The following is a 57,671-nucleotide window of genomic DNA, read 5'->3' as shown; positions in this document are numbered from 1 at the left end:
CAGATTTTCTTTGGTCATTATTTCAGAAATAGGGCGATCCATATCCAACTCGAAACGAAGATCACGATTGGTTACAATACCTTTTAATGATTTGTCTGATTCGACAACAGGAATGCCGCCAATTTTAAATTCTTTCATTAATACCAATGCATCTTTAACTGTTTTGTAGGAAGCAATAGTGATAGGATCATAAATCATCCCATTTTCTGCTCTCTTCACAGTCATAACCTGTTTGGCCTGAGATTTAATACTCATATTTTTGTGGATAACGCCAATCCCACCTTCACGGGCAATAGAGATGGCTAAAGCCGATTCGGTTACAGTATCCATTGCAGCTGATACAATTGGAGTGTTCAGAGTAATATTACGGGTGAAACGGGTTTTTAGATTTACATCTCTAGGTAATACTTCCGAGTATGCAGGAACTAAAAGTACATCATCAAAAGTCAGGCCGTCAGAAATAATTTTATCAGAAACAAATGACATTATGCAATAATTTTAGATTTAAATTGCATGCGAAATTACAAAAAAATAGTGGAACAGAGATTGTTCTGAATTCTAAAAAGTGTTAATTAGTTGATTCATTTCAAAAGTTACTATTTTTAATTTGTTATTTATCTTTCAAAATCATGTTTTTTTAATCAAATCACTTGTAATTCAGTTCGATGGATCGTTTTAACGGGATTCTAAAAAAATATTGGGGCTATGTAGGTTTCCGGCCTTTGCAGGATGAGATTATTAAATCTGTTGCAGAGGGGAAGGATACGCTTGGTTTAATGCCAACAGGAGGAGGGAAGTCATTAACTTTTCAGATTCCGGCATTGGCAATGGAAGGGATATGCCTTGTTGTTTCTCCTCTGGTAGCTCTAATGAAAGATCAGGTGCAAAACCTAAAAGACAAAGGCATTAAGGCTGAACTTCTGTATTCAGGATTGACACATAAAGAAATTGAAATTATTCTGGATAAATGTTTATTCGGCAATATTAAGTTTCTGTATATCTCGCCCGAGCGGATAGGTTCAGATTTATTTCAGATAAAATTAAGGCAGATGAATGTTTGCCTGATTGCTGTTGATGAATCGCATTGTATATCGCAATGGGGTTATGATTTTCGGCCTGCTTACTTAAAAATCACACACTTGCGGGAGTTGCTTCCCGAAGTGCCGGTTTTGGCTTTAACAGCCACGGCAACCCCTGATGTGGTTAATGATATTCAGGATAAACTGGGATTTAAGGAGAAGAACGTTTTTCGAAAGAGTTTTGAACGCAAGAATTTAATTTATCTGGTTAGGGAGGTTGAAGATAAAAAGAGATATCTGCTTAAAATATTCAGCAAGCAGAGGGGGAGTTCGGTTGTATATGTTCGAAGCAGAAAAAGGAGTAAAGAATTAGCCGATTTTTTAAAAACAAACAATATTAGGGCGGAATATTATCATGCCGGCTTATCAAATGAGGTGAAGGATTTCCGTCAGGACAGATGGAAAAGGGGCATTTTTCAGGTTATGGTTGCGACCAATGCTTTCGGAATGGGAATTGATAAAGCCGATGTGAGAACTGTAGTTCATATGGATTTGCCTGATTCGCTGGAGGCTTATTTTCAGGAGGCGGGTCGTGCCGGTCGCGATGGGAAAAAAGCCTTTGCTGTATTGCTGTATTCGAAGCCTGACAGAGTACAATTGTTGAAACGGATTTCTACTTCTTTTCCTGAAAAAGATACGATTAAAAGAGTATATCAATCGGTGGGGAACTTTTTGCAGGTTGCCGAGGGGGCTGGAAAGGATGCAGTTTTCGATTTCGATTTAGCTTTGTTTTGCCATAATTTTAAATTTAATGTGCTTCAGGCTTTTAATAGTTTAAAGGTTTTGCAAAGAGCTGGATATTTAGAGCTTACAGATGATTTGGAACACGAATCGAGAATACATTTTCGAATTGAAAGAGATGATTTGTATAAATTTCAGGTGGCCAATAAAGATTTTGATGCGTTTATAAAAGTTCTTCTTCGGTCTTTTACCGGTTTATTTACCGATTTTGTTCCAGTTAATATAGATTTGCTGGCAAAACGTATAAAAACTTCCAAGGAGTTAATTATTTCTTATTTGAAAGAATTATCGAAATACAAGGTGATTCAATACATTCCAAGAAAAAAGACACCGTTTATTATTTATACACAGGAACGATTACCACTCAATTTTATAAAGTTTACGAAAGAAGTTTATCAGGATCGGAAGGAAAATTTATCTCAGAAAATTAATGCAGTAATTAATTACGCTGAAACAACAACCATTTGTCGGTCGAAATATTTGTTGGAGTATTTCGGACAAAAATATGCTCCTGAATGTGGGCAGTGTGATATTTGCAAAGAGGCGGAAGGAAATGACTTAAGCAAGGACGAGTTTGCTAAGATTTATAATGAAATTTGCGCCACATTGGGCAAGGAAACTTTATGTGTTGATGAGATTATTAAAGTGTCGAAATACTCGGAAGAATCTGTTTTGGAGGTGATTCGTTTTTTGAAAGACAATGAAGAGCTTGAGTCCTTAGATGGCAATCGTGTTCGTTATATCTCCTTTTAACTCTTGTTTTTATTCTTTTATAAGCAGTAGTATATTACTATTCTGCCAAATATTCGTAAAATCTTGTTATTTTTGCATGCTTATAGTATTAGATAGAAGATGAAAGATCAGTTTGACCATATTGTTTATTCAAAAAATGTTATCGAGTTTGTAGCAGTTGCCAATGAATTTTGTTTGCTGTTGGAAAACTGTGCTAAGATATCAAAGATTGAATTTATTGAAACAGCTCAGAAGTTATTGCCTTTGCTTTACCTAAAGGCATGTTTGCTGCCTAAAAACGAAACAGACTTAGAGGAAGAGATTGAAAAATTTGTTTCTGAGTCGGATTGGGAATTTATTCATTCTTCGGTTCAGTCAAAAATGGGTGCTCACGATCAGTATCTTGAAGTGTTCGAAGAAGATATGGAATATAGTGAAACACCAGTTATTGCTTCTATATCAGAAAATTTTGCCGATATTTATCAGGATGTAAAAGATTTTCTTACCTCCTACAGAATTGGCACAATGGATGTGATGAACGAGGCATTGTGGGATCTAAATAATAGTTTCTATCAACATTGGGGACAGAATTTAGTAAATTCATTGCGGTCAATTCATAATTTGATGGCAAAAAACGAAAATCTTGATGAGGAGATTGAAGATTCTGATCGCTCCAAATTAGATAATATCGACTTAAGTAACTCAATCTTTTCGCAGAGGAAAAGAGAATGGGGAGAAGAGGATCAATAGATGGGAAAATAAATTCATGTTTTCCTTAGAAAAAGAGTAATAGATGTTACCATTTCAAAAATCAATTACAAAGGAAGAAGTAAACGAATTGCCATTGCAGGGCTTTGATGGTGAAATTGTTCTGGTCGATCAAGACATGGAATTGGATAATGCTGTTCAGTATTTGAAAAAATTTCCAATTTTGGGATTCGATACAGAAACGCGACCGTCATTTAAAAAGGGAAGAGTCAACGATGTAGCTTTGCTGCAGTTGGCGGCTAATTCCAAGACTTTCCTTTTCAGGATAAATAAAATAGGATTGCCTGAGCAATTGCTTGATCTTCTTGCTGATCCCAAAATTATGAAAGTTGGGGCAGCTATAAAAGATGATATTCGGGGGTTGCAAAAATTGAATGATTTTGATGCCAACGGTTTTCTTGAGTTGCAGGAATATGTCTCAAAATTTGGGATTGAAAGTTATTCTCTGAAAAAGCTGTCAGCTATTGTTCTTAATTTCAGAATCTCGAAGCGCCAGCAGGTTTCCAACTGGGAAGCTGAAGAGCTAAGTTCCGGACAATTAAAATATGCAGCTACCGATGCTTGGGTATCCCTTAAAATATTCGAAAAATTAAAGGCTTCAATAGCATAGTAAACAAAACTTTAATTAAGAGAATTCTTCATTTAGTATCTGTCCTGAATTATAAAAGTTTGAATTGTTATTTTTAAAGAGAGAATCGGCGGGGAAAATTATTTTTCCGATTAGATTTCTCTCTGTTCAAAAAGAAAAGAAATTTCCAAAATGATAAATTATCCAAAAGTTATCCTTAAGCAAGGGAAAGAACATTCTATTAAACGATTTCATCCCTGGATTTTTTCGGGAGCGGTAAGTAGAGTGGACGAAGGGCTGGAAGAAGGAGATTTGGTTGCTGTTTATTCGGCAAGAGAAGAGTTTTTAGGGATCGGGCATATTGCCATTGGATCAATTGTGGTGAGAATTATTTCCTTCGAAAAAGTAGAGATCAATCTTGATTTTTGGGTGGGAAAATTCGAATCGGCCTGCAAAATGAGAAAAGCAATTGGTTTGTATGGAACTGCAGATAATAATGTTTGTCGTTTGGTGCATGGCGAGGGAGATGGGTTATCTGGATTAATCATCGATTTTTATGCAGGAACTGCTGTAATTCAATGTCATTCGGTTGGGATGTATTTGCATCGCGAAGAAATTGCGAAAGCGTTATTAGCCGTTTTGGGTGACGATTTAAAAGCTGTTTACGATAAATCGGAAGGAACAATTCCTTTTAAATCAGGAATAGAACCAAAGAATGAATATTTGTATGGAAATACAGATTCGTTTGTTGCTTTAGAGAATGGATTAAAATTCAATGTTGATTGGTTAAAAGGACAAAAAACAGGATTTTTCATTGATCAGCGGGAGAATAGAAGTCTTTTGGAGCAATACTCGAAAGGACGATCGGTGCTGAATATGTTTTGCTATACCGGAGGGTTCTCCTTTTATGCAATGCGTGGAGGTGCAGACTTGGTGCATTCTGTAGACAGTTCGGCACGGGCTATTGAGATTACAAAAGAAAATGTTGAATTAAATTTCCCCGGAGATTCCCGTCATGAGGCATTTTCGGAGGATGCATTCAAATATTTGGATCGATCAGCAGGAAAATACGATTTAATTGTACTGGATCCGCCTGCTTTTGCCAAACACAAAAATGTGCTCGCGAATGCTTTAAAAGGATACAAACGATTAAATACAATAGGTTTCGAACAGATAAGGAGTGGTGGAATCCTATTTACTTTTTCTTGTTCGCAGGCGGTAAGTAAGGAGGATTTTAGAAAAGCCATTTTTGCTGCGGCTGCGAGTGCCGGAAGAACGGTACGGATTCTTCATCAGTTAACACAACCGGCAGATCATCCTGTAAACATATACCATCCAGAGGGAGAGTACCTGAAAGGACTGGTTTTATATGTAGAGTAGTATAAATATTTTCACAGAGGAATTAGTAACAGAATTATCAGTTTTTTGTATCTTCCCTGTCGCTTGATATTTAGTTGGTTTTCAAATTTGAAAATCCAGTAATCAATAAGTAAATCAAAAAAAATTGAAGTTTTCAGAATTTAACTTTACACCTGAATTAATGGACGGGCTTGCAGCCATGGGGTTCGAAACTCCTTCTCCTGTTCAGGAACTTGCTATACCGCAAATCATCGACAATAAGGATTTAATTTGTTGTGCACAGACAGGTACCGGAAAAACCGCAGCCTATTTGCTGCCAATAATGGATAAAATACAAAAGAATAAAATTGATGGTTTTAGCACTTTAATTTTAGTGCCAACCCGTGAACTGGCGATGCAAATTGATCAGCAAATGGAAGGTTTTGGCTATTTCGTATCGATTACATCGCTTTCGGTTTATGGAGGTGGAGACTCTTCAGTTTGGGATCAGCAGAAAAAGGGATTAATGGAAGGCGCTGATATTGTAATCGCCACTCCCGGCCGAATGATTTCTCATTTGAGTCTGGGCTATGTAAACACATCTAAATTAAAGCATTTAATTTTAGATGAGGCGGATAGAATGCTCGATATGGGGTTCTTTGACGATTTAATGCAAATTATTGGTCATTTGCCGAAAGAGCGTCAGAATTTAATGTTTTCGGCTACTATGCCATCTAAAATTCGCGAATTGGCAGGAACTATGATGAATAATCCTGAGAGCATCAATATTGCCATTTCTAAACCAGCCGAAGGAGTTTTGCAAGCGGCATATATGCTTTATCCTGAGCAAAAAATACCTTTGATAAATCATTTGTTAAGAGACAAGGATATTAAGAGTATTATTATTTTTTCTGCTACAAAGTTGAATGTAAAAGCAATTACCAAAGATCTAATAAGGCATAAATTTAAAGCCGCAGGGATTCAATCTGATTTGGAGCAAAAGGAACGGGAAGATGTTCTTCGTGATTTCAAAAACAGAAAGTATCAGATTTTGGTGGCCACAGATATAATTGCCCGGGGAATTGATATCGATTCAATCGACTTGGTGATTAATTTTGATGTGCCTCATGATGCGGAAGATTATGTGCATAGAGTTGGCCGAACTGCGAGAGCCGAAACCGAAGGTGTTGCAATTACATTAATTACGCCCAAAGATCAAAACGATTTTAAAAAGATTGAAGATTTGATTGAATCCTCAGTTTATAAAATTCCTGTGCCCGTAGAATTAGGAGAAGCTCCTGAGTACAATCCAAAGTCATATAGTGGAGGCGGGAAGAAGAAATTTTTCAAGAAAAAGAATTTCAAAAAGAAATAAACGTAAACGAACCCAAATCATGAACCATTCTAAAGTATACGACATGATTGTTGTGGGCGCCGGTATCAGCGGATTAAGTCTCGCCTGTCAAGTTGCCCAAAAAGGAAAACAAGTTCTTGTATTAGAAGGTGATAATAGAATTGGCGGTTGTTTAAATACTCACTACCACGATAAAAATGATTTTTGGGTGGAAATGGGAGCGCATACTTTCTATGCTTCCTATACAAACTTGATTGCGTTGATTCAGTCTGCAGGATTGGAACCAAGTATTGAGCCAAGAGCCAAGGTGGGAATGAAAGTGTTTACCGACCGGCACGAGAAAATCATGTCGGGGGTAAGTAAATGGGAATTGTTAACATCCGGGCCAAAATTGTTTTTCTCGAAACGAGATGGCAAAACGGTGAAGGAATATTTTGGGAATATTGTTGGTAAAAAGAACTACGACAAGGTTTTTAATCGCATGTTTAGTGCAGTAATTGTTCAGAATGCTGATGACTTTTCTGCAGAATTTTTCCTAAAACGAAGGAAAACAAAAAGTAAAGGGCATCCTAAAAGCTTTATCCTGAAAAAGGGAATGCAAAGTTTTATGAATGCTTTGGCCGAAACAGAAAATATTACTTTGCTTACAGGGCAGAAAGTGGTTTCGGTTCAAAAAGAGAATGAAGTAAGTGTTACAACAGAATCAGGAGAAGAATTCAACGCGAAAGACATTGCTTTTGCTGTAACTCCATCGGTTGCCGGAGGTTTACTTGCTGAGATTAATTCCGATTTGGCTGCTAAGCTGAAAGAATATACAACCAAAAATATTTTATCGAGAACTGTTGTCCTGCCAAAGGAAAAATTGTCCTTCGATCCGGTTTCTTTTATTATTCCCTTGCAAGGGTCTTGTCTTTCGATGGTGACAAGAGATGTAATGGAGCACAAAGAATCAAGAGGATTTGCTTTTCATTTCGAAGAAAATAGTATCCGAAAAGAAGAACAAGTGGCTTTAATGGCTAAAATGCTTGGTGTTGATGAATCTGATTTGGATGAGACAATTGTGGCAAATCACAGGTTGCCGGTTTTGGATTTGGGACATAAAGAGCGAATTCAGGAAATTCAAAAATTGGCGGAACAAGCAGGAGTTTATCTAACCGGCAATTATTTTAACGGACTCTCGTTAGAAGATTGTGTAGAGCGTTCGGGGAACGAATGCAAAAGATACCTAAGAAATAATAGTTAACAGGCAGGAGTGGTCTCAAATCTCAGGTCTAATATCTCATATCTAAAATAGATGAAAAAATACATAGATCATATAAAGAAAAGCTTGCAGTTGCAGGCTTTTCAGGTTGAAAATACCTTGCAGCTATTGAGCGAAGGTGCCACTTTGCCATTTATTTCCCGTTATAGAAAAGAGATGACGGGTAGTTTGGATGAGGTGCAGATTGGCAATATAAAAGACGAAATTGCCCGTTTAACGGAGCTGGATAAACGTCGCGAAAGCATTCTTGATTCCATTGAGAAGCAGGATAAGCTCACCGATGAGTTGAGGCAACGCATTATGGCTTGTGGAGAGCTAAATCAGTTGGAAGATTTGTACCTGCCCTACAAGCAAAAGAGAAAAACCAAGGCGGTAAAGGCCAGGGAAAAGGGACTGGAACCCTTGGCAAAAATCTTAATGAAGCAGGAAGAACGTGATGTGGAAAGCAGAGCATCGCAGTTTTTGACGGATGAAGTGCCAAACACCGATGAAGCTTTGCAGGGGGCACGGGATATAATTGCCGAGTGGGTAAACGAAAATGAGGTGGCCAGAAATTCGGTTCGCAGCATATTTCAGCGTCAGGCGGTAATTCGTTCTAAAGTAGTAAAAGGAAAAGAGGAAGAAGGAGAGAAATTCAAAGATTATTTTGAGTCGGAAGAGCCTTTAAAAAAAGTAGCCTCGCATAGAATACTGGCTTTGCGAAGAGGCGAGGCCGAAGGAGTTTTGCGTGTAAGCATTGCTCCCGATGAGGAAGAAGTATTGGATCGGTTGAACCGGCTTTTTGTGAAAGGAAATACTGCAGCTTCCCAGCAGGTAGAACTTGCAGTAAAAGATGCCTACAAAAGATTGTTGGGATCATCATTGGAAACAGAATTTGCAAATGCTTCGAAAGAAGCTGCCGATAAAGAAGCCATTCGGGTGTTTTCAGAGAATCTAAGACAGTTGCTTCTATCATCTCCACTGGGACAAAAACGTGTTTTGGCTTTAGATCCGGGTTACCGAAGTGGATGTAAAGTGGTTTGTTTGGATGCGCAGGGAAATTTGCTGCACAACGAAACTATTTATCCGCATCCTCCGCAAAATCAGGGAAGTATGGCGGCTAAAAAGCTGACCAACATGGTCGAGACTTATAACATTCAGGCCATTGCTATTGGTAACGGAACAGCCAGCAGAGAAACAGAACGTTTTGTAACCAATCTTCATTACGATCGAAAAGTGCAGGTTTTTGTAGTGAGCGAGGCCGGAGCGTCTATTTACTCCGCATCGAAAGTAGCCCGCGAAGAGTTTCCCGAATATGATGTTACCGTGCGTGGTGCAGTTTCCATTGGCCGCCGGTTAATGGATCCATTGGCCGAGTTGGTGAAAATTGAAGCCAAATCGATAGGTGTTGGACAATATCAGCACGATGTAGACCAGAGTTTATTGCAGCAAAGTCTCGATCAGGTGGTAGAGTCTTGTGTAAATAAGGTGGGTGTTAATTTGAACACGGCCAGTAAGCATTTGCTCAACTACGTGTCGGGTTTGGGCCCGCAATTGGCTCAAAATATTGTTGATTACCGTGCCGAAAACGGAGCTTTCAATACCCGCAAAGAGATATCCAAAGTGAAACGAATGGGAGCAAAGGCGTTCGAGCAATGCGCAGGTTTTCTTCGCATTCCCAATTCTGAAAATCCATTGGATAACTCAGCCGTGCATCCCGAATCGTATGGCATTGTAAAACAAATGGCGAAGGATCTAAAGTGTTCGGTGGCCGATTTAATTGCCGATCAGGAATTGCGAAAGCAAATCGACTTGAATAAATATGTTAGCGATGAGGTTGGATTGCCTACCCTGAAAGATATCATGGAGGAATTGGAAAAGCCGGGCCGCGATCCGCGAACCATTATTAAGGTATTCCAGTTTAAAGAAGGAATTTATAAAGTAGAGCAGTTGAAAGTGGGCATGGAGTTGCCGGGAATTGTAACCAATATCACCAATTTTGGCGCCTTTGTTGATGTTGGCGTGAAACAGGATGGTTTGGTTCATATCTCGCAGCTGGCAAACCGGTTTGTATCCAACCCGGCCGATGTGGTTCAATTGCATCAGCACGTAAACGTGAAAGTAACCGAGGTTGATGTTGCCCGAAAAAGAATTCAATTATCAATGAAAGATTGCGAGCAGTAAATTTTCTACCATTTTTATAAAATCAGAAAAACGAGAAATTATGGAGTTTAACGATCAGGAAGTAATTGTTGATTGCCCGCATTGCAAGGGTGAAATCATTGTGAATATTTTAGAAATCACAAATCATCATACAGTAAGTTGTCCAAAGTGTGGGAAGAAAGTAGATTTATCGGCAAATGATCCTTCTGCAAAATTAGGCATTCCGAAAACCTACATGCCGTTCGAAGGTCTGGGTGATTATCTGAAACAGGTAGAGGAGAAGAAAAAGAAGAAATAATTCATAAACCTCTGTGTCCCTCAGTGCTCTCTGTGGTGGAAAAAATAAAAATAAATTTTGACTACAGAGTACACAAAGTATTACAGAGAAAAAAAGGTGAGAATTGAAAGAGGCATTTCCGAAAAGAAATGCCTCTTTGTTGCTCTAACGACGATTAACATCTCCACCGCTCGAGTCACTTACGTTTACTTTTGAAGGATTACCGTAGTAGTTGACATCACCACCGGAACTTGCGCTGGCTTCAATTTCTTCTTCTGCATAAACAGTAACATCACCACCACTGGACGCTTTTGCCTTGCAAACTTTTGCGATTAATTCTTTCGCTTTTAGATCGCTGCCACTGCTTGCTTTACCAGCAAAAAAATCAGCTTTTCCTCTTAGTGTGGCATCAGCACCAGAGCTAACACTGCAGCTTAATTCTTTAGCATTTAATTCCATTTTGGCATCGGCACCACTGCTTACCGAAATATCTAATTTCTCTGCGTTTATCATGTTTCTGGTTTTGAAATCTGCTCCGCTTGAAACGTGTATTTCGGTAACATTTACCAGAGTAAGGTAAATATCCATTTTAGTTGCCCTGCGGATATTACCATCTACTTTAAGAATCAGTTCGTTTCCTTTTACACGGGTAATAATGTATTCCATAAGATTTTCGTCAGCTTCAACACGTAAAGATTCTTTGTCGCCCTGAGTCACATATACGTTCAATCCACTACTTGCCGAAATTGCAGAGAATGATCCAATTTCACGATCTTGTGTTTGAACATTACCGTTCCCTTTTTCGCCCCAAAATTGGGCACTTGTATTTCCTGTAAGCAGAAAAGTAAGACCTACAATTAGAAGGGAGGCCTTTTGGATAATTTTTTTCATAGGTATTTGTGTTTTAAGTGAAAATGTTAATCAGTATATAAGACGCCGTGAACGTGAATTAAGTTACAGCTTAAATAAAAAAAGCAGAAATTCATAAGAAAGTCTGCTTTTGATATTTTGAAGAAAAGACGAGTAAATTGAGTGGAGTGTTGCACAGAATCTATTTGTTCTGCATTGCATATTCATCTGAATTTTTAAAACAGGTTTAAAAATGGTTGTCTGATAAAGTTTTTAATTTTACTCGAAACGGCTGCTTTGCCTCTTAAACTAACTTCTCTGCTTCCAGGAATTTGAGTGTGATTTCCCAACACTATTACTGCTGGAGAAGCCGGCAATCCGCTGTTTTTTATTTGGCTGAAAAACTTTGTGTTTCCGCTTATTACATCACTGTCTGTATAGCTAACCTTCGATACTACATTGATATTGGTTTCCTTCGATAATTTTTTGTGAAGCTCATCAGCCATGTCTTTTAAATGTTCAAGCCCCATATAGATTACAACGGTATCGTCGTTCTCAATTTCCCTGATAATTTCGTTTAAAGCACTTTTTTCACCACCAACTTTTACGGCAGAATGAAAATGAATGCCCGATGATTTCCCTCTTTCAGTAAGAGGAATCCAAAACTCACTGGAGGCGGCCATAGCAGCGCTGATTCCTGGAATCAGTTCAAACTCTAAACCCGCTTCCAGCAGGAAACGAATTTCCTCAACCCCTCTGCCGTAAACCATTGGGTCGCCCGACTTCAATCTCACTACCTCACTGCCCAGCAAGTAATACATCAGCATTTGATCGTGAATATATTCTTGTCTGCTGACCGGGTTTTTACCGTCGCCTGATCGCTTTCCTACATCAATAAGAATTGCTTTGTTGGGAAACAGAGCTCGAACTTCATCGGTAATTAAGGCATCGTATAAAATTACATCTGCATTCTGAATGCTTCGTAAAGCTTTTATTGTGAGCAGATCGGCAGCACCGGGTCCGGCACCAACAATCCATATTTTTCCTTTTTTCATATAATGATATTTTTAACCACAAAGGGAACACAAAGGACTTCTCAAAGTCCCCTTCAGGGGATTTAGGGGTTTCTAGACTTTCGACCTTTCAAGACCTTTTGACTTTCCTATGTTTAATGCTTAAAATCCTTGGGATTTACAATTTCGGCAACATATTGTTTGCGGATCACAAAATCACCAAATTCTTCACCTTTTGTTCTGTTTTCGGAATAATCTTTAAGAATCGGACGAAGCTCATTCAGTATTTCTATCTCGTTCACATTTTCGCGATACAGGTTGTTCAGGCGTGTTCCCTTAAAATTTCCACCCAAATAGAAATTGTACCTTCCTGGAGCTTTTCCGATAAAGCCTATTTCGGCTACGTAAGGTCTTCCACAACCATTGGCACAACCCGTCATTCGAATCACAATTTCATCCTTGGTTAAGCCAAATTCCTGAAGGCTGTCATCAATTTTATCGATCAAGAAAGGAAGATATCTTTCTGCTTCAGCAAAAGCCAGACTACATGTGTTTAGAGCAACACAGGCAATAGAGTTGGCTCTTGTCCCGGAAATTGTCTGAGGCAAAAGCTGGTGTTTTTTCAGAATCTGACTGATTTTACCTTTGTTTTCTTCCTCAATCTTGCCTAGAATCAGGTTTTGATTCCCCGTTAACCTGAAATCTGAAATATTAAAATTTGCAATTTCCTGCAATGCCGATTTTATTTTGATCTGATCAACATCTTTCACTCTTCCGCCTTCAATAAAAAGACCCAAATACCAAAGGCCATCTTTGGCTTTTTGCCATCCGAATTTATCGCCGTTGCGTACTAAGGCATAGCTTTTTTCAGGCTCTAATGAATAACCAAGCTTCTCATTCAGTAGTTCTTTAAATGCATCAACCCCAATTCTGTCGATGGTGTATTTTAAACGGGCATTCTTTCTCACTTTTCTATTTCCCAACTCCTTTTGCAAGAGCACTATTTTTTCAGCAACATCTACAGTGTTCTCTGCCGAGGCAAAACCCAGAACATTTCCCAATCGGGGATAGGTTTCCGCATCGCCAAAAGTTGTTCCCATTCCGCCGCCAACAACAATGTTGAATCCTTCCAGAACACCATTGTTTTCAATGGCAATAAATCCCAAATCCTGAGTGAAAATATCTGTATCGTTAAAAGGAGGAGTGGTAAATCCAATTTTGAACTTTCGTGGCAGATAAACGGGTCCGTACAAAGGCTCTACTTCGCCGGCACTCCCTTCGGCCACTTTCTTTTGGTCTAGCCAGATTTCGTAGTAGGCCGGAGTTCTTGGGCTTAAATGATCGCTCACTTTGCCAGCCAATTTCTGTACCTGATCGAAAACTTCGGATGCATACGGATGAGGACTAGCCATAACATTTCGGTTTACATCACCACAGGCTGCAATGGTATCGAGCAATGCCTTGTTTATGGATTGGATACTTGGCTTTAGGTTTCCTTTTAAAACACCATGAAACTGAAATGCTTGTCTGGTGGTTAATTTGATGGTTCCGTTGGCATATTCATCTGATATTTGATCGATTTGCAGCCATTGCTTTGCATTTACAACACCGCCAGGCACTCTCACCCGAATTAAAAAGGAGTAATCTGGCTCCAGTTTGGTTTTCTTTCTTTCCCGTTCGTTATCCCGATCGAATTGTTGGTAAATGCCATGAAATTTAGAGACTTGTCTGTCATCAAGAGCAATGGCTCCTGTAATTGGATCGGCAAGACTTGCCTCCAGTGTTCCGCGCAAATAGTTGCTTTCGGTTTTTATTTTTTCGACTTCGGACAATTCTGCCCAGTTGATATTATCTGACATAGGTTTTTTAATTATGAGTTGAGTAAGATTGAAATTGGATGCTTTGTGTTGTAAAAATTCATAATTTTTAACTCAGAATGATTAATATACATCGAGCAGTAATCGCTTTTCTTTTTTCAGATTTTTTAGATATTCTTCTGCTTTTTTAGGAGTTATTCCACCTTCGTTCTGAATGATTTCCAGTAAGCTTGTCTGAACATCTTTGGCCATGTATTTTTTGTCTCCGCAGATGTAAAAATGAGCACCGTTTTCGAGCCATTGAAATATTTCTTTCCCATTTTCCTTCAGTCGGTGCTGCACGTAAGCTTTTTCTTCCTGATCTCTTGAAAATGCAACATCTAATTTTTGAAGTATTCCTTTTTTAAGGAATTTCTGCCACTCAAGTTGATATAAAAAGTCTTTTTTGAACCGTTGATTTCCAAAGAATAACCAGCTTTTTCCTTTTGTCTTATTTTGTTCACGTTCTTGCAAAAAGCTTCGGTAAGGAGCCACGCCGGTTCCTGCGCCAACCATAATCAGAGGTTTGTTTTCATCATCCGGCAAACGGAACGACTCATTTTTATCAATGTAAATGGGCAAATGATCGCCTACATTAATTTCATCGGTGATGTAAGAGGAACATGCACCGTTTCTGTCGCGTTTTTTACGATTGTATCTTACCGAAGCAATGGTGATGTGAACTTCCTCAGGATTTGCTTTCGGACCTGAAGAGATAGAGTAGAGGCGTGCATATAAAACCCGAAGAGTAGATAAAAATTGATCGCTGGTAATTTCTCCAGGGTAATCTTCCAATAAGTCATATGCATCAGCTCCGTGAAGATAGTTTTCCAACTCATCCTCATTATTCAATAACAGTTCAAGATCCTTATTCTGAGTTATGGCCTTGTACTTTTCAAGAACCTCGCGGTTCAAAACGGTTATCTCCAGCTTGTTTTGCAAAGCCCGAAATAAACTGATTTCTTTCTCATCAATTGTAACTATTCGTTCCGGATCATCTTCCAACTTGTCAATTATCAAGTCCACCAAATCAATAGGATTATTGGGCAAAATACCAATGCTGTCTCCCGCTGTATATTCAATACCTGAATTTTCTAATGAGATTTCAACATGGTAAATTTCTTTTTCAGAATCAGTCGTTGTGATTCTCACTTTTTCCAAAACTTCGGCATAGTATGGATTGGCGCGGTTAAATTTCTTCTTTGGCACAGAAGCGCTTGCAGATTGGGTTGAAGCAATAACTTCCGGCACCAAGGTCTTCAATTCACCAGTCACTTTTTCGATCCATTGTTCGGCGACTTCTTCGTAAGCAACATCACTGGTTTGAACCGGCAAAATTGCCTGCGCACCTAATTTTGTAAAAGCTAGATCGAAATCAATTCCTGTCTGGCAGTACTTCTTGTAGGTTTTGTCACCCAAAGCAAGTACTGCATATTTGGTATCGGGTAGTTTTGGTGCTCTTTTGCCGTGCACATATTCGTACAAATCTTCAGCCTGAATAGGAGCTTCACCTTCACCATGTGTACTTACGATCAGGAAAAGGTATTTTTCCTTTTTTAAATCATTTTTCGTGTAAAAGTCAAGGCCTTGTATCTTCGCATCGAAGCCCAGTGCTAAAACTCTATCGTGAAGATCCATAGCTATTTCCTTGCTGTGTCCGGTATGCGTGCCAAATAAAATAGTGATACTTTCGGAAGATTTTTGATCGGAAATTATCGGAACATCAATTGCATTCTTTTTTCCATTAATAATCCCCGATAGGTATCCATTTACCCAAACCAATTGCTCGGCAGATAAATCTTGAATCAGCTTATTTAGCTGAGATAATTGTTCTTGATTGATTTGAAATTCTTTTCCCATGTTCTTTCAGTTATAGAAAATGTTAGGCCACTATTAGTTAGCAATTAGTTGTTTTTGAAGCTGGTAATTTTCAAAGTAATCTTTCAGTTGATTTCGCATGCGAATCGATTCGTAAACATCTTCACCATTAGAACTTACAGCAACACTAATGTTTGAATGTTTGTAAATGGCGGGGGAAACGAATTCACAAAAATCTGGTTGATCGTGCACATTTAGTAATACCCCGGCTTCTTTTGTGTCTCGCATTAATTGTCTTACAAAAGCAGGATCTTCAACACAGCTGTAGATTAAAAAATAATCTTTTAGCACTTCCTTGCTGTATTGTTTCTCGTGATAAACAACACCTGAATTTTTAATCCAGCTAATGATTTGAGGAGCAATCACCTCAATTAGATTTGTGCTCCGTTGTAATATTTTAAGTTTTTTATAGGCATCTTCATCGCCTCCAATAATTAAGATTTTTTTATCTGTTATATCTAAGGCTATTGGTAAAAATTGTTTTATCTGTTTCGACATGATTTCTCTTTTTAAATGTGATAATCAATGGGATGTTCTTTTTCTTTTCCTAATTGGATGTTATTCCATGTTCTTTCATGGATAAAATAGAGTCCCATTTTTGTAAACAACTCAACTCCGCCAATCGACATGGCCCATTTTAAATCTCCAATCACTAAATAGGAGATTAAGATGGTATCAATGGTTCCAATCGTTCTCCACGAAATGGTTTTTAGTACACTTCGGTATGTTTTTTCCTTCATTTTAATCGACTTACAAGAATAAAAAAAGTCCTTCTGCGCAGCAGAAAGACTCGATATGTAATGTTCATTTAGGCACATAACGAATTCTGCTAGGGTGGATTCCATAACATACACATACAACAACATGTTGCTGCATTGGTTCTGTTTGTTGTATGATTTGAATTTATATTCATCCTTGTGCGAAAAATATATTCTTGAATTGATTAAGTCTGTTGTTGAGATCATTTTGTCGAATAAAAAAAGCCTTTTTGCTGTTGCAAAAAGGCTCTTGAGAATATTCTGATATCTAATTCGTCAATTTAAGCTGTTCCTTTTTGCATAACAATACTTTCCATACACATACAACATGTTGTACACATACACAAAGACATTTTGTTATTTTGAAGAAATTGACTCATTGCTAAATAGGATATTTTGATCTGTTTATCGGATACAAGTTTAGGAAGATATATTGAGGATTCCAACAAAGAGATAATAAAAAAGACTGTGTTGTCTTTTTATTATTTAAAAGAAACGTTTGCATGAAGAATGGCATCTATTGCTCAATTAGGCTTTTTATCAGTGTGTTACGCTTGTTTTTGTTGGGGAAGTAATTTAAACTGTATTTTTTAAGAAGACAACATCTTTAAGATCGGAAGAAAAAAATAAGATTTATTTTACATTAAATTATTCATTTAGTAGTTCTGTCACAGTAAACTTGTTATATGAATATTCAATTATGACGAGAAAAAACAGAATTATAAGCTTTCATAAGATGAAGCGGGAAGTTGTACATCTGATTCATGAAAAATATCCTTTTGGTTACGATGATGAGATTAAATTTTACAATTTAGGAGCTGGAAAAAGTTTTTATGCTTTTAATTTTATAACAGAAGAGTATAATTATTTGGTTAAAGTCGATATGAATGTTGATTTTTTGGTGGCTGAGATTGGGTTTGAAGAAGCTAAAGATGAGAAGGCTTATTCATATTAAGTTTACTTGAGAAATAAAAAATCAGATTTTATAAATAGTTAAGTCTATTTTGTTGCTTGGAGTTCAATCTCTTCCTATATTTACATCACAAAATTAAATCAAAAATTATGCTCCCAAAGTTTTTATTAGCAGACAATTCACAAGAGTTACCAGACACTCTTTTTATCGTTCACACACGTTCACCAAAGTGTATTATCGAATGTGATGTTGAGGATTTCAACTCTAACCAAACTGTTTATTGGCTGGAGAAAACTCCGGAAGATCAAAATCTGATTGAAGATTTGATGGATGAGGCTGAAACCTTCTATAACGATGAGTTAGAGAATCAGGAAGATCTTTACGATGAAGAGTTTGATGATTAATTAATTTGTAAAACACAGATCATGAGTAAGAAATTGAAACGATCATCGGATAAGATGATTGCAGGTGTTTGCGCAGGTATTGCAGAATATTTAGGATGGGAAATTAGTCTTGTTCGGGTTGCTTATGTATTGCTATCAATATTTAGTGCAGGATTTCCAGGTTTGTTGGTTTACATTATTCTTTGGTTCGTATTGCCTGAAAATAATTAGAGAATACATTGTTGGTATATACAAGGGGAAGAGCGATAGCTTTTCCCTTTTTTATGTGTAAATCCGCGCAGTTTATCGGGGATAATAGTGGACAATTTGCTGTGTTTAATAACAGTTGACATAGGAGATATTTATCATGATTTCCGTTTTCTATTTCTTCTATTTTTGCACCGATTTTAAACAAGCAGGAGGGAATGCTGACTAAAGTAAAATGGAATTTTATTTTAAAATGCAATCTCTTTTTATACTAACAACAACACCTTATTTTTTTTTACTGATGAAGTTTTTTAAATCTATCGTATTGATAGGATTAGTACTTATCTGCGGGGGAGTAAAAGCAGACAATTTACCATCTAAAACCGGAGTGAATAGTAGCATTGATTTGGTTAGCCGTCATTTGTGGCGGGGGTTTAACAGTGGCACGGCACCAACTATCGAACCTACTTTAGAATTCCAAACCGGCAAGTTCACTGCAGGCGCCTGGGGGGCATATTCTTTCGATGAGAGTTATCAGGAAATCGATTTGTATTTACAGTACAACACACCATTGTTTCAATTTAGTTTATTCGATTTTTATTGTCCTGCGCCTGACTTTTCAAATTCAAAGTTTTTCGATTTTGACAGTAACGAAAGTGTTCACTTATTTGATGTTTCGGCAAAGTATAAAGGCTGTGCTAAATTTCCAATTTCAATTATGACTTCCGTATTATTTTATGGAGAAATGGATCGTGATGAAAACAATGACCAACGTTATTCAACCTATTTTGAATTTGGATATTCAAATTTTATTGGAGGAAAGAAATTCTCATGGGCTATGGGTATTACACCTTTTAAAGGGATGTATGATGACAAAATGAATGTAGTTAATGTGAACATGACCATGTACGATAAAATTAAACTGAGCGACCAGTTTTCTTTACCTGTAAGGGGAGGTCTTACTTTGAATCCTGTTACTGAAAAACTATTTCTGACATTTGCTATCACATTATAATTACAATGAAATATATTTGAAAAGGCTGCCATGTGCAGCCTTTTTTTATGCAATCTGCCCGACAATTATAAAAGAATTGGTGATATTTAAATTTTAAAGTCGTTTTAAGGAAAATTGAATGAAAAAAGTATGACAGCATTAGAAAAGGTGAATGAATTTCACGAAGCATTTGGTGTAAATGTTGAAAATACACCGGTAATTCCCGCCAAGGAAAGATGTGAATTAAGACAAAATATCATTCAGGAAGAAGTTGATGAACTGAAAGTTGCCTGGGAATCGGGGAATTTGGTTGAGGTGGCAGATGCTTTGGCAGATATTCACTACTTGATAATGGGCACTGTGCTCGAATTTGGTCTTCAGGACAAATATGCTGAGATTTTTAGCGAAGTTCATCGAAGTAACATGAGTAAGTTGGATGAAAATGGGAATCCGATCTATCGGGAAGATGGGAAAGTGATTAAGTCGGAACTGTACTCAAAACCAGAGATTGCAAAAATTTTAAACCGTTAGAACAAATTACTACACTATGAAACTTCAGAAATATCATGTAGATGCCTTTACAAATAAATTGTTTGGCGGAAATCCTGCTTGTGTTATCCCATTAAAAGATTGGTTGCCTGATGAAATCATGTTTTCCATAACCAAAGAGAATAATTTGGCTGAAACAGCCTTTTTTATTGAGACAAAAGATGAATTTCACATTCGTTGGTTTACTCCTGAAGTGGAAATGGATTTATGCGGGCACGCAACATTAGCAACGGCGCATGTGATTAAAAAGCATCTTAATTATAAAGGTGATGTAATTCGGTTTCAATCGGCAAGCGGAGAACTGCAAGTGAGTTTTGAGGCTGATAAATATGTGTTGGATTTTCCTTCCCGTATGCCTAGAATTGCTGAATTGCCCGAAATTATAAGTGCAAGTTTAAATATTCAGCCCAAAGAGGTTTATTTGGCCAGAGATTATGTATTGGTTTATGAATCGGAAGAGGAAGTAAAGGCATTAAATCCTGATAAAAATAAATTGGAACAAATTGATTTGGGACATGGAGGAATAATTTGCACTGCATTAGGTAATGAAGCCGATTTTGTGTCCCGATTTTTTACTCCGGGAGCAAGCATTTTTGAAGATCCTGTAACAGGATCAGCGCATTGCAGTCTGATTCCATTTTGGAGCAACCGCCTGAATAAAAATGATTTGTTAGCTTATCAGATATCTGATCGACATGGTGTTTTGAATTGTACAAATATGAATCATCGTGTGATGCTTCGAGGAAATGCAATAACGTATAGTGTTGGTGAAATTTATTTATAGAAGAAAGAATTGTAATTATGCCAAAGGTGTATATAGAGGATCAGGTTTTTGAAAAGAAGAATTATTCCTTGGAAGCTTTGCCAAAAGGAGAGTATGAGAATTGTCGTTTTGTGAATTGCTCATTTGCCAACAGCGATTTGTCTGAGAATATATTTCTTGAATGTGAGTTTGATCAATGCGATTTAAGTCTGGCGAAACTAAATTACACGGCTCTGCGCGATGTAGTTTTTAAGACCTGCAAAATGGTTGGGCTTGGCTTTCAGGATTGCAATCAATTATTACTCTCGGTTCAATTTGAAGATTGTCAGTTAAAACTGGCATCGTTTTACAAGTTAAAATTAAAGGCAACCAAATTCATTAATTGCAATTTGCAGGAGGTAGATTTTACCGAAACTGATCTTACCGGGGCGACAATGGACAATTGTGATTTGAGTAGAGCCGTTTTCGAATATACAAATATTGAAAAAGCAGATTTACGAAGCTCCTTTAATTATTTGATTAATCCTGAAATCAATAAAATAAAAAAAGCGAAATTTTCTTTACAGGGAGCGGTTGGTTTATTAAGTCAGTACGATATTGAGATTGAATGAAAGAAATTCATTACAGCAAAAAAAGAGACTCAACTGAGTCTCTTTTTTTAACTGCTTATCTAAATTTCTCCGGGATGTTCTTTTGAAAATTTATCAAGGTAATTGTTCATGGTTCCTTTCATATCTTTTCGCAATAGTAGAATACCAATAAGGTTGGGAAGTGCCATAAGTGCAATGGTAATTCCCGAAAGAGTCCAGATAACTGTTGTATCGGCAAACGAAGCGATAAAGAAGCCAATGCAATAGATGATTCGGTAGGGAAGAACACCTTTTGCACCAAACAGGTAGGTTACCGACCTACCGCCGTAGTAGGCCCAGGCAATAGCTGTTGAAAAGGCAAACAGAAGCAATCCAAGGGAGACAATCCATTTGCCCCATTCTCCAAAATAACTTCGGGTGAAGGCTTCTGCGGTTAAGGGAGCCGAGTGCACTAACGAATTGCCTTGAAAATATTCCCCATTTTCATTTACGTACTTTCCGTTTTCAATGGGAAGTGTTCCGCTGTACAATTCTTCATCGTTTTTGTAAACTTTCACTTCTTCGGCAAGTGAGCGGGAGTTGATTATAGAAACTGGATTTTGAATAATTCCATTTTTCACTTGCAATTCACCAGAGAAAACGGGCAAATCTGTTTTCCCATTTAAAAAATTAAAAAGTTTATCCTGATCTTTCTTATTCGAATCGTTATACTGATCAGCCATAATCACCATATCAGTATTTTGAAATCGATTGGAAAGTTTTTCTTTCCAAACACCAGACGATAATATCACCAATCCGGTTAAAGAGCAAATGACAATGGTATCAATAAATGGTTCCAGAATAGCAACCATTCCTTCGGATACGGGTTCTTCGGTTCGGGCAGCAGCGTGAGCAATTGGCGCGGATCCCTGTCCGGCCTCGTTACTAAATAAACCACGGTTTACACCACGGTTAAATGCATAAGCAAAACCAGCTCCCAGGAAACCACCTGTGGCAGCTGTTCCTGTAAATACATTTGCGAATACCGAAACCAGCGAAGGGATGATATTTTCGTAGTTATAAAGAATTACAGATATTGCACCAACAAAATAGATGATAGCCATTGCAGGAACCAGTTTGTCAGTAACCTTTACAATTCTTTTTATTCCTCCCAAAATTACAAATGCGAGCAATACAGCCAGAACACCGCCGGTAATCATTTGATCGAAGCCAAAAGTAGAATAAAGCGAACTGGATATGGAATTAATTTGTGGCAGGCTGCCGGTACCAAAAGAGGAAACAATTGTCATCGCAGCAAAAAAACCGGCAAGCCATGGCATTTTTAGTTTGTTTTTCATGTAATACATCGGTCCGCCGGATATAAAACCTTTTTCATCGGTTTCACGATATTTATGCGATAGGGTAACCTCAACAAATTTGGTGGTCATTCCAAGAAAAGCGGTTACCAACATCCAGAATAATGCAGCTGGACCTCCTAAATAAATAGCAAATGCAACTCCTGCAATATTACCGGTACCAACAGTGCCCGAAAGTGCAGTGGCTAAGGCTTGAAAATGAGAAGCATCTCCCTTTTCTCCTGGCTTGTCGTATTTTCCCCGAACTACTTTAAGAGCGTGTTTAAAAAATCGGATTTGTGGAAACTTAAGGTAAATGGTGAAAAATATACCAGTGAAAAGGAGCAAAAGAGTAAACCAATTGCTTCCTCCTAAATAGATTTCAATTCCGGCTAAAAAGTCGTTTAATTTGTGCATAAAATAGGGGATTAGTAGTTTTTGGGTTAATAGATTTATTTTAAAATCTTTCTAAGATAAAGGTTTATTTTTAATAGTCTAAAATTGAAATTAAGAATATTCTCTTATTGGGAAGTTACACGAACAGTGTGGTAAGGAATAATGCGATGCTTTATTCATGATAAAATATATTACTTAATACTTTATATAATTTGTTATTAAATAATAGTTATATTAACTTCATTGAGTTTTTGATTTATATTATTTATTAAATATTAATTAAAATTAAAAAAGTACTTTTCACAACTTTGGCAGTTGCATTTTCCTTGTTGGTAATGGCACAGGAAAAAACGAAACAAAAGGAAGTCGGACTTTCCTTTAGTAATCTGGATGAATTTGGAATTACCTACAAAGTAGGTACACAAAAAGCGATGTGGAGATTTAATACTCTTCTTTTAACCGGAGGAAAAAATACTTTAAAATATCCAGAGCAAGCTAAGGTGATAAACAATAATTTCGGGTTTGATCTAATGGTAGGTAGAGAATATAGAACATCGATTGATGATAACTTTGAGTTTAGATGTGGTTTCGATATAGTTTATGGATATTCGTCTGTTAAAAGAGAAGATAAGACTAGTTTGGATACTCAGGATTGGATGACGACAAAAAATTCAACATCGAAATATGGATTTAATTTTGTTTTGGGGTTTAATTACACCATCAACCATAAATTGGTTTTAGGGGCAGAAGTATTACCAGGTATTAACTTTCAAGATGGGGAGGTTAAGAAAAGTTATAATTATGGAAATGAAGAAACGACTGATATTTCAGGTTCTAGATATGGATTGAAGAATAGTTCTGTTCTATTAACTCTCGCCTATCGATTTTAAGAAATAGAATAATTCTTATTTTTAATGCTGAATTGGACGGTTGTTCGATTCAGCATTTTAATTGATTCTTAACCTTTTGTTATAACATTACAAGTGGTTAATACCTAAATTTTAATTTATGAAATTAATAATACCTTTTCTCTTATTATTAGTTGCTCTTCAATTTACTGTGCAAGCACAAGTTTACGACGTTTCTCTTGCTGATAGAAACAAAGCGATCGAATTATACAATCTTGCAATTGAGAATAACAGGAATAGTAAGGTGAGCGAAGCATTTGAACAGTTTACTAAAGCAATTTCAACAGACTCAACTTTTCGCAATCCATATTTGCAATTATATACTGTCGCTATGAACGATTCTACTAAAATCGACACAGCTATATCCATTTTGCAGAAATCTAAAAAAATATTTCAGCAAGACGATGAGATCTGTTACTATTTGGGCGAAATGTACAAGGCTAAAGGAGAAGTAAAAAGAGCAATGGCAGAGTATAGTATGGCAATTGCTTACAGTAAAATGAATGGTGAGGATTTCTATCTGGTGCATAAGTATTATTTTAACCGGGCTAATATTTGCCTGGAAAAAAACATGATTAGTACTGCAGTTTTAGATTATACCTACGCACTTAATTTAAAGCCCGATTATGGTGTCGCTTTTGCAAACCGAGGCATTTGTTTCTTTAAGATGGGAGAGATAGAAGCAGCATGTAAAGATTGGAAACAAGCCGTAAGCTTGGGAGTAAGTCAGTCTGAAGAATATGTCGGGAAAAATTGCAAAACAGAAGTTCCTCAATAATATCAAGGAATAGCACAAGTGTGTTGTTCCTTTCTTTTTGTGCATCCAAGTCTTTTATTAATTTTGCAGAAGAAATAATTAAGATTGTAGAGCAGCGCGTGATATATCCGGAAAATTTTGAAGCAAAAATACGGTTCGACAGAGTAAGAGAACTGGTTAAAAAACAATGTTTAAGTTCATTGGGACGCGATTTGGTGGATGCCATTCAGTTTTCCTCTTCTTTTAACATGGTAAATCGTTTGGTGAATGAAACCAACGAGTTTAAAACCATTTGTTTAGATGAGGATAGCTTTCCCTTAGGATATTTTATTGATGTTCGTCAAAGTCTCGAAAAAGCAAGAATTGAAGGAACTTATCTGGAATTGGAAGAACTCTACAATCTAAAAAGATCTCTGGAATCTATTTCTGCCATACTTCGCTTTTTTCAGAATACAGAAGAAAAGGAATATCCATATCTGAAAAAGTTGACAGGGAATGTGAAAATGTATCCCTTCCTTTTTGATCGGATCAATGCGATTATCACAAAAAACGGCAGAATAAAAGACAATGCATCGCCGGCACTGCAGCAGATTCGCAGTAGTCTGATTCAAAAACAATCGACCATTTCGAAGCGGATGCAAACTTTGCTGCGTGCAGCACAAAAAGAGGGTTGGGTCGATCAGGATGTAGCCCTTTCTATTCGCGATGGAAGAGCTGTTATTCCAATTCCATCGGCTCACAAACGAAAAATTAAAGGAATTGTTCACGATGAATCAGCAACCGGTAAAACCAGTTATATCGAGCCATCGGAAATTGTTGAAACAAACAATGAAATTCGCGAGTTGGAATATGCCGAACGCCGTGAAATTATTAAAATATTACAGGATTTTACTGCCCAGCTTCGACCTTATATAGGTGATTTATTTAAGGCATTCGAGTTTTTGGCAAAAATGGATTTTATTCGTGCCAAGGCCATGTTTGCCATACAGGTAAAAGCGGTACTGCCTAAAATGGTGAAGACGCCGACTGCCCTTTGGGAGAAAGCCGTTCATCCCTTGCTTTACCTTACTCTGCAAAAAGAAGGACGAAAAGTAGTTCCTCTTAGCATCGAGATTAGCGATGAGCAGAGAATGGTGCTGATTTCCGGACCAAATGCCGGAGGTAAATCGGTTTGTCTTCAATCCTTGGGGCTGATGCAGTATATGTTTCAGTGCGGTTTGTTGGTTTCTATGGGCGAGGAATCTAAAATTGGAATTTTCGACAACATTTTCATGGATATGGGTGACGAGCAGTCCATCGAAAATGATTTGAGTACTTATAGTTCTCATTTGATGAACATGAAGCATTTTCTTCGTCACTCGAATACCAATACAATGATTTTGATTGATGAATTTGGTTCAGGAACCGAGCCCGCATTGGGGGGAGCCATTGCCGAATCAATTTTAGATAAGCTAAACCGCAAGAAGGTACGAGGTGTAATCACAACTCACTATTCGGGCTTAAAGCATTTTGCATCAGAGGCCGATGGGATTGAAAACGGAGCCATGTTATACGATTCGCACCAAATGCGGCCTTTGTTCCAGTTGGCGGTGGGGAAACCGGGATCATCTTTTGCATTCGAAATTGCGCGTAAAATTGGTTTGCCCGAGGAGATTTTGAAAGATGCTACGGAAAAAATTGGTGAAGATCATATCAATTTCGACAAGCACTTGCGTGATATTGTCCGCGATAAGCGATACTGGGAAAGCAAACGCGATAACATCCGTAAAAGTGATAAGAGACTGAATGTATTGGTAGAACAATACGACAAAGAGTTGAAAGAAGCCAGCAAGCTTCGAAAAGAGATAATAGAGAAAGCAAAAGAAGAAGCCGCTCAGTTATTGAACAGCGCAAACAAATCCATCGAAAAAACCATTCGGGAAATTAAGGAGAATAAAGCTGAAAAAGAGCGTACCCGCGAAATCAGAAAAGAATTTGAGCAGGTTAAAATTCAGTTGACTGAGGGGGAATTGGAAGAAGAGGAGAGAATCAATAAGAAGATTCAGAAGCTGAAAGAGCGCTCAAATAAAACAAAAAAAGAGAAAGCAGGAGATGAATCCAAAGTTCCGGTTACAGCAAAAAGTAAAGTTCAGTTCAATCCTGATGTGATCGAAAAGGCTGATTTGGTGAAGCTTGACAATCAATCCGCCGTAGGCGAAGTAATCGAGATCAACAAAAAAACTGCGGTGGTGGCCTTTGGCAGTATTCTAACTTCGGTTAAAGTGAATCGATTGACGAAAGTGAGTCGGTCTCAGGTTAAAAAGGAGGAAAAGACTTATAACAGAACCTCTTCTTTAATTCAGGAAAAAATATCGAAACGCAAGCTAAGCTTTAAAGCAGATTTGGATGTAAGGGGAATGCGTGGCGAAGAGGCATTGCAGGTGGTGATTGACCATATCGATGATATTATCATGCTGGATGTGCACGAATTTCGTATTCTGCATGGAACAGGAGGAGGAATTCTTCGCCAAATGATTCGCGAGTACTTACAAACTGTAGATTTGGTGCAGCACTTTCGTGATGAAAAAATTCAGATGGGTGGTGCTGGAATCACTGTAGTTACCATGGAGTAAGCTTCCCGCAAGTATTTAAGACCTAAAATTTGTTCGTAGTTTGGTGTCCTGCACTAGCTTGGAGCCCCAAATTAAACAGTTGGTAGGTTCCATGCATAGCTTGGAGCCTCCAATTAAATAGTCTGAAGGTTCCCTGCAAAGCTGGGGACCCTGTTTCTGTATTGGAATTGTGCTCTCGCAAGCGTGTTTACCTGCACCGTAAATGTAGTTTTGTGTCCTGCACTAATGAAATACTCAAAATAAGCGGTGATGGGGCCATCTGCAAGTGTGAAGGGCAACATCCGACTATTTTTGGCGAGGCTCTCGGCTTTGCAGGGAGTGCTCATTCTGTCGCTGGCAAGGCTCTCAGCTATGCAGGGAGTGTTCATTCTGTCGCTGGCAAGGCTTTTAATACATGTATTATCATGTTTTTTCAGTTTTGCAGTGATTCCAACAAGGTTGAATGATAGAAAATACGAAGTCAAATAAGGCTTTCACCATTGTTAGAAGCCAAATCGAAAACAATTTGAGGGTAAACAGATTCGCAGATCAATCCCAATTATAAAAAAATGCCATCTACAGGAGATGGCATTAATAAATATAGGTGTGAAATATATTTATTGAAATAAACTTACAAGTACATAGAGGTAATGGGCGAAAGTCCCCGCTATAATTCCCCCAATAGTGTGTGAAAGCAAGGCTTTTGATGTTAATTCCCGATAGTTAAGTGTATCAAGCATGGCTGTATGAGTACTTAAATAGCCGCTCCAACACATCCCCATTGCGGTAAACACAGCAATAACATTTCCATCAATAATTCCCTTGGCAATAAATGCTTTTACCAATGACATTGCCGCACCAACAGCACCCAATGATGTTACAGGGAATGCAATTAATTCAGGATGCTTGAATCCAAACAAACCTTCAAACAACCACCAGATGTGTCCTGCTAATTCAGGTAGTAATGGAACTCCTTCGTAAGCAATTCCCTGATAACCTAAAGCTGCATCTTTAGGGCCGAAGGTCAGCATCATTACCATGGTCGAAATAATAAGTACGCCAGGAATAATAGCCAATCCTAAATCAACACCCGATTTACCTCCATCCAAAATAGAGTTCAGAAACCGCAGAAATACCCCACCTTCCGATTTAAAACTGATTTTTTCAGCAGCCCCTTCAAAATCTGTATCTTTTCTTACAGGAATGTGACCTTTTATTAAGCGCTGCATCAATCTGGTCGAAACAACTGCGCCAGCCAAAGCTCCTGCCAGTCCGATCAATGCTGGTACAAATAGGTTTTCTTCGCTTCCTGGTATTTTAAGAGTCGACATAAAAGTGATTACGATCAAACCCATTCCAAAAGCAGTACCAAAATTGGTTAAAGAAACCAGTTGATAATTTTTAAAATACTTGCTGAAATTTTTATCCTTTGCCAAACTGATAATAGCAGGGTTGTCGGATAGAAAAGTTAGAACTCCGGCCAAAGCAGCAACACCAGGAAGATTAAACAGCGGCTTCATTAAAGGGGCAAGAATTTTCTCGAGTAAACGAACCACACCAAATTCAATCAGCAACTTGCCTAAAGCCCCCGAAAGTACTGTGATTCCCATAATGTAGAATACGGTATTCATTAATAGATCCCATGCTGTATTCATAATGGTGTTTAGCATATTGGCAACACCCATTTGGTGACCAACATAACCAAAAATTCCGAAAAAAGTAAGCAGAAACATTGCTGCCTCATACCTTCGTTTCTTAAGGAAATCAGTTTCCCTAATCGACTTAATTGCGTTCATAGTTTTTGTTTGTGTGTTTGTTGTTTGTATTTCGCTGCAAAAGTAATTTTTTGGCTAATGATGATGTTTTTTTTGTGTATGATCTTTGTCAGGTTTAAGATATCATTGATATGTTTAAAAAAAGCCACCCGGAAATCTTGTTTTACTTGTATTATTAATGAATTGAGATCTGTTGTGTTGATAAAATCATTTTTTAGCTAGGCACAATTGTAGTAGCTTTGTTGTCCCTTTCAAAATTGATCCATGACAACAGCCAAACGCGCATTAAAAAAATATTTTGGATACGACCATTTCCGGCCCTTACAGGAGGAAGTGATTAAATCAGTACTTCAGGGTGAAGATGCCTTGGTAATTATGCCAACAGGTGGCGGTAAATCCATCTGTTATCAAATACCTGCTTTAATTATGGAAGGAGTTACTGTGGTAGTTTCTCCTTTGATTGCTCTAATGAAAGATCAGGTAGAAGGTTTGCATGCCAACGGAGTGGATGCAGCTTTTTTGAACAGCTCACAGTCCGCGAAGCAACAGGCAGATGTCATGGAAAGAATCACGGAAGGAAGTATAAAACTGCTCTATGTTTCTCCTGAGAAATTGCTTAGTCACGAATTTTATTACTTGCTTTTACAGCTTAAGGTAAATTTATTTGCCATTGATGAAGCTCATTGTATTTCTGTTTGGGGGCACGATTTTAGACCGGAGTACGCTAAAATGGCCTATTTGAAAAAACAATTTCCTCATGTTCCGGTAATTGCTTTAACCGCTACTGCTGATAATCTAACCCAGAAAGACATTGTAAATCAATTGGGTCTGGTAAATCCAAAAAAATATAATTCTTCATTCGATCGTCCCAATTTAAGTTTGAATGTGGCGCCGGGTAAGGATAAATTTAAAACCATCCTTGGATTTTTACGTCAACGGCCACATCAGGCAGGAATTATTTATTGTTTAAGCAGAAAAGCGACGGAAGGCCTGTCCGAAAAATTGAAAAATGCCGGGGTAAATGCTTCCTACTATCATGCTGGTTTATCTGCCGAGGAAAGAGCACGCCGGCAAGAGGATTTTATTAATGATGAAGTCCCTATAATCTGTGCTACCATTGCCTTCGGAATGGGAATTGACAAGTCAAATGTACGTTGGGTGATTCATTACAATCTACCGCGGAATATAGAATCTTACTATCAGGAGATTGGTCGTGCAGGCCGGGATGGATTAAAGGCTGATACGCTTTTATTTTATAGCTTTTCGGATGTAATCGTTCATCGGAAATTTATCGAGGAATCGGCACAGAAAGAAGTTTCACATGCCAAATTGGAGCGAATCCAGCAATTTTGTGATGCTCAAATATGCCGAAGAAAAATTTTGCTTAATTATTTTGGTGAACATTTAGAGGAGAACTGCAACAATTGTGATGTATGTAAAAATCCTCCCCGCGTATTCGATGGAACAATAATAGCACAAAAGGCATTTTCAGCCATTGTTCGGTTAAAAGAAAAAGTCCCCGCAGGAATTTTAATTGATGTGATTCGGGGGTCATCGCGTCAGGAAATTTTGAGTAAGGGATATCATAAAATAAAAACTTATGGGGTTGGTAAGGATATCGCGCATCAGGATTGGCAGCAATATATGCTTCAACTTTTAAATTTAGGTTTTATTTCTGTTGCATACGACGAAGGGAATGCCCTAAAGCTGACAGCTCAGGGCCGGGAAGTTCTTTTTGGTGAACGACTTGTAAATTTGGTTCATTTGGCTTCTATGAAGTCCGATCCGGAGGTAAAACCTATCCTGAAAACCGGGAAGCAAGAAGCCAGAGAGGGTTTGTTCGAAGCATTGCGAAAATTGCGTTTGCAAATTTCAAGAGAAGAGAACATTCCTCCGTATTTAGTATTCTCTGATGCCAGTTTGCAGGAAATGGCTCAGGAAGAACCTACAAGTGAATTTGAGATGAAACTGATATCGGGAGTTGGAGTTCGAAAATATCAGTTGTATGGTGACTTATTCATTAATGAAATTGTAGAGTTTGGTCAGAAAAAGAATCAGGAAGCCAAAAAGAGCGGCGAATCTTTTTATCAGACTTATGAATATTACAAGCAGGGTTTTTCGGTAGAAGAAATTGCAAGTATCCGTAAAATAAACCCGGTAACCATTTATTCTCATTTGGCGTCACTCTACGAAAAGGGTGCAGATATCGATTTAACAGAGTATCTGAATTCTTCAGAATTGGAACAAATAGAAGACGCTTACCGGTCTTTGAATGAGACTGGTAATGTTAAGGATCTCTATTTATTTATGAAAGAAGAGGTTGAGTATTATAAAATACGACTTGGAATCTCCTATCTGAAAGTTCTTTCGTCCAGTTAATTTTAGCCTTAATCGTCCATATACCCACTGCATCGAAAATATTCGTATACTATAGTTATTTTTGTTAAATTAGTTCTGGTTTATTAACAAAATACCTGCAATTATTTTTTTATAATTGCAGGTGAAGTTTACACCTTTAAATAACCTACTAATATGAAACGTCCATAAAGATAATTATGACTCGCAGAGGAATGATTCTTCCAGCATGGTAATCCCGAAAGCTTTCGGAACCATATGGCATAAACTTAAAATTATAATCATATGAAACGTCCATGTATAAAGCTTTCTACACACAGGGAGATGATTATATGGTAAGTTCCATATGACAAAAACTTAAAATTATAAACATATGAAATTTAAATTGTTTTTTAGCATTGCTGTAACTGCACTTTTAGCAATGTCTTGTGGTCCAAAGGCAACAACGCCGAAACCACCTGTTGCAAAAAAAATAGCGAAAGAACTTACAATCCATGGTGATACCCGGATTGATAATTATTATTGGATGAATCAGAGGGAAGATACAGCCGTAATTAATTACTTGAAGGCAGAAAACAGCTATACTGATGCTATGATGAAGCATACAGAAGAATTTCAAACAAAGTTGTTTGATGAAATGATTGCCCGTATTAAGAAAACAGATGAATCCGTTCCTGCTAAATCCAATGGATTTTATTACTACAGCAGAACAGAAGGTGATGCAGAATACCCTTTGTATTGCAGAAAAGAAGGATCTTTAGATGCAGAAGAACAAATCATGCTTAATGTTCCTGAAATGGCACAAGGCTATAGTTTCTTTAGTATAGGAGATTATTCGGTTAGTGAAAACAATAAAATTCTTGCCTATTCTGAAGATACTTTAAGTCGTAGAAGATATACCATAAAGTTTAAAAGCCTGGTTGATGACAAAGTTTATTCTGATGAAATTGTAAATACAACAGGAGGTATTACATGGGCAAGTGATAATAAAACAGTTTTTTACACGGTAAAACACCCTGAAACTTTATTGCCTTATAAAGTACTTAAGCATGTTTTGGGTACACCAGTTGAAAAAGATGAATTGGTTTACGAAGAAAAAGACAATACTTTCTATACATTTTGTTACAAAACAAAATCCAGAAAATATATTATAATTGGTTCAACCACTACTCTTTCTGCTGAATACAGATATATCGATGCAAGTAAACCGAATAGCGAATTCAGTGTTTTTCAACCTCGCGAAAAAGATTTAGAGTATAGCATTGATCATTTTAAAGGAGATTTTTACATCAGAACTAATTATCAGGCGAAAAACTTTTGTTTGATGAAAACTCCGGTGACTAAAACAACGAAAGAGAATTGGATGGAAGTGATTCCGAATCGTGATGATGTATATTTAAGTAATTTTGAGATTTTTGAAAATTACCTTGTTGTCGGCGAAAGAAAAAATGGTTTGAATCAGCTGCGAATCAGACGTTGGGCAGATAATGAGGAACATTATCTCGATTTTGGTGAAGAAACCTACGATGCCTGGATTTCGACAAATCCTGAATTTGAAACAGATGTTCTTCGTTACGGTTATACTTCTTTAACAACACCATCGTCTACTATAGATTACAACATGACTACGAAGGTGAAAACGGTAATGAAACAGCAGGAAGTTGTTGGTGATTTCGATAAGTCAAACTACGAGGCCAAAAGAATTTGGGCAACAGCTGAAGATGGAACAAAGGTGCCTGTTTCGTTGGTTTATCGTAAAGATAAATTCAAAAAAGGAACCAATCCGCTGTGGTTATCTGCTTATGGTTCTTACGGCAGTAGTTCCGATGTATATTTTAGTTCTGTTCGGTTGAGCTTATTGGATAGAGGATTTGTTGTAGCGACGGCACATGTACGCGGTGGTCAGGAAATGGGACGCTATTGGTATGAAGATGGAAAACTTTTAAAGAAGAAAAATACCTTTACTGATTTTAATACCTGTGCTGAGTACATGGTAGCCGAAGGATATGCTGCAAAAGATAAAGTTTTTGCGTGGGGTGGAAGTGCAGGAGGATTGCTGATGGGAGCAATTTGTAATATGCGGCCAGACCTTTATAGAGGAGTTATAGCCGCTGTTCCATTTGTTGATGTTGTAACAACAATGCTGGATGAATCGATTCCATTAACCACTGGTGAGTTTGATGAGTGGGGGAATCCAAAGAATAAGGAGTATTACGATTACATGCTTTCCTATTCACCTTACGATAATGTGGAAGCGAAAGATTATCCTGCTATGTTGGTTACAACAGGTTTGCACGACTCTCAGGTTCAATATTGGGAACCTGCAAAGTGGGTAGCTAAATTGCGCGATATGAAAACAGATCATAATCCTTTGCTGATAAAAATTAATATGGATTTTGGTCACGGTGGTGCTTCCGGGCGCTTTGAACGCTATCACGAAGTTGCATTAGAATACGCCTTTGTTCTTGATCTGGTAGGAATTACTAAATAATTAGACATAAATATAAAAAAAGCTCTCTATATAGAGAGCTTTTTTTATATATTTAGGTTCATATTAACCTAATAAAGGCTGATGATAAAGACGCTAATTGTTGATGATGAATTAAAAAGCCAATCAACTCTACATAAATTGTTGGAGATGTATTGTCCTGGAGTAGATGTTATTGGCTTTGCACATAATGTTGAAACTGGGATAGAAGCAATCAATACTTTAAAGCCGGATTTGGTTTTTTTAGATATCTCTATGCCGGATGGAGATGGATTTGAAGTTCTGGAAAGAGTCGCAAATCGTAATTTTGAGGTGGTTTTCACAACTGCTTTTAATGATTATGCAATTAAAGCTTTTCAGTTTGCTGCATTGCATTATTTGTTAAAGCCTATTAATTATATTGAATTACAGAGTGCTGTTAAACGTTTTAAACAAAATCATCAGGATGTTGATCTAAATGAGAAAATAAAGATTTTGTGTGATAGTTTAAGTAATCATCATCAGAAAATAATTCTCCCCACATCAAATGGACTGCGAATTATAGAATTGAATCAGATTCTTCGATGTGAAGCAGATGGCAGTTACACCAATTTCTATTTGAGTGATAATACCGTATTGATGGTTTCTAAGGTATTATCCAATTTTGAGGATATATTGCCGGAAGAAATATTCTGCAGAGTTCACAGTAAGCATCTGGTAAACCTAAACTACATCAGCCAGTACATCAAAGGAAGAGGTGGACGTATTATTTTATCTTCAGGAAAGGAAGTTGAGGTTTCAGAAAGTAAGAAAAAAGATTTTCTGAAAAGACTGAAGTATCTCGCTCATTCATTAAATAAAGTAAAGAAATAAAATTAAAAGAAAAATATAAGTTGTTCTGAAATAAGTTGTCAGAAAAAAGACACATCTCAGGATGAGACAACAGAATTATTAAAAGGAAGCAAAAATTGCTTCTTTTTTTTGTTTTAATTTTCGATGATTATATTTATATGTCTTATCATAAGGTGTTTAGTTGGTGTTTTGTTGTTCTTATAAATATCATAATAATTTAAATCATAAATAAATTAAAGTTTTATATATTGAGGCGTAATTTGATTTTTTTAATTTCTTAAATAGACTATTTTGAGCGCTTGTGCATAAAAAATACGTTGTTATACATCAGAATAACACATATACATAATGAAGATAGTTATTTTGTGTTTATTCTGCTATTTTTGCGATGAACAAAATAAAAATTGATTGATTTTATTTTAATACATCGAATTTTTAATATAAAAAAAGAAAAATTATGAAACTTAAATTTGTATCTCTAGGATTATTAGCGCTTAGTTTTGTTGCTTGTGATTCTTACGAAGAATCAGCTTCGGTGGAAGCAATGAGAAATGCCAGAACAGAGTATGTAAAGGCTGAAACAGGAATGATTAATGCTCAGGTTGCATATGAAGCTGCGCGTACAAAAGGACAAGAAATTGCGAATGCTATTGCTGAGGCTAAAGGCGCCGTTGAGATTGATAAGCTTAAGGTTCAATTAGAGGAAGCTATGGCGGATCTTGAACAGTCAAAGGCGTATTTGGAATATTATATTCTTCAACAAAAGAACAATATTGAAAATCTTGAGAATAATGCAATAAGCTTTGCGTATAACGATTATACAATTGCTTATAATGATTGGACAACTAATACCGCTATTTTGTTAAGTGAACAAAATAGCTTAAAGGATTATAATATTTATTTAGCAGGTGCCAAAATGGCTGATGAGAATTGGGCAGACAAACAAACTAAAGTCTATAATCTTAATCTTACTGGTTACAATGCAACATTGGAAGAGTATAATGCTTCTTTAGCGATGTATAAAGCATTGCAGGAAAGTAACGATTGGGATGCTGTGAAAGTTGAGTTGGATGCAAAAAGAGTTGAGTTGCAAGAACTTCAAGCAGAAGAACATAACTTAGGTGTAGATGTTAATCTTGCTAGTACTAAAGAAGGTGTTGCTTACAATGCATTAGCTACCTGGATGAGTGATAATTTCATTTCTTCGTCAATAGTTAGAGGTGAAGGTGTTACTGAAATGGCTGCAGATTTTAATACTCACAAAGCGACACTAGAAAATGATACAATTGCACCATATAACGATATGGATGCTGCAAAAACTGCTGTAGAAGCTGATGGTGCTGAAGATGCTGATGATTATAATGTTCTTGTGGAAACTTATAATAATTCGGTAGTTGTTTATAATGATGCTATCGCTGCTTACAAAGCTTATCAAGAGGCTGTTTTGATGTCTGAATTGAAAGCTTTAAACTCAACTTATGTTGCTGCTTGTACTAAGAGTGATGCATTACAAGAAGAGTATGCAGTAATTTATGCTAAAAGATATGCTTTAAATAGCGAAGTAAACAACTTGAGTAGTTTGTATTTTACTATCGAAACAAACTTATATTCTGGAGCTGAATATACTGCAACTGTTTTGGCAGGTATGATTTCTAATGTGGAGTATAATATTACATTTGCTCAGAATGATATTGATAATATTGAAGCTAATCTTGCTAACATAGAGGCAGGAAACTACAGTCAGGCACAGGTTGTTAGGAGTTACGAGGAAACGATAGCAAGTATTGAAAAAAGAATTGCAGAATATATGGTAAAAGTTGAAACTTCTAAAGCATGGTTAGATGCAAAAGAAGCAGCATATCAAGCTTTATTAAACTAGTGATAAGATTAGGGAGTTCTTGAGAAAAGAGCTCCCTTTGGAATTCAAAAATCAAAAACAAAGAGTTATGTATAAAAAAATTATTTCTTTGATTTCCCTATCACTTTTCTGTGGCTCTGCTATTTTTGCACAAGTTAATTCATCAGAAGATGGATTGAGTTTCGTGCCAAAAAAGGGTAGCTTTACCGCTTCTTTGGTAATGGGCAATAATGATGTTACTGATATCACTTCATCCGTTTTGGATGCAAATACTAGTATTCAGGGTAGATTAGGTGCTGATGATACTTTCTCGGTAAAGAAACCATCTTCAATTACCAACATGGCTGGTATTTCGTTAAACTATTTTTTAACGGATAAGATTTCCTTAAGCTTGTTTGGTTCTTATGGCTACAAATCAGTAGCTGGCGAAGATGCATTTTCAGGAGTGCCGGTAATGTATGATGCAGACAATAAGCCTTTGGTGGGAACTGGGATTCCTGCAATACAAGGAAATCCTGAAACCGATAATTATAAATTTTATATCTCGACAGGTGCTGATTATCATTTTAAATTCGAGCAGGATGCTAGAGTATTAAAAAATGTTGACTTTTACTTAGGTGCTCGTTTTAATTTTGCCTACGAGCGTTTAGAAAAAACTCAGACTTCTTGGTTGGTTAATGATAATGGCGGTTATACAGTTGATTCTGGCGATGCTGGAACTGCTACTGCTGAAGCCCTTGGTCTTGGAGGTGCTGTTGTAGCCGGTGTGGATTACTATTTTACCAATGCTCTTTATATGGGTTTGGAAGTTAATGCTTTCAATTTCATGTATCAGCATACCGAGATCGTAATTGCACCAGGCGTTCAAGGTGCAGATCAAAGTACTACATTTATGAATGCATTTTCTTATCCTAAATTTAAAATAGGATTTAAGATTTTTTAAATAAGAATGCTATTCTAAATTATATAATTCCCGGTTTCTCGTTGATAAGAAACCGGGAAAATTTTTCAAACATGATCCTTACAGATAAAATCCGCACACTTATTTTTGATTGCAATGAAAACAATATAAGGATAGTAGGTGATTTATTAACTGCAAATTGTGATGATGTTATTGTGGTGGGTACCGATACTTCAACAGTTGGTATTGATAAATTACTTCAGATCCATAAGCCTGATATTGTATTTATTGACTCCGGTTTATTATTGGAAACTTCTCTTGATACCATTCTAAAAGGAGAACATAGCTTTGAAATTGTTTTTATGGCCGAAAACAATGAATTTGCAATACAAGCTTTTAAGTTTTCTGCTCTTTATTGTATAAATAAGCCATTTTTGAAAGAAGAGGTGAGGGAGGCGATTGTTCGTTTTAGAAGGAAGCCTTCTCATTATGATTTCAATCGACTGAGAGCGTTGGTTGTTGAGCAAAAAGAAGAGGAATGTAGAATAATTCTGCCTGATTCGATTGGTTTTAAGATTGTGAATGTGAATGAGCTTACAAGATGTGAGGCAGAGGGGTGCTACACCAGGTTTTATTTAAAAGGGGCGGATGGATGCATTGTTGCAAAATCTTTGTCTAGTTTTATCAAATTGCTACCAGAGCATTTGTTTTGTAGAATTCATAAGAAACATCTAATCAACTTAAATTTTGTAAAACAGTATGTGAAGGGACGAGGAGGCCATGTCATTCTTCAGGATGGAAGCAAAGTAGAGGTGTCTGAGAGAAAAAAGAAAGAATTTATCGAAAGTTTAAAATATTTTGCATACTCTTTTCTTGAAGGTTGAAAAGCAATAGGAAAATAATTAGCACATATTTCAATTCACATGTTTTTATATCGAATTTGCATTTTTCATAAACACCATTATAAGCTGAAACAACGCAGATATAAATTTATTGTCCCTGAAGATAAATTGTGGATTGTCTCGATGAGATTTCTTACTTACTTTCACCCGAAATTTGATTAAGATCACTACAATATACTATTACGACAATGATTGAACGACTGAAATCGGAAGTTTTAAAGAAGTTTGGTTCAGAGCTATTGTATACTAAAGCGTGTCGTATTTTGGCTGATGAAATTTGCGAGGAAACCGGATACCGGATTAGTACTACCACTATTCGACGAATTTATGGATTCTTAAAAACAAGGACTACCCCAGCAAAATTTACATTGAGTACGCTTTCCATTTATGTTGGTTATGCAACTTGGGAGCAATTTTGTGCTTCACAGGGTGGTACTATAAAATCTACTTATAAGAAGAAAAGAAATTGGAATGATTTATATCAAAAATCACTCGAACTCAGTAAGGAAACGTATAAATTAGTTGCCGGACAATCAGGTATTCCATTTCATTCAGTTGTTAGTCGGTTTCATGCCGAAGAAAGAATTAGATGTTTTTTGAATTCATCGAAAATGGCAACTGGTTTTATTGCTCCTGGAGGTTTTGGTAAATCAAGTATGTTAGCCAAGTGGTTCGAGAAAAATTGGATTAGAAAACAAAGTGATGATGTCATTTTATATCTGAATGCATCATTCATGCTTAGTTTTTTAAATAAGGATTTCAGCTTGGATCGTTGGATTCAGGATCAATTAGATTTTACAGAGAAGGATACTTTGAAATATTTTCTTGAAAATCCTAAAGATTGTGACGCTCGAATAATATTTGCCATCGATGCGCTTGATGAAATCACATATGATAATATTAAACTGGAAAGGCTGTTTCTTCAGATAAAACAGTTTATATCAAATTATAAGGATTCTGATAAGATAAAACTAATAATAACTTCACGTTGCTCAACTTGGGAGAAATTTGCCTTACCATTTGTAATAAAAGGAAATGCTATTCAAAATAGTTGGTACGAACTAGGTTTGAAATTAGATTCTCAGGATTATCAGAATCTATATCCTTTAACAAATGATGAAATTGAATATGTTATTGATCGAACAATCAATAATAGTTTTTCGACTAAATTTTCAGTTAAGGAATTGTCCTTCCAACAAAAGAAAATGATTTCTAATCCTTTTTATCTGGAATTATTCGTGAAATTATACAATCCGAATAAGCATTATGGCAATAATCAGGGGCAAGAGTTGTTAAATGAATTTTTAAGAAACAAAGTGTTTTATTCCAGATTTTCGGAAGAGAAGATGGATATTTTATATGGTATTTTGAAATTGATTGAACATGGGAAGAATGGAGTTGCTGCAAAAAAAATGGAATTGCGGGATGCTTTTCCAATCCATCTGAAAACTGCTGGGAATTATTTTTATGCCTATGAGGAATTAATTTCATATGGATTATTAACCGAATTTATCACCATAAATGAACACAATAGTTATTGTAAGTATGTGAAAATTACCAGTGAGTCCTTATGTGAGACTTTGATTGGTTTTAATCTTATTCAGCAAAACGGAGGGGTTGATTTTCAGCTGATTAAAGCTGTTGAAGATGGGTATTCTGGTTTTGATATTAAAAATAGACTAATTTGCTTTTTATACACGAATGCTTTCTATAATGGGAAACATCTGGAATTAAAAAACTTTTTTGAATTAAGTGACGAGACACTTTCGGATCGTGAGGTGATTGATACCGTTCTTAATTCAGCGATTTATTCAGATGATCGGAAAATAGAGTTAATGGAGCATTTTGCAACACAGAAACGAGCTGAAAAGTATCTGTTTAAGGATTTTCCAGATATCTATAATATTAGTAAGGGAGATAAGGCTATATTAGAAATATTTGCAAAAAAAGGACAATCTAAAAGTGTACGAATAAAGTCACATTCACTGTTGTTGTTGAATTCTGTATTTACCATGGATATAGAGAACATAGAGCTTTATTATCAGGAATTAAATGCAGAAGAGATTGATTTGTCATGCACAGGAATTGATATCTCAATGAGGCTTACCAGTATTTTGATTTACAATCATTTCATCAGTAAGGAATCTAATGAAATTGAGATTTTAATGATGTTTTATCACAGGGAAATGGCTTATAATCATCTGGATGATAATTATTCACTTAATGGTGAATTTGAGCTTGTTATTTGTATGGTATTGATTTATATGAAATCCTTTCATAAGGTTCTTCAATTAATTGATGATGTTGAACATTTGTATAAAAGAACAGAGTCGAAAAAATCAAATCTAAATTACAGAATTCTGCAATGCTATAAATTATCTGCGCAGCATAGTTTAGGTATGGAAATGACTAAAACTCAAATTGAGTTTTTAAAATCATGCGAAAGTGAAATATTAGCTTCAAAAAATTATTTTTTGCAAATATATTATCATTCGTTTCTTAGTTCTGTTCAGTTTTCAGAAGGGAATCGCGTTCAGGTGGAAAGACATTTTAATTCAGCTATGGAAATTTGTGATGAAGCTAATTACAGATTGTGTTCTTTAGGAATCCTAAAAAAAATGGTAATATATTATAATGAATGGGGTGAGAAAACAAAAGAAAGCATTTGTTTATCGGAAGAAAGGGATATTTTAAGAGATGTTAGCTCAATATTTGATATGGAAACTCTTTTTGTTTAGAAGTTTAGAGAAATATTTGATAAAGCTATTTGCAAGTGCAAATAGCTTTATTTAGTTTATAATCTTCTGTTTTCATTTCAAAATTTTAACTTTACCATTATTGCATTAGATTTTATTAGTTTGCAAGAAGAAGTGGCTGATAAGTCTATTTTTTTTTATGATAAAGTAAAAGCGTTTTTTTTGATATGAATAATTCTTCAAAATTTCACATATTAACAGTTTTTTCTATTTTTTTATTCTTTCTGTGTTGTTTTCCTGATTTCGCGGTTGCTCAGGATAAATATTCAATTTTCGGAAAAGTAAAGATTGAAAACGGAAGTATTGAGAATACTCGAATTACCATTTTAAAAAATGCAGAAAAGATGGAGTCGGGAATTGTTGATAATAGTGGTAAGTTTGAATACGAATTGGATTTTGGAAATGAATATATTTTCGAGTTTTCGAAAGAGGGATTTGTTACCAAGAAAGTAAGTATTTCCACTTTTGTGCCATTAGATATTCTTAGTAGGGACAATCAATTTCCACCCTTTAAATTTATGGTTTCCTTATTTCCAGCTTATGAGGGGCTTGACCTTTCTGTTTTTGATCAACCCATGGGAATGATCATGTACGATAAGGAATTAGATGATTTCGATTATGATCGGGATTACGATGCGCAAATTAGAGATGCAATTAAAAAAGCTGAGGAAGAAGCCAAAAAAAGAGCGGCAGAGTTAGAGGCGCAAAGATTGGCGAAAGAAAGAGCTTATAAGGCTGCGATTCAAAGAGGTGATGTTAATTTTAATGCAAAAAAATATGATCTGTCGAAAGCAGGTTATAACGAGGCTTTGGCGATTATGCCTGATGAGGGTTATCCAAAAGCACAATTGCAAAAAATTGATGAATTGATAGGGCAGGAGCTGGCCAATGCGGAGGAAAAAGCCCGTCTCGAAGCAGAGCGAAAAGCCTTGGAAGAAAGGTATTTAGCATTAATCACTCAAGCTGATAACCAATTCGAGGCTAAGGATTACAAACTTTCTAAAGCGAACTATACAAGTGCTTTAGACGTGAAGCCAAGCGAAGCATATCCTAAAAATCAGATTCAAAAAATTAGTGATTTGTTGGTGCAACAAGCACAGTTAGAGGCCGATAAAAGGGCTATGGAAGAGAAGTATGCATCAATAATTGCAATTGCAGATTCTCAGTTTTCATCGGGCGATTATCAGTCCTCGAAAAACAGTTATTCAGATGCTTTAAGTTTGAAATCTGAGGAGGAGTATCCCAGATTGCAAATTCAAAAGATTGATGAGATCTTGGCAGACCAGCAAGCTGAAGCTGATGAGGCTGCTCGCTTGCTTGCCGAAAAGAAAGCTTTGGATGAAAAATATGCATCGATCATTAATTTGGCTGATTCTCAATTTTTTTCTGGTGACTATCAGTCCTCGAAAAACAGTTATTCAGATGCATTGAGTTTGAAATCTGAGGAGGAGTATCCAAAATCTCAAATACTGAAGATTGATGGGATCTTAGCAGACCAGCAAGCTGAAGCTGATGAGGCTGCTCGTTTGGTTGCTGAAAAGAAAGCTTTGGATGAAAAATATGCATCGATCATTAATTTGGCTGATTCTCAGTTTTCTTCTGGTGACTATCAGTCCTCGAAAAACAGTTATTCAAATGCATTGAGTTTGAAATCTGAGGAGGAGTATCCAAAATCTCAAATTCAAAAAATTGATGGGATATTAGTAAGGCAACTGGCTGAGGCTGATGAGGCCGCTCGCTTGCTTGCCGAAAAGAAAGCTTTGGATGAAAAATATGCATCGATCATTAATTTGGCTGATTCTCAATTTTCATCCGGTGACTATCAGACTTCAAAGTCTACTTATTCAGATGCATTGAGTTTGAAAGCAAACGAAACATATCCAAAATTTCAAATTCAGAAGATCGATGGAATATTGGCACAGCAATTAGCCGAAGCTGATGAAGCTGCAAGATTGGCATCTCAAAAGAAAGCCTTGGATGAGAAATATGAATCTGTTGTTGCGTTGGCCGATTCACAGTTTTCAGCCGGAGATTATGATTCTGCTAAAAACACATACAAGGATGCTTTAAATTTAAAGTTGGCAGAGGCTTATCCAAAAACTCAAATTCAAAAGATCAATGAGATATTGGATGCTCAGCAAGCTGAAGCTGATAAGGCTACTCGTTTACTTGCTGAAAAGAAAGCCTTGGACGAAAAATATGCATCTATAATCAAATTAGCCGATTCTCAATTGTCATCTGGTGATTATCAGGCTTCTAAAACAAGTTATACCGATGCTTTAAGTTTGAAGGTTGACGAAGTTTATCCTAAATCTCAAATTCAAAAGATTGATAACATATTGGCAAATCAGCAAGCCGAAGCGGAAAATGCAAAGCGCTTGTTAGCTGAGAAAAAAGCCCTGGATGAAAAATATGCATCTGTCATCAAATTGGCTGATACCCAATTTTCATCAGAAGAATATCAATCAGCCAAAACCAATTATACGGAAGCTTTGCGTTTAAAAGCTGGCGAAGCGTATCCCAAAACTCAAATTCAAAAAATTGATGTGTTATTGGCGAATCAACAGGCAGAGGCTAATGAAGCAGCTCGATTGGCATCTCAAAAGAAAGCTTTAGATGATAAATATGCATCAATTATTGCATTGGCAGACTCTCAGTTTTCCAGCAGTGATTACCAATCGTCTCGAACAAGCTATAAAGATGCTTTAGAATTGAAGGGGAAGGAATCTTACCCAAAGGCACAAATCCAAAAAATTGATGATATTTTGTCTGAACAGAAACGTTTGGCCGAGGAAGAAGCTAGATTGGCTATAGAGAAAAAGGGACTGGATGAAAAATACAATTCATTTATTTCTTTAGCCGATTCTCAATTTTCTTCAGAAACTTATGAATCAGCGAGAAAAAACTATACTTTGGCTTTAGAAATCAGGAGTAATGAAAGTTATCCAAAAACTCAGATTCAGAAGATTGATGAAATAGTGAAACAGCTGAAAGCCAAGGCTGAAGAAGAAGCCAGAATTGCTGAGGCTTTGCGAGCCACTGAAAGAGAGTATAGTAATTGCATCGCTCTTGCTGATAAATATTATGAAGGAAAAAGATGGCAATCTGCAATTGGGGAGTATGAAAAGGCTCAAAAGCTGAAACCTAAGGATGTTTATCCTCCTAATCAAATAGAAGAAATTAAATTGATATTGAAAGAGCTGGAGAAGTTGGAAGAGGAAAAATCAACATTACAGTATCAGTACAAAGCTTTGCTTGAGGAAGCAGATCAGTTTTTTGGTCGGGAAGAGTACACATCAGCAATTGGAAAATATCAGGGAGCATTGGATTTAAAACCAGCCGAATCTTATCCTAAAAATCAGCTAAAGAGAATTGAAGTATTACTGGAGCAGCAAGCAAGAGAAGCTGAAAAATTGAAAGAGTTGAATCGTTTATATGGCGAGGAAATAAAATTAGGAGATAAATTTCTGAAAGAAGAGCAATTTAGTGTTGCACGTCATCATTTCAATTCAGCACTTAGTATGAAGCCTGAAGAGGAGTATCCTAAGCAGAAATTGGAAGAGATTGAGAAATTAGTGGAAGCTTTAAAGCTGGCTGACAAGGAGGTTGTTTCAAACAACCCAACTAATTTTGAGAAAAAACTATCTATTGCAAAGGAACGGGAATATGCATCAAAAATTGCAAAGGCTGATGATTCATTTAACGCATCGCATTTTACGGTAGCGAAGGTGATGTACGAAAGAGCTCTTGAATTATTCGATAGAGATTATCCTAAAAAGAAATTAAAGGAAATTGATAAATTGATAAGAGAAGGTAAGAATTCTGAACTAACAGAGGAATATCGTAAATTAATTGCCCGAGGTGATGAAGAGTTGACTAAAAAGAACTATTCCGTAGCAAAATTCTATTATCAGAAAGCCAAGGGCTTAGATACTTCTGAAAAGTATGCCAATAAGCAATTGGATAAAATTGAGGAGTTTATCAATTCGAAGAAAAATCAGAAGCTTGAGGCTGAGTATAAAAAAGTTGTTACCCAGGCAGATGAAGCATACGATAAGGGAAATTATTCTGTTGCCCGTTTCTATTACAGAAAGGCTAAGAATCTAAAATCGAATGAGTCTTATCCAAAAGAAAGATTGAAATTGATACAGGAAAACCAGAGAAGCAAGTAGTATTTAACCACATTTTAATATATTAAAAATAAGTTTATGGCCTTAAATTACCTTTGGATTTTCTTTTTTGTTGTTGCTTTTGTTGTTGGATTGATCAAGTTGATCATTTTTGGTGATATGGAGGTATTCCCTAATATGGTAAACTCCACATTCGATATGGCAAAAACAGGTTTTGATATTTCTCTTGGCTTAACAGGTGTTTTAACCTTGTGGTTAGGAATAATGAAAATCGGAGAAAATGGAGGAATTGTAAAAGTTTTTTCCCGTTTGATTGGTCCGTTTTTCAACAAGTTGTTTCCTGAAATACCCAAAGGACATGTTGCACACGGTTCGATAATGATGAATTTAGCTGCAAATATGCTCGGTTTGGATAATGCAGCTACGCCATTAGGATTAAAGGCGATGAAGGAAATGCAGTCTGTTAATCCATCGGAGGACACCGCATCCAATGCACAAATTATGTTTTTGGTGCTGAATACTTCCGGATTAACGATTATTCCAATATCTATTATGGTTTACAGGGCACAATTAGGAGCTGTGAATCCTTCTGATATTTTTATCCCCATATTACTGGCAACTTATTTTTCTACACTGGCTGGTTTGATTAGTGTTGCAATTGTACAGAAAATAAAACTTTGGGATAAAGTTATTTTGGCTTATCTGGGAGGATTAACTGTCTTTATTATTGGGTTGATTACTTATTTTTCAAGCTTGGAAAAGGATCAGATAACTCAAATTTCTACTGTAGTTAGTAATGTATTCTTATTTTCTATCATTATTGCATTTATACTTTTGGCAGCACGAAAAAAGGTGAATGTTTATGAGAGTTTTATAGATGGAGCAAAAGAAGGATTTTCAATTGCCATTAAAATTATTCCTTATTTGATTGCTATTTTGGTTGCAATTGGTGTATTCAGAGCTTCCGGAACAATGGATTTAGTGATTGAAGGAGCGCGGCGGTTTTGTCTTTTTGTTGGTGTAAATTCCGATTTTGTAGAAGCCTTGCCTACCGCATTAATGAAACCATTGAGTGGTAGTGGTGCCAGAGGAATGATGGTGGATGCGATGCAAACGCACGGGGCAGATAGCTTTGTTGGCAAATTGGCATCAACGCTGCAAGGTGCCACAGATACAACTTTTTATATTATTGCCGTGTATTTTGGAGCTGTGGGAATTAAGAATACCCGATATGCTGTTACTTGTGGATTAATTGCTGATTTTGCCGGTATTGTTGCCGCCATAGCAATTGCTTATTTGTTCTTTCATTAAGAGGCGAAAAAGATTACTTTTGCGACTCAAATTACTAGATAGCTATGATAAAATTTAAGATTGAAACTGAATATATTGAGTTGATTAAGTTGATTAAAGTAACTCGTATTAGTGAAAGTGGCGCTCAGGCTAAGATTTTTGTTGAAGATGGAATTGTATTTCGAAATGGAGAAGTGGAAACTCGTAAAAGAGCAAAAATTCGTCCCGGTGATAAAATTGAAATTTTCGATGAAGTGATTATCGTAGAATAATTCTTCTGAAAAAACAGAAAAAGCGCAGGCACTTTTAAAATGTCTGCGCTTTCTTTTGGATATAAGCTAATGGCTAAAATCTATTAATAAAACTCTAAAAAGTTTTTAACCGACCCTAAATAGTAATCTTTCCAACCTTCAACAATCTCATCGTAAGCTTCATCAGGTATGTTGGTGTGAGTCAGTTCAATTCGAGATCTTGAACCGGCTTTTTTAATCAGCAAGGTCACGATAGACGGACTTTCGGTTTCTCCAAAGAACCACTCCTGAACAATCTTATAATCTTTAACAATTTCCAGATTAACACCCGTAATATCTCCTTCCCAAAGAGAGAAAACAGTGCCGGGGTTTTCATCCATTACTGCAGGATAACCAGTCCAAAGTTCAATTTGAAAAGAATTGGTTAGGGCGTTATATACTTCTTCCTGCGAGGAAGTGATTTCTAGGCTAAATGTGAATTCTTTCATTTCATGTTATTTTTCAGTCTCAAAATTAATCTGAATAATAAGAATGTAGTACCTTTTATAAAATAATTTTATCCATATCAAGGAAATCTATACGATAATAAAAAATTGTAATGTGGAGATTGCAATTATTAATAGCTTTAATAAATCTAAATAAGAATAAATTTTTATATTTGTATCGAAACATTTAAATATGATTATAAATATTAAACTATAAGTTATATGTCTAGCTTTGAAATCATAATGCCTAAGTTGGGCGAGAGCGTACAAGAAGCTACTATCACGAAAATGTTCGTGAAGTTGAATGATCAGGTGGAAGAAGATGATATGCTTTTTGAAATTGCAACAGATAAAGTAGATTCTGAAATACCTTGTCCGGTAGACGGAAAAGTAATTGAAATCCGATTTAAAGAAAATGATGTTGTTCCTGTTGGCGAGGTTGTTGCGATCATTGCCTTGGGTGATGCAGATGATGTGGAAGAGCCGGTTAAAGCAAGCGTTAGCACTTCTGTATCCGAAACAATTCCTCAGGAAGCTGCAGGAAGTGTAAGTACCTCTGATATTCAATCTGCTTCAGGTCGATTTTATTCTCCGCTTGTGAAAAGCATTGCGAAAAGTGAAAATATTACTGTTCAAGAGCTGGAAACAATTACTGGACATGGTACCGAGGGAAGAGTTCAAAAACAAGATGTTTTGGATTACTTGTCCAGTCGCAATGGAACAACTGTTTCTGCTCCTGAAGTTAAAACTGTTTCTGCTCCTAGTCTGGCCCAGGCAACTGAAAAACCAAAAGTATCCATGTCGATTGGAGCACAGGATCAGATTGTGGAAATGGACCGTATGAGAAGAATCATTGCCGATCATATGGTGATGTCGAAGCAAACATCTCCGCACGTCACCGCAATGGTAGAAGCTGATGTTACCGATATGGTTAATTGGAGAAATAAAGTAAAAGATGAGTTCTTTAAAAAAGAAGGGACTAAGATTACTTACATGCCAATTATTATTGAAGCCGTTTCTAAAGCTTTACGTGATTTTCCAGGTGTGAATGCTTCTGTTGACGGATACAATGTTATTCTGAGAAAGAATATTAATGTTGGTGTTGCAGTAGCTCTTCCTAGTGGAAACTTAATTGTTCCCGTTATTAAAAATTCAGATCAGAAAAACCTAATTGGTTTGGCAAATGATATGAATCGTTTGGCAACCGATGCACGAAATAATAAATTAAGTCCAGATGATATTCAGGGCGGGACATTTACAATATCAAATTTTGGGTCCTTCAAAAATGTAATGGGTACACCAATTATCAATCAGCCACAGGTTGCAATTTTAGCTGTTGGAACCATTGAAAAGAAACCTGCAGTAATCGAAACTCCGGCCGGAGATGCAATTGTTGTTCGTCAGAAAATGTTCCTGTCTCTTTCCTACGACCACCGGGTTGTTGATGGAGCTTTGGGGGGAGCTTTCTTACGAAAAATTGCAGACTATTTGGAAGAAATTGATAGTAACAGAGCATTTTAAATCATGGAAACACTGGAAATAACATCCGTAGAAAGTACTACGGACAAAACTAATAAGATGACTGAAAGTAAAAAGTTTAGCATTAAAAAAACCTCGAAGGAATTGCTTGGTCGTTGGTTTCATTTGATGACTTTGGGTAGAGCATTGGATGAGAAAGCACCCAATTACCTAAAGCAGGCAATTGGCTGGTCTTACCATGCTCCTTATGCCGGTCATGATGGAATTCAATTGGCTATTGGGCAGGTATTCGATCGTAAAACAGATCACCTATTCCCTTATTACAGAGACATGCTGACCTCTATTTCGGCGGGTTTAACTGCTGAAGAGATCATTTTTAACGGGATATCAAAAGATACAGATGTAGCAGGTGGCGGTCGTCACATGTCGAATCACTTTGCAAAGCCGGAATGGAATGTTCACAATGTATCTTCCTGTACAGGAAATCATACTTTGCATGCAGTAGGTTTAGGCCGCGCAGTAAAAAAATACAAGCACAAAGGAGTTGTAATTAGTTCTCAGGGAGAATCGTCGGTATCGGAAGGATATGTTTACGAGGCCATTAACGGAGCAACCAATGAGCAGCTTCCTGTAGTATTTGTATTTCAGGATAACGGATATGGAATTTCGGTTCCTAAGAAAGATCAGACAGCGAACAGAAAAGTTGCTGATAACTTCCGTGGAATGAAGTACCTGAAAATTATCCATTGTAACGGAAAAGATGTTTTCGATTCGATGAATGCAATGACTGAAGCAAAACAAATTGCATTGGAGACTTCAACTCCGGTAATTGTTCAGGCCAACTGTGTTCGTATGGGCTCGCATTCCAATTCCGATAAGCACGAGTTGTACCGCGATAACGCCGAATTAAACTATGTTACCGAATACGATCCATTGGCTAAGTACCGGAGATTGTTGGTTCGTTACAAGCGTTTTACGGAAGAGGAACTGTTGGCTATTGAAGCAGAAGTGAAACTGGAAGTTAAAAAAGCGCATAAAGCTGGTTTGAGTGCACCGGATCCTGATCCGGCATCCATTCACGATTTTGTGATCCCGGAACCTTATGTTTCCGAGAAATATCCAGAAGGACTGCACAATTTCACCGGCAACAACAAAAAGTTGATTGAAGGATTGAATGAGACACTAAAGGCAGAATTCCGTCTTAATCCAGATACTTTTATTTGGGGACAGGATATTGCCAATAAAGATAAAGGCGGGATTTTTAATGTTTCCAAAGGGATGCAGCAGGAATTTGGTAAAGACAGGGTATTTAATGCTCCTATTGCCGAAGACTATATTATGGGAACAGCAAATGGAATGAGCCGTTTCAACGATAAAATCAGAATTGTTGTTGAAGGAGCTGAATTTGCTGATTATTTTTGGCCTGCAATGGAGCAGTTTGTAGAAACAACTCACGAATATTGGAGAACAAAAGGACAGTATTCACCGAATATTACCGTTCGTTTAGCATCTGGTGGATATATTGGCGGAGGATTGTATCACTCGCAGAATATTGAAGGAGCTTTGGCAACTTTCCCAGGTGTTAGAATTGTTTACCCATCGTATGCTGATGATGCTGCAGGTTTGTTGCGTACCAGCATCCGTTCGAAGGGAATGACGGTATTTATGGAGCCGAAAGCTTTGTATAACGATCCGAAAGCATCGGCGGCAGTACCAGAAGACTTTGAAGTTCCGTTTGGAAAAGCTCGGGTTAGAAGAGAAGGTGCTGATTTAACGATTGTGACTTATGGAAATACAACTCATATGTGTGTTGAGGTTGCTGATAAGTTAGCCGAAGATACAGGCAAACAGGTTGAAGTTATTGATCTTCGTTCATTGGTTCCGATGGATATAGAAACAATACTAAAATCGGTAGCGAAGACCAATAAAGTAATGGTTGTTCATGAAGACAAAGTATTTTCAGGATTTGGAGCTGAAATTTCGGCAACAATTACCGAAAAAGCTTTTGATAAATTGGATGCTCCGGTAAAGCGTGTAGGATCTGAATTTACACCGGTTGGTTTTAATCGTATATTGGAAAAAGCAGTTCTTCCAAATAATGATAAAATTTATGCAGCAGCAAAAGAGCTGATAGAGTATTAATATCAGATTAGGAGATATAAGCTATGAGATTTAGGACATTTTTAAAGCGCTCAATTTTTTCCTCATTTCTCAGTTCTCACATCTAAACCCCAAAGATAAAATGAAAAAAATAGGTTTATTCTATAGTTTCAATACGAACAAAACAGCTAAAAATGCTGAAAAAATAAAAAAAGCTTTTGGATCTTCAGCAGAAGTGGAAAGTGTAAATGTTGAGGACGTTGACGAAGAAATGTTTCTTGCTTACGATAATTTAATATTAGGTGTTCCAACATGGTTCGATGGTGAATTACCAAACTACTGGGACGAGTTTATGCCTGCTATTGAGGATCTAAAGCTAAAAGGCAAAACAGTTGCTTTGTTTGGTTTAGGCGATCAGGTTGGATATCCTGAAAATTTTGTAGATGCAATTGGTCTTTTGGCAATTGCACTGGAAGAACGAGGAGCAAAAGTAATTGGATTGACTTCTCCGGAAGGCTATAAATTTGAAAAGTCTGTTGCTTTACGCGATAGCAAATTCTTAGGTTTGGCTCTCGATATCGAGAATCAGGCAGGTTTGTCAAACGAAAGAATTGAAGCTTGGGTAGAGCAATTAAAAAAAGAGTTTAAATAGATTCCTTTATTGTAATTAAATAGTTGACAGGCTTCTCCGAAAGGGGAAGCTTTTTTTGTGGATAGAATCACGGAATAATTTTTTCAAATTATTTTTTTGTGATATTATTATGTTTTTCTATTTTTAAAAGCGTCTAACTTTAATTTCAAGCATTGTCCCAATGAAAAATATTAATCAATGTCCTTCAGGATTAATTTATAATGGTTTATCCATTGTCTATTTACATTCCTTTTCGATAGGAAATAAAGTAAAATTTGATGATCAACATGTATTTGTTGAAACCCTTACTAATTCTATTGACCATCAGATTTTTAATTTGCAGGGACTTGGTGATGAGAAGTTAATTTGCAGGTATAAATTGAAAGGTTTCAGAACCATTATAAAACTTGAAGATAATGGCCCTGAGATCAATGGATATGTGCATGTTGAAGCATCTTTATTTTTTAATAATACAGTATGTATTTCCTATCGGTTGGTGATTGATTCAACCAAAGATTTAGACTGGGATCATGAAGGTTTTTGTGAATCAAGTACTTCATTAAATACGGATGAGCTAATTGCGCTTGCAGGAATCCCATTGGCTACTGAGCATTGGTCGCAAAATGGAGATTTGGATTGTTCTGATATAGATAACGATGTTGAAAGCATCAGTATCTCAGAATTGTATCTTGATGAATCGACCAACTGGTTAGATATTCCTGTTGAAAAAACGGGTAAGAAAGAGGTATTTTTAAAAGTTCTTGAGCGATACAAATTTTTGTTTACTAAGAGCAATTCCGAAAGTTCGATAGTTGATCCAATATATGTTTTTATTGATGTTTGGGAGAATGTTGGTCATCAGCAGGGAATAAGCTTTGCAAAAATGGCTGAAGATGAAATTATCGAACACATCGAAAATCATCATCAATCTGAAATGATAGGCTTGCTTACTCTTTATCCGTATGAATGGCCCTATCGGTTGAGTTCAGATTTTGAAGAGATATGTGGAAAGAATATTGCTATTGACACAGATGATCTTGTTTTAGCAAATCAAAATATTTGTATTGTATTTGGAACTTATGGTTTAAGAGGGAAGGATTCGCCAACCGATTGGAAAGAGCATTTGGCCGAAAGAGCAAAATATCATGTGTCTTGGCCTGAATATTTGTTGATTGTTGAAATGATAATCGCTAAGAAACAAGCAATAAATAATGCTCTTTCTCATTTTATCAATAACACAATTAAGGTGTCCCGACAAAAAAACACACGCAAATTGATCGAAGAAAATGCCTTGCTTACACTTGAAATATCAAATACCTTATTAAAGCTTGATGCAGTAAGATTTTCCCGATTTGTTTCTCATAAAATTATGTATGAGCGTACGGAGAAAAGACTTGGTTTGGAGAGAGATTACAATCAGTTACAGAATGCAATTAGTCAAATTGACCAATCTTTAAATAATGTGACAAACAGCAGGGAGATAAAGCAAGCTAATTTATTAAATCTCATTTTAGGAATTATTTCGGTAGCCTCGCTTTTTAGTATTTTACTGACTCCGGCAGAATTGCCGTTTTTTAAGGCAATTGCTGCCGATGAAAGGCTCGCATTCAATGGAGGTGTAACAATTATCATCCTTACATTTTTATTAATATTTTTAAGTGTCGTGTTTGGTGCATTCAGACTGATTAGAACTATTTTTTATAGAAAATAATGATACGTAAAGCAACAGAGCACGATAAGGAACAGATTGTTAATCTGTTTTGTGAAAACATAAAAAAGCAAAAATCTTATATCTCTCATGGTGAAATACAAATGGGAATTGCTTTGGATACAGGAATATTGGCTGAAAATTATTCTTTGCTATGGAAAGAATATTTAGATGCCCAAATGAATGAGTTTAAGGATACGGTTTTAGTTTCGGAAGAAAACGGGACTGTAAATGGGTTTATTATTGGAGAAATTGCGAAGGATCGAAATGAATGTTTTGGTGTAATTTGTGATATTGTGGTTGATCAATCATGCCGGAATATGGGCGTTGGAGTCTTGTTGTTGGAGTCATTAATAAGCACTTATCAATCTAAAGGTGTTACCGATTACTATTTAGAATCTGGAATTAATAATCATGAGGCTCATCAGTTTTTCGAAAAGATGGGATTCGGGAAAGTTTCAGTTATTTATCGGAGGAAGGATACGTGAAATTGCAATCGGAATTGTAGTGAAATTTAATTAGAACCTTTTTAAATCAGTTGTATAAGCTGTCATCTCCAATTACAGGTCCGAAAAAAATTATAGATTTACCACGTCGAGAAAAACTTATGAATAGAATTATTCCCATACTACACAAACATTCCTACAAAGGCCTCTACGAATGCTGGATTTGTTGATCCAGCCTTTTCCATTTTTATTCAATCCGAAGTTTTCTTGTTTAGTCTAACTACCTAAAATTCATACTTGTTTGATGATATTCTGCACGGTATCAATTGATGAGACATTTACTATTTTAATGCCACATCAGTAGATTGCGGTATTTGACTCAAAACTCAACAAACACTAAAAAAAAATATGAAAAAACTGATACTTATTTTATTTGCTCTGTTAAGCCTGACTCTGGTGCAGGCACAAAAGAGTTTCACACTTGAAGATATCACCAATAATGGAACCTTCCACGCCCGTTCGGTTTACGGATTACGGTCTATGAACAGCGGAGAATCTTATACCGTTTTAAAACAGGGAATTCGAATTGAGAAGTTTTCTTACGCTACAGGCGAATCTGAAGAAATAATTTTCGATTTAGCAGAAGTTGGTACTGATAAAATTAAAAGAATAGATTCTTACCAGTTCTCTTCCGATGAGCGTAAGATTTTGATTGCAAGTAATCGTCAGAATATTTACCGACATTCTTATTCAGCAGAATTTTATGTGTACGACCGCGATAAAAAGACTTTGGAAGCTTTGTCGGCAGGCAGACAGCAATTGGCTGATTTTTCACCTTCCGGCGATCAGATTTGTTTTTTTAGAGACAACAATCTCTTTATAAAAGATCTTCAGAAGAAGAAAGAGGTTCAGATTACCTTCGATGGAAAATACAATCACATTATTAACGGAGCACCCGATTGGGTTTATGAGGAAGAGTTTTCCTTCAGTCAGGCATACCAATGGTCGCCCGACGGCAAGCGAATTGCCTTTATGCGTTTTGATGAGAGCAAGGTGAAACAGTTCAACATGACTGTTTTTAAAGGAACCAATCCTGAGAAAACAGAGAATGCCTTGTATCCCGAAAATTATACGTTTAAATACCCAAAAGCAGGAGAAGACAATTCTATTGTGAGTGTTCATGTTTACGATTTGCAATCAGCAGTAACTAAAACAATGGATATTGGAGAAGAAACCGACCAATACATTCCAAGAATGCAATGGACACAAGATCCAAAAGTGTTGAGCATTGTCAGAATGAACCGCCATCAGAATCATTATGAGCTTTTGTTGGCTGATGCAGAAAGCGGAAAATCCAAATTATTGTACGAAGAGAAGAACAAAGCCTGGATTGATATTAACGATGATTTGAGCTTTTTGAAGGATGGAAAGCATTTTATTTTCACCAGCGAAAAGTCAGGATTTAATCACATTTACTTGTACGATTTGCAAGGAAATCCGGTTAGACAAATAACCAGTGGCGATTGGGAGGTCACCCGGTTTTTAGGTTACGATGAGTCAAGCAAACTATTTTATTATCAGGCGGCAGCAGTATCTCCTTTGCAACGCGAAATTTATGCTGCAGATATCAAAGGAAAGAAAACCACTTTGCTTAGCGCGGACAAAGGAAGTAATACTGCAAATTTTAGCAAGGGATTCAAATATTACATCAACTACTTTTCGGGTAATGAGCAACCTACTTTGGTGACTTTGCACAATGCAAAAGGAAAATTGATCCGCACGTTGGAAGAGAACCAGGATCTTAAAAAAAGAATGCAGGAGTATCAGTTGCCAAAACGTGAGTTTTTCAGCTTTACAACCTCCGAAGGTGTTGAGTTGAACGCCTGGATGATGAAGCCGGTTGGTTTCGATAGCAACAAGGAATATCCTGCATTGTTAACCTTTTATGGCGGTCCGGGCTCTCAGGAAGTATTGGATCGCTATAGTTTCGATTGGTCGGATTATTTGGCACAAGAAGGATTTGTAGTGGTTTGTGTTGATAATCGGGGAACAGGTGGCAGAGGAGAAAAATTCAAGAAGTGCACCTATATGCAAATTCAGAATCTGGAAGCCATCGACCTGATTGAAACAGGAAAGTACATGGCAAAACAGCCTTTTATTGCTGCCGATAAAATTGGCGTGTATGGCTGGAGTTTTGGCGGACAAATGTCCTCTTTGTGCATGTTTCGCGGAGCAGATGTGTTTGCTGCAGGAATTGCTGTTGCGCCGGTAACTACTTATCGTTATTACGATAGTGTTTATTCGGAAAGATACTTGCGCACACCGCAGGAAAATCCGAAAGGATACGATGAGTATGCGCCCATACATTTTGCGGATCAGTTAAAAGGAAAATTCTTGTTGGTTCACGGCACTTCCGATGACAATGTGCACATGCAGAATACTCTGGAGCTGGCCGAAGAGCTGGTTCAACACAACAAAAAATTTCAGATGCATTTGTACACCAACCGAAATCATGGCATTTATGGCGGGAATACCCGTTTTCACTTGTTTGGTATGATGACCGATTTTTTAAAGGAGAATCTTAAGTAAGAACGAGAAAGTGTCATATGCAATCGTGTTTCTTACCACAAAGGAAAACGAAGTGCAGCACAAAGAAAGTGAGCCTGAATGGCTTAAATATTTATAGCCCGTGGCATCGCCACGGGTTAATTGCATCATATAAATCTGTCGCATGAAATTGTGTTGATTAATGAGTTTAAGATTCCTGCGACGGAATTGCACCGCAACCCGGCACGGGAACCAAAAGGAGAAAAGGAAAAGAATCGGTGGCGTAAAGGTATAAAAGCGACCAGCAACTAAGTTTTTTTTTATTTCGTTTGAATAGTAAGTAACTTACATATTGTGTAAGTGAGCTAGTTACTAATCAGTTCGATATGGATGATTTCTACCTCCCCAAAATGAAACGGTTTTTTGGAGTGCTTCTTTTATTGTTGGGCTTTCTCAGCAGCAACAGTCTTATTGCTCAGGAAGACGATGTTTGTATGATGTGCCACGACGATCCTTATCTTATAAAGGAAGTGAATGGTAAAACACAATCTGTATGGGTCGATTTACCTGTAATAACGAATTCTATTCACGGGAAAATAAGCTGTATCGAATGTCATCCTGAAGCTGCAGTAGAGGACTGGCCACATCCTGAAACAATGTTGCCTGTAAATTGTGGGAATTGTCACGAACAGGCAGCAGAAAAGTATAATATGGGTGTTCATGGCAAAGCATATCAAAAACAAGCCAGGTATGCGCCCGATTGTAAGGAGTGTCATGGAAAGCACGATATTCTTTCTCACAACAATATTAGTTCGCGAACCTATAAAATGAATATTCCCGTGTTGTGTGGAAGATGTCATCGCGAAGGAGCACCTGTTGCACGAACCTATCAGATTACAGAACACAATATTTTAGAAAACTATAGTCAGAGTATCCACGGCAAAGGATTGTATAAAAGCGGTTTGATTGTTACAGCAACCTGTAACGATTGTCATGGAAACCATTTGATATTACCCCATGCCAACCGGCTTTCGAGCATTTCCCTTAAAAATATCGCAGCTACCTGCATGAAATGCCATGCCCGAATAGAGCAGGTTCATACGAAGGTGATCAATGAGCAGTTGTGGGAAAAAAAGCCGGGAGCTATTCCTGCCTGCACCGATTGCCATCCGCCTCATATTGTAAGCATCCAGAATATTGTCGAGAGTATTTCTGATCGTTCTTGTCTGCTGTGTCACGAAAAAAGAGATATTCATAAAATTGTTAAAGGGGATACCATCTCACTTCAGGTTGATGTGAATGATCTTACAAATTGGGCTCATAACAACATTACCTGTGTAAAATGTCACTCTGATGTATCCGCAAAAAAATATCGCCCCTGCGAAACGGCGGGAAAAGTAGATTGTTCCGGTTGTCATGCTGAAGTTGACGAAATATATATGGCAAGCGGGCATGGTGCAGCCTATTTGGAGGGAAAAGAATCGGCGCCCTATTGCACCGATTGTCACGGTACTCATATTGTCAAACCTAAAAAGGATGAGACTTCGCCTGTTTACCGGCTCTCTATTCCAATACTTTGTGGAGGATGTCACCGGGAAAATGGCCGGGCAATTCAGCAAACAGAGCTCAAAGAAGTAGATGCATACCACGACTACTCCATGAGTGTTCATGGTCGAAGCATGATCCAAAAAGGATTGCTTTCGAGCGCTGTGTGTACCGATTGCCACACCACCCATTTT

At 36.9% G+C, this 57,671-nt stretch carries 45 protein-coding genes (2 of these 45 cut by a window edge); 35 read left to right on the top strand and 10 right to left on the bottom strand.

Features of this window, described 5'->3' with window-relative positions; all coding sequences use genetic code 11:
- Positions 1-486 carry the 5' portion of an IMP dehydrogenase gene (gene guaB / locus GQR60_RS06740; protein WP_124992200.1) on the bottom strand. It extends 984 nt beyond the left edge of the window, so 486 of the gene's 1,470 nt are visible here — the first part of the coding sequence; the start codon lies at positions 484-486; its stop codon lies beyond the left edge, outside the window.
- 179 nt (positions 487-665) lie between these two features.
- On the opposite strand from guaB, the gene GQR60_RS06735 reads away from it, so the two are divergent.
- From GQR60_RS06735 to GQR60_RS06700, 8 genes are all read left to right on the top strand, one after another.
- Entirely contained in the window at positions 666-2,573 is a 1,908-nt protein-coding gene (locus GQR60_RS06735; RefSeq protein ID WP_124992199.1) for a RecQ family ATP-dependent DNA helicase, read from the top strand.
- A gap of 99 nt (positions 2,574-2,672) precedes the next feature.
- The gene (locus GQR60_RS06730) at positions 2,673-3,302 is read left to right on the top strand and encodes a DUF5063 domain-containing protein (protein WP_124992198.1); all 630 of its coding nucleotides are present in this window, start codon (positions 2,673-2,675) and stop codon (positions 3,300-3,302) included.
- A gap of 43 nt (positions 3,303-3,345) precedes the next feature.
- Positions 3,346-3,930, top strand: a complete 585-nt coding sequence (locus GQR60_RS06725; RefSeq protein ID WP_124992197.1) for a 3'-5' exonuclease — start codon at positions 3,346-3,348, stop codon at positions 3,928-3,930.
- Between the two features lie 150 nt (positions 3,931-4,080).
- Entirely contained in the window at positions 4,081-5,268 is a 1,188-nt protein-coding gene (locus GQR60_RS06720; RefSeq protein WP_124992196.1) for a class I SAM-dependent rRNA methyltransferase, read from the top strand.
- A 124-nt stretch (positions 5,269-5,392) separates the two neighbouring features.
- Entirely contained in the window at positions 5,393-6,601 is a 1,209-nt protein-coding gene (locus GQR60_RS06715) for a DEAD/DEAH box helicase (RefSeq protein ID WP_124992195.1), read from the top strand.
- Between the two features lie 19 nt (positions 6,602-6,620).
- Positions 6,621-7,823, top strand: a complete 1,203-nt coding sequence (locus GQR60_RS06710) for a protoporphyrinogen/coproporphyrinogen oxidase (RefSeq protein WP_124992194.1) — start codon at positions 6,621-6,623, stop codon at positions 7,821-7,823.
- 51 nt (positions 7,824-7,874) lie between these two features.
- Positions 7,875-10,004: a Tex family protein gene (locus GQR60_RS06705; protein WP_124992193.1), complete on the top strand. Its 2,130-nt coding sequence runs from the start codon at positions 7,875-7,877 to the stop codon at positions 10,002-10,004.
- Between the two features lie 40 nt (positions 10,005-10,044).
- A complete protein-coding gene (locus GQR60_RS06700) occupies positions 10,045-10,281 on the top strand; it encodes a hypothetical protein (protein ID WP_124992192.1) in 237 nt (78 codons plus the stop codon).
- Positions 10,282-10,425: 144 nt separating this feature from the next.
- On the opposite strand, the gene GQR60_RS06695 is transcribed toward GQR60_RS06700, so the two are convergent.
- The 6 genes from GQR60_RS06695 to GQR60_RS06670 all read right to left on the bottom strand — a co-directional run bounded on the left by GQR60_RS06695 (position 10,426) and on the right by GQR60_RS06670 (position 16,596).
- On the bottom strand, positions 10,426-11,151 hold the full coding sequence (locus GQR60_RS06695) for a head GIN domain-containing protein (RefSeq protein ID WP_124992191.1): 726 nt from the start codon (positions 11,149-11,151) through the stop codon (positions 10,426-10,428).
- A 194-nt stretch (positions 11,152-11,345) separates the two neighbouring features.
- Complete coding sequence (cobA, locus tag GQR60_RS06690; RefSeq protein WP_124992190.1) at positions 11,346-12,164, bottom strand: uroporphyrinogen-III C-methyltransferase; 819 nt, start codon at positions 12,162-12,164, stop codon at positions 11,346-11,348.
- A gap of 113 nt (positions 12,165-12,277) precedes the next feature.
- Positions 12,278-13,981 carry an NADPH-dependent assimilatory sulfite reductase hemoprotein subunit gene (locus GQR60_RS06685; protein ID WP_124992189.1) on the bottom strand — a complete coding sequence of 568 codons (1,704 nt, stop codon included), beginning with the start codon at positions 13,979-13,981 and terminating at the stop codon, positions 12,278-12,280.
- A gap of 81 nt (positions 13,982-14,062) precedes the next feature.
- The gene (locus GQR60_RS06680; protein WP_124992188.1) at positions 14,063-15,838 is read right to left on the bottom strand and encodes an assimilatory sulfite reductase (NADPH) flavoprotein subunit; all 1,776 of its coding nucleotides are present in this window, start codon (positions 15,836-15,838) and stop codon (positions 14,063-14,065) included.
- A 33-nt stretch (positions 15,839-15,871) separates the two neighbouring features.
- Positions 15,872-16,354, bottom strand: coding sequence for a precorrin-2 dehydrogenase/sirohydrochlorin ferrochelatase family protein (locus GQR60_RS06675; RefSeq protein WP_124992187.1), 483 nt, complete (start codon positions 16,352-16,354; stop codon positions 15,872-15,874).
- Between the two features lie 11 nt (positions 16,355-16,365).
- Positions 16,366-16,596: a DUF2061 domain-containing protein gene (locus GQR60_RS06670; protein ID WP_124992186.1), complete on the bottom strand. Its 231-nt coding sequence runs from the start codon at positions 16,594-16,596 to the stop codon at positions 16,366-16,368.
- A gap of 754 nt (positions 16,597-17,350) precedes the next feature.
- Here GQR60_RS06670 and GQR60_RS06665 point away from each other — a divergent pair.
- The 7 genes from GQR60_RS06665 to GQR60_RS06635 all read left to right on the top strand — a co-directional run bounded on the left by GQR60_RS06665 (position 17,351) and on the right by GQR60_RS06635 (position 21,034).
- Entirely contained in the window at positions 17,351-17,569 is a 219-nt protein-coding gene (locus GQR60_RS06665) for a hypothetical protein (protein WP_124992185.1), read from the top strand.
- 107 nt (positions 17,570-17,676) lie between these two features.
- Entirely contained in the window at positions 17,677-17,931 is a 255-nt protein-coding gene (locus GQR60_RS06660; RefSeq protein ID WP_101310164.1) for a hypothetical protein, read from the top strand.
- 21 nt (positions 17,932-17,952) lie between these two features.
- A complete protein-coding gene (locus GQR60_RS06655) occupies positions 17,953-18,141 on the top strand; it encodes a PspC domain-containing protein (protein WP_101310165.1) in 189 nt (62 codons plus the stop codon).
- 277 nt (positions 18,142-18,418) lie between these two features.
- Entirely contained in the window at positions 18,419-19,132 is a 714-nt protein-coding gene (locus GQR60_RS06650) for a hypothetical protein (protein WP_124992184.1), read from the top strand.
- Positions 19,133-19,261: 129 nt separating this feature from the next.
- Positions 19,262-19,642 carry a pyrophosphohydrolase domain-containing protein gene (locus GQR60_RS06645; protein WP_124992183.1) on the top strand — a complete coding sequence of 127 codons (381 nt, stop codon included), beginning with the start codon at positions 19,262-19,264 and terminating at the stop codon, positions 19,640-19,642.
- Positions 19,643-19,658: 16 nt separating this feature from the next.
- Entirely contained in the window at positions 19,659-20,444 is a 786-nt protein-coding gene (locus GQR60_RS06640) for a PhzF family phenazine biosynthesis protein (RefSeq protein WP_124992182.1), read from the top strand.
- 17 nt (positions 20,445-20,461) lie between these two features.
- Positions 20,462-21,034 carry a pentapeptide repeat-containing protein gene (locus GQR60_RS06635; protein ID WP_124992181.1) on the top strand — a complete coding sequence of 191 codons (573 nt, stop codon included), beginning with the start codon at positions 20,462-20,464 and terminating at the stop codon, positions 21,032-21,034.
- Between the two features lie 59 nt (positions 21,035-21,093).
- On the opposite strand, the gene GQR60_RS06630 is transcribed toward GQR60_RS06635, so the two are convergent.
- A complete protein-coding gene (locus tag GQR60_RS06630) occupies positions 21,094-22,764 on the bottom strand; it encodes an alanine/glycine:cation symporter family protein (RefSeq protein ID WP_124992180.1) in 1,671 nt (556 codons plus the stop codon).
- 287 nt (positions 22,765-23,051) lie between these two features.
- Here GQR60_RS06630 and GQR60_RS06625 point away from each other — a divergent pair, with 287 nt between their 5' ends.
- The 3 genes from GQR60_RS06625 to GQR60_RS06615 all read left to right on the top strand — a co-directional run bounded on the left by GQR60_RS06625 (position 23,052) and on the right by GQR60_RS06615 (position 27,020).
- Positions 23,052-23,633, top strand: a complete 582-nt coding sequence (locus tag GQR60_RS06625) for a hypothetical protein (RefSeq protein WP_124992179.1) — start codon at positions 23,052-23,054, stop codon at positions 23,631-23,633.
- A 118-nt stretch (positions 23,634-23,751) separates the two neighbouring features.
- Positions 23,752-24,429, top strand: a complete 678-nt coding sequence (locus tag GQR60_RS06620) for a tetratricopeptide repeat protein (RefSeq protein WP_124992178.1) — start codon at positions 23,752-23,754, stop codon at positions 24,427-24,429.
- A gap of 98 nt (positions 24,430-24,527) precedes the next feature.
- Entirely contained in the window at positions 24,528-27,020 is a 2,493-nt protein-coding gene (locus GQR60_RS06615) for an endonuclease MutS2 (RefSeq protein WP_124992177.1), read from the top strand.
- A gap of 596 nt (positions 27,021-27,616) precedes the next feature.
- On the opposite strand, the gene GQR60_RS06610 is transcribed toward GQR60_RS06615, so the two are convergent.
- Positions 27,617-28,795: a CD0519/CD1768 family membrane protein gene (locus GQR60_RS06610; RefSeq protein WP_124992176.1), complete on the bottom strand. Its 1,179-nt coding sequence runs from the start codon at positions 28,793-28,795 to the stop codon at positions 27,617-27,619.
- A 243-nt stretch (positions 28,796-29,038) separates the two neighbouring features.
- Here GQR60_RS06610 and recQ point away from each other — a divergent pair, with 243 nt between their 5' ends.
- From recQ to GQR60_RS06560, 10 genes are all read left to right on the top strand, one after another.
- The gene (gene recQ, locus GQR60_RS06605; RefSeq protein WP_124992175.1) at positions 29,039-31,153 is read left to right on the top strand and encodes a DNA helicase RecQ; all 2,115 of its coding nucleotides are present in this window, start codon (positions 29,039-29,041) and stop codon (positions 31,151-31,153) included.
- Positions 31,154-31,502: 349 nt separating this feature from the next.
- Entirely contained in the window at positions 31,503-33,620 is a 2,118-nt protein-coding gene (locus tag GQR60_RS06600) for a S9 family peptidase (protein WP_124992174.1), read from the top strand.
- An 81-nt stretch (positions 33,621-33,701) separates the two neighbouring features.
- Positions 33,702-34,469 (top strand): LytR/AlgR family response regulator transcription factor, encoded by a 768-nt coding sequence (locus GQR60_RS06595; RefSeq protein WP_124992173.1) that lies wholly within the window; start codon positions 33,702-33,704, stop codon positions 34,467-34,469.
- Between the two features lie 436 nt (positions 34,470-34,905).
- Entirely contained in the window at positions 34,906-36,327 is a 1,422-nt protein-coding gene (locus GQR60_RS06590; protein WP_124992172.1) for a hypothetical protein, read from the top strand.
- Between the two features lie 67 nt (positions 36,328-36,394).
- The gene (locus GQR60_RS06585) at positions 36,395-37,249 is read left to right on the top strand and encodes a BT1926 family outer membrane beta-barrel protein (RefSeq protein ID WP_124992171.1); all 855 of its coding nucleotides are present in this window, start codon (positions 36,395-36,397) and stop codon (positions 37,247-37,249) included.
- 71 nt (positions 37,250-37,320) lie between these two features.
- The gene (locus GQR60_RS06580) at positions 37,321-38,091 is read left to right on the top strand and encodes a LytR/AlgR family response regulator transcription factor (protein ID WP_124992170.1); all 771 of its coding nucleotides are present in this window, start codon (positions 37,321-37,323) and stop codon (positions 38,089-38,091) included.
- Positions 38,092-38,297: 206 nt separating this feature from the next.
- A complete protein-coding gene (locus GQR60_RS06575) occupies positions 38,298-40,847 on the top strand; it encodes an NACHT domain-containing protein (RefSeq protein WP_124992169.1) in 2,550 nt (849 codons plus the stop codon).
- 185 nt (positions 40,848-41,032) lie between these two features.
- Positions 41,033-45,037 carry a hypothetical protein gene (locus tag GQR60_RS06570; RefSeq protein ID WP_124992168.1) on the top strand — a complete coding sequence of 1,335 codons (4,005 nt, stop codon included), beginning with the start codon at positions 41,033-41,035 and terminating at the stop codon, positions 45,035-45,037.
- Positions 45,038-45,073: 36 nt separating this feature from the next.
- Positions 45,074-46,306 (top strand): nucleoside recognition domain-containing protein, encoded by a 1,233-nt coding sequence (locus tag GQR60_RS06565; RefSeq protein WP_124992167.1) that lies wholly within the window; start codon positions 45,074-45,076, stop codon positions 46,304-46,306.
- 44 nt (positions 46,307-46,350) lie between these two features.
- A complete protein-coding gene (locus GQR60_RS06560; protein ID WP_156196232.1) occupies positions 46,351-46,557 on the top strand; it encodes an RNA-binding S4 domain-containing protein in 207 nt (68 codons plus the stop codon).
- An 83-nt stretch (positions 46,558-46,640) separates the two neighbouring features.
- Here the strand turns inward: GQR60_RS06560 and GQR60_RS06555 are convergent, their stop codons facing one another.
- The gene (locus tag GQR60_RS06555) at positions 46,641-47,024 is read right to left on the bottom strand and encodes an SRPBCC domain-containing protein (RefSeq protein ID WP_124992166.1); all 384 of its coding nucleotides are present in this window, start codon (positions 47,022-47,024) and stop codon (positions 46,641-46,643) included.
- A gap of 219 nt (positions 47,025-47,243) precedes the next feature.
- On the opposite strand from GQR60_RS06555, the gene GQR60_RS06550 reads away from it, so the two are divergent.
- From GQR60_RS06550 to GQR60_RS06520, 7 genes are all read left to right on the top strand, one after another.
- Positions 47,244-48,542, top strand: a complete 1,299-nt coding sequence (locus GQR60_RS06550; protein ID WP_124992165.1) for a dihydrolipoamide acetyltransferase family protein — start codon at positions 47,244-47,246, stop codon at positions 48,540-48,542.
- Positions 48,543-48,599: 57 nt separating this feature from the next.
- Positions 48,600-50,642: an alpha-ketoacid dehydrogenase subunit alpha/beta gene (locus tag GQR60_RS06545; RefSeq protein ID WP_124992319.1), complete on the top strand. Its 2,043-nt coding sequence runs from the start codon at positions 48,600-48,602 to the stop codon at positions 50,640-50,642.
- 100 nt (positions 50,643-50,742) lie between these two features.
- The gene (locus tag GQR60_RS06540; protein WP_124992164.1) at positions 50,743-51,252 is read left to right on the top strand and encodes a flavodoxin; all 510 of its coding nucleotides are present in this window, start codon (positions 50,743-50,745) and stop codon (positions 51,250-51,252) included.
- A 160-nt stretch (positions 51,253-51,412) separates the two neighbouring features.
- Positions 51,413-52,942, top strand: a complete 1,530-nt coding sequence (locus tag GQR60_RS06535; RefSeq protein WP_124992163.1) for a hypothetical protein — start codon at positions 51,413-51,415, stop codon at positions 52,940-52,942.
- The gene (locus tag GQR60_RS06530; protein WP_124992162.1) at positions 52,942-53,427 is read left to right on the top strand and encodes a GNAT family N-acetyltransferase; all 486 of its coding nucleotides are present in this window, start codon (positions 52,942-52,944) and stop codon (positions 53,425-53,427) included. The genes GQR60_RS06535 and GQR60_RS06530 overlap by 1 nt, the downstream gene beginning before the upstream one ends.
- 366 nt (positions 53,428-53,793) lie before the next feature.
- The gene (locus GQR60_RS06525; RefSeq protein ID WP_124992161.1) at positions 53,794-55,974 is read left to right on the top strand and encodes a S9 family peptidase; all 2,181 of its coding nucleotides are present in this window, start codon (positions 53,794-53,796) and stop codon (positions 55,972-55,974) included.
- Between the two features lie 344 nt (positions 55,975-56,318).
- A protein-coding gene (locus tag GQR60_RS06520) for a hypothetical protein (RefSeq protein WP_124992160.1) crosses the window boundary here: on the top strand, positions 56,319-57,671 show its start. The gene runs 1,446 nt beyond the window's last position; the window shows 1,353 of its 2,799 coding nt (coding positions 1-1,353); it begins with the start codon at positions 56,319-56,321; its stop codon lies off the right edge, out of view.

It is taken from the genome of Labilibaculum euxinicum, assembly GCF_009795715.1.
Taxonomy (GTDB): domain Bacteria; phylum Bacteroidota; class Bacteroidia; order Bacteroidales; family Marinifilaceae; genus Labilibaculum; species Labilibaculum euxinus.
The sequence above is the reverse complement of the archived record's forward strand: the minus strand, read 5'-3'. Positions and strand labels throughout refer to the sequence as shown.

What these genes read in the sequence shown, in the direction of transcription:
- GQR60_RS06675 (WP_124992187.1), bottom strand. Translation starts at nt 16,354, where the DNA reads ATGTCGAAACAGATAAAACAATTTTTACCAATAGCCTTAGATATAACA.
- GQR60_RS06640 (WP_124992182.1), top strand. Translation starts at nt 19,659, where the DNA reads ATGAAACTTCAGAAATATCATGTAGATGCCTTTACAAATAAATTGTTT.
- GQR60_RS06595 (WP_124992173.1), top strand. Translation starts at nt 33,702, where the DNA reads ATGATAAAGACGCTAATTGTTGATGATGAATTAAAAAGCCAATCAACT.
- GQR60_RS06660 (WP_101310164.1), top strand. Translation starts at nt 17,677, where the DNA reads ATGCTCCCAAAGTTTTTATTAGCAGACAATTCACAAGAGTTACCAGAC.
- GQR60_RS06570 (WP_124992168.1), top strand. Translation starts at nt 41,033, where the DNA reads ATGAATAATTCTTCAAAATTTCACATATTAACAGTTTTTTCTATTTTT.
- GQR60_RS06585 (WP_124992171.1), top strand. Translation starts at nt 36,395, where the DNA reads ATGTATAAAAAAATTATTTCTTTGATTTCCCTATCACTTTTCTGTGGC.
- GQR60_RS06530 (WP_124992162.1), top strand. Translation starts at nt 52,942, where the DNA reads ATGATACGTAAAGCAACAGAGCACGATAAGGAACAGATTGTTAATCTG.
- GQR60_RS06695 (WP_124992191.1), bottom strand. Translation starts at nt 11,151, where the DNA reads ATGAAAAAAATTATCCAAAAGGCCTCCCTTCTAATTGTAGGTCTTACT.
- GQR60_RS06555 (WP_124992166.1), bottom strand. Translation starts at nt 47,024, where the DNA reads ATGAAAGAATTCACATTTAGCCTAGAAATCACTTCCTCGCAGGAAGAA.
- GQR60_RS06725 (WP_124992197.1), top strand. Translation starts at nt 3,346, where the DNA reads ATGTTACCATTTCAAAAATCAATTACAAAGGAAGAAGTAAACGAATTG.
- GQR60_RS06575 (WP_124992169.1), top strand. Translation starts at nt 38,298, where the DNA reads ATGATTGAACGACTGAAATCGGAAGTTTTAAAGAAGTTTGGTTCAGAG.
- GQR60_RS06710 (WP_124992194.1), top strand. Translation starts at nt 6,621, where the DNA reads ATGAACCATTCTAAAGTATACGACATGATTGTTGTGGGCGCCGGTATC.
- GQR60_RS06565 (WP_124992167.1), top strand. Translation starts at nt 45,074, where the DNA reads ATGGCCTTAAATTACCTTTGGATTTTCTTTTTTGTTGTTGCTTTTGTT.
- GQR60_RS06620 (WP_124992178.1), top strand. Translation starts at nt 23,752, where the DNA reads ATGAAATTAATAATACCTTTTCTCTTATTATTAGTTGCTCTTCAATTT.
- GQR60_RS06630 (WP_124992180.1), bottom strand. Translation starts at nt 22,764, where the DNA reads ATGCACAAATTAAACGACTTTTTAGCCGGAATTGAAATCTATTTAGGA.
- GQR60_RS06645 (WP_124992183.1), top strand. Translation starts at nt 19,262, where the DNA reads ATGACAGCATTAGAAAAGGTGAATGAATTTCACGAAGCATTTGGTGTA.
- GQR60_RS06580 (WP_124992170.1), top strand. Translation starts at nt 37,321, where the DNA reads ATGATCCTTACAGATAAAATCCGCACACTTATTTTTGATTGCAATGAA.
- GQR60_RS06635 (WP_124992181.1), top strand. Translation starts at nt 20,462, where the DNA reads ATGCCAAAGGTGTATATAGAGGATCAGGTTTTTGAAAAGAAGAATTAT.
- cobA (WP_124992190.1), bottom strand. Translation starts at nt 12,164, where the DNA reads ATGAAAAAAGGAAAAATATGGATTGTTGGTGCCGGACCCGGTGCTGCC.
- GQR60_RS06600 (WP_124992174.1), top strand. Translation starts at nt 31,503, where the DNA reads ATGAAATTTAAATTGTTTTTTAGCATTGCTGTAACTGCACTTTTAGCA.
- GQR60_RS06535 (WP_124992163.1), top strand. Translation starts at nt 51,413, where the DNA reads ATGAAAAATATTAATCAATGTCCTTCAGGATTAATTTATAATGGTTTA.
- GQR60_RS06560 (WP_156196232.1), top strand. Translation starts at nt 46,351, where the DNA reads ATGATAAAATTTAAGATTGAAACTGAATATATTGAGTTGATTAAGTTG.
- GQR60_RS06735 (WP_124992199.1), top strand. Translation starts at nt 666, where the DNA reads ATGGATCGTTTTAACGGGATTCTAAAAAAATATTGGGGCTATGTAGGT.
- GQR60_RS06700 (WP_124992192.1), top strand. Translation starts at nt 10,045, where the DNA reads ATGGAGTTTAACGATCAGGAAGTAATTGTTGATTGCCCGCATTGCAAG.
- GQR60_RS06680 (WP_124992188.1), bottom strand. Translation starts at nt 15,838, where the DNA reads ATGGGAAAAGAATTTCAAATCAATCAAGAACAATTATCTCAGCTAAAT.
- GQR60_RS06650 (WP_124992184.1), top strand. Translation starts at nt 18,419, where the DNA reads ATGAAGTTTTTTAAATCTATCGTATTGATAGGATTAGTACTTATCTGC.
- GQR60_RS06720 (WP_124992196.1), top strand. Translation starts at nt 4,081, where the DNA reads ATGATAAATTATCCAAAAGTTATCCTTAAGCAAGGGAAAGAACATTCT.
- GQR60_RS06655 (WP_101310165.1), top strand. Translation starts at nt 17,953, where the DNA reads ATGAGTAAGAAATTGAAACGATCATCGGATAAGATGATTGCAGGTGTT.
- GQR60_RS06525 (WP_124992161.1), top strand. Translation starts at nt 53,794, where the DNA reads ATGAAAAAACTGATACTTATTTTATTTGCTCTGTTAAGCCTGACTCTG.
- GQR60_RS06665 (WP_124992185.1), top strand. Translation starts at nt 17,351, where the DNA reads ATGAAGCGGGAAGTTGTACATCTGATTCATGAAAAATATCCTTTTGGT.
- GQR60_RS06590 (WP_124992172.1), top strand. Translation starts at nt 34,906, where the DNA reads ATGAAACTTAAATTTGTATCTCTAGGATTATTAGCGCTTAGTTTTGTT.
- GQR60_RS06610 (WP_124992176.1), bottom strand. Translation starts at nt 28,795, where the DNA reads ATGAACGCAATTAAGTCGATTAGGGAAACTGATTTCCTTAAGAAACGA.
- GQR60_RS06705 (WP_124992193.1), top strand. Translation starts at nt 7,875, where the DNA reads ATGAAAAAATACATAGATCATATAAAGAAAAGCTTGCAGTTGCAGGCT.
- GQR60_RS06670 (WP_124992186.1), bottom strand. Translation starts at nt 16,596, where the DNA reads ATGAAGGAAAAAACATACCGAAGTGTACTAAAAACCATTTCGTGGAGA.
- GQR60_RS06550 (WP_124992165.1), top strand. Translation starts at nt 47,244, where the DNA reads ATGTCTAGCTTTGAAATCATAATGCCTAAGTTGGGCGAGAGCGTACAA.
- GQR60_RS06545 (WP_124992319.1), top strand. Translation starts at nt 48,600, where the DNA reads ATGACTGAAAGTAAAAAGTTTAGCATTAAAAAAACCTCGAAGGAATTG.
- GQR60_RS06730 (WP_124992198.1), top strand. Translation starts at nt 2,673, where the DNA reads ATGAAAGATCAGTTTGACCATATTGTTTATTCAAAAAATGTTATCGAG.
- GQR60_RS06540 (WP_124992164.1), top strand. Translation starts at nt 50,743, where the DNA reads ATGAAAAAAATAGGTTTATTCTATAGTTTCAATACGAACAAAACAGCT.
- GQR60_RS06685 (WP_124992189.1), bottom strand. Translation starts at nt 13,981, where the DNA reads ATGTCAGATAATATCAACTGGGCAGAATTGTCCGAAGTCGAAAAAATA.
- recQ (WP_124992175.1), top strand. Translation starts at nt 29,039, where the DNA reads ATGACAACAGCCAAACGCGCATTAAAAAAATATTTTGGATACGACCAT.